General features: G+C 68.0%; 61 protein-coding genes (2 of these 61 running past the window's edge). 47 read left to right on the plus strand and 14 right to left on the minus strand.

Annotated features, from left to right (window positions below; all coding sequences use genetic code 11):
- A protein-coding gene (locus DEJ19_RS19780) for a hypothetical protein (RefSeq protein WP_111232066.1) crosses the window boundary here: on the minus strand, positions 1–66 show its 5' end (the start). Its footprint begins 798 nt before the window's first position; 66 of the gene's 864 nt are visible here — the first part of the coding sequence; the start codon lies at positions 64–66; its stop codon lies off the left edge, out of view.
- Between the two features lie 245 nt (positions 67–311).
- Between DEJ19_RS19780 and DEJ19_RS19785 the strand changes: the two genes are divergently transcribed.
- The 5 genes from DEJ19_RS19785 (at position 312) to DEJ19_RS19805 (ending at position 8,169) form a co-directional block, all read left to right on the plus strand.
- A complete protein-coding gene (locus DEJ19_RS19785) occupies positions 312–704 on the plus strand; it encodes a hypothetical protein (protein WP_146250490.1) in 393 nt (130 codons plus the stop codon).
- Between the two features lie 1,886 nt (positions 705–2,590).
- Positions 2,591–5,020, plus strand: coding sequence for an ATP-binding protein (locus DEJ19_RS19790; RefSeq protein WP_146250488.1), 2,430 nt, complete (start codon positions 2,591–2,593; stop codon positions 5,018–5,020).
- A 59-nt stretch (positions 5,021–5,079) separates the two neighbouring features.
- Positions 5,080–6,408, plus strand: coding sequence for a hypothetical protein (locus DEJ19_RS19795; protein WP_284176620.1), 1,329 nt, complete (start codon positions 5,080–5,082; stop codon positions 6,406–6,408).
- Positions 6,409–6,448: 40 nt separating this feature from the next.
- Positions 6,449–7,126 (plus strand): hypothetical protein, encoded by a 678-nt coding sequence (locus tag DEJ19_RS19800; protein ID WP_111232062.1) that lies wholly within the window; start codon positions 6,449–6,451, stop codon positions 7,124–7,126.
- A gap of 20 nt (positions 7,127–7,146) precedes the next feature.
- Positions 7,147–8,169 carry a hypothetical protein gene (locus DEJ19_RS19805; protein ID WP_146250487.1) on the plus strand — a complete coding sequence of 341 codons (1,023 nt, stop codon included), beginning with the start codon at positions 7,147–7,149 and terminating at the stop codon, positions 8,167–8,169.
- A 4-nt stretch (positions 8,170–8,173) separates the two neighbouring features.
- Here DEJ19_RS19805 and DEJ19_RS19810 read toward each other — a convergent pair whose 3' ends face one another.
- A complete protein-coding gene (locus DEJ19_RS19810; RefSeq protein ID WP_111232060.1) occupies positions 8,174–8,770 on the minus strand; it encodes a hypothetical protein in 597 nt (198 codons plus the stop codon).
- Between the two features lie 81 nt (positions 8,771–8,851).
- On the opposite strand from DEJ19_RS19810, the gene DEJ19_RS19815 reads away from it, so the two are divergent.
- The 3 genes from DEJ19_RS19815 to DEJ19_RS19825 all read left to right on the plus strand — a co-directional run bounded on the left by DEJ19_RS19815 (position 8,852) and on the right by DEJ19_RS19825 (position 10,926).
- On the plus strand, positions 8,852–9,223 hold the full coding sequence (locus tag DEJ19_RS19815) for a hypothetical protein (RefSeq protein WP_111232059.1): 372 nt from the start codon (positions 8,852–8,854) through the stop codon (positions 9,221–9,223).
- A gap of 5 nt (positions 9,224–9,228) precedes the next feature.
- The gene (locus DEJ19_RS19820) at positions 9,229–9,996 is read left to right on the plus strand and encodes a hypothetical protein (protein WP_111232058.1); all 768 of its coding nucleotides are present in this window, start codon (positions 9,229–9,231) and stop codon (positions 9,994–9,996) included.
- Between the two features lie 66 nt (positions 9,997–10,062).
- Positions 10,063–10,926: a hypothetical protein gene (locus DEJ19_RS19825; protein ID WP_111232057.1), complete on the plus strand. Its 864-nt coding sequence runs from the start codon at positions 10,063–10,065 to the stop codon at positions 10,924–10,926.
- A gap of 68 nt (positions 10,927–10,994) precedes the next feature.
- On the opposite strand, the gene DEJ19_RS19830 is transcribed toward DEJ19_RS19825, so the two are convergent.
- Positions 10,995–11,792, minus strand: a complete 798-nt coding sequence (locus DEJ19_RS19830; protein ID WP_111232056.1) for a hypothetical protein — start codon at positions 11,790–11,792, stop codon at positions 10,995–10,997.
- Between the two features lie 149 nt (positions 11,793–11,941).
- On the opposite strand from DEJ19_RS19830, the gene DEJ19_RS19835 reads away from it, so the two are divergent.
- The 26 genes from DEJ19_RS19835 (at position 11,942) to DEJ19_RS19960 (ending at position 35,133) form a co-directional block, all read left to right on the plus strand.
- Positions 11,942–12,115 carry a hypothetical protein gene (locus DEJ19_RS19835; RefSeq protein WP_181441430.1) on the plus strand — a complete coding sequence of 58 codons (174 nt, stop codon included), beginning with the start codon at positions 11,942–11,944 and terminating at the stop codon, positions 12,113–12,115.
- A 59-nt stretch (positions 12,116–12,174) separates the two neighbouring features.
- Complete coding sequence (locus DEJ19_RS19840) at positions 12,175–12,516, plus strand: hypothetical protein (protein WP_111232055.1); 342 nt, start codon at positions 12,175–12,177, stop codon at positions 12,514–12,516.
- 80 nt (positions 12,517–12,596) lie between these two features.
- Positions 12,597–13,787 (plus strand): hypothetical protein, encoded by a 1,191-nt coding sequence (locus DEJ19_RS19845; RefSeq protein ID WP_111232054.1) that lies wholly within the window; start codon positions 12,597–12,599, stop codon positions 13,785–13,787.
- On the plus strand, positions 13,784–14,284 hold the full coding sequence (locus DEJ19_RS19850) for a hypothetical protein (protein ID WP_111232053.1): 501 nt from the start codon (positions 13,784–13,786) through the stop codon (positions 14,282–14,284). Before DEJ19_RS19845 ends, DEJ19_RS19850 begins: the two co-directional genes overlap by 4 nt.
- Positions 14,285–14,292: 8 nt before the next feature.
- The gene (locus DEJ19_RS19855; RefSeq protein WP_111232052.1) at positions 14,293–15,501 is read left to right on the plus strand and encodes a hypothetical protein; all 1,209 of its coding nucleotides are present in this window, start codon (positions 14,293–14,295) and stop codon (positions 15,499–15,501) included.
- Positions 15,502–15,563: 62 nt separating this feature from the next.
- Positions 15,564–16,604, plus strand: coding sequence for a hypothetical protein (locus DEJ19_RS19860; RefSeq protein WP_111232051.1), 1,041 nt, complete (start codon positions 15,564–15,566; stop codon positions 16,602–16,604).
- 204 nt (positions 16,605–16,808) lie between these two features.
- Positions 16,809–17,165: a hypothetical protein gene (locus DEJ19_RS19865; RefSeq protein ID WP_146250484.1), complete on the plus strand. Its 357-nt coding sequence runs from the start codon at positions 16,809–16,811 to the stop codon at positions 17,163–17,165.
- Between the two features lie 29 nt (positions 17,166–17,194).
- Positions 17,195–18,481, plus strand: coding sequence for an ImmA/IrrE family metallo-endopeptidase (locus DEJ19_RS19870; RefSeq protein ID WP_181441429.1), 1,287 nt, complete (start codon positions 17,195–17,197; stop codon positions 18,479–18,481).
- Positions 18,478–18,930, plus strand: a complete 453-nt coding sequence (locus DEJ19_RS19875; RefSeq protein WP_111232048.1) for a hypothetical protein — start codon at positions 18,478–18,480, stop codon at positions 18,928–18,930. The genes DEJ19_RS19870 and DEJ19_RS19875 overlap by 4 nt, the downstream gene beginning before the upstream one ends.
- Positions 18,931–19,017: 87 nt before the next feature.
- Positions 19,018–19,206: a hypothetical protein gene (locus tag DEJ19_RS19880; protein WP_111232047.1), complete on the plus strand. Its 189-nt coding sequence runs from the start codon at positions 19,018–19,020 to the stop codon at positions 19,204–19,206.
- Between the two features lie 28 nt (positions 19,207–19,234).
- On the plus strand, positions 19,235–20,158 hold the full coding sequence (locus tag DEJ19_RS19885; protein ID WP_111232046.1) for a hypothetical protein: 924 nt from the start codon (positions 19,235–19,237) through the stop codon (positions 20,156–20,158).
- Positions 20,155–20,892, plus strand: coding sequence for a hypothetical protein (locus tag DEJ19_RS19890; RefSeq protein WP_111232045.1), 738 nt, complete (start codon positions 20,155–20,157; stop codon positions 20,890–20,892). Before DEJ19_RS19885 ends, DEJ19_RS19890 begins: the two co-directional genes overlap by 4 nt.
- A 59-nt stretch (positions 20,893–20,951) precedes the next feature.
- Positions 20,952–21,353, plus strand: coding sequence for a hypothetical protein (locus tag DEJ19_RS19895; protein ID WP_111232044.1), 402 nt, complete (start codon positions 20,952–20,954; stop codon positions 21,351–21,353).
- Positions 21,350–21,862, plus strand: coding sequence for a hypothetical protein (locus tag DEJ19_RS19900; RefSeq protein ID WP_111232043.1), 513 nt, complete (start codon positions 21,350–21,352; stop codon positions 21,860–21,862). The genes DEJ19_RS19895 and DEJ19_RS19900 overlap by 4 nt, the downstream gene beginning before the upstream one ends.
- Positions 21,863–21,893: 31 nt before the next feature.
- Complete coding sequence (locus DEJ19_RS19905) at positions 21,894–22,880, plus strand: hypothetical protein (protein WP_146250482.1); 987 nt, start codon at positions 21,894–21,896, stop codon at positions 22,878–22,880.
- 71 nt (positions 22,881–22,951) lie between these two features.
- Positions 22,952–23,902, plus strand: coding sequence for a hypothetical protein (locus tag DEJ19_RS19910; RefSeq protein ID WP_146250480.1), 951 nt, complete (start codon positions 22,952–22,954; stop codon positions 23,900–23,902).
- A gap of 88 nt (positions 23,903–23,990) precedes the next feature.
- Positions 23,991–25,055: a hypothetical protein gene (locus tag DEJ19_RS19915; protein ID WP_111232040.1), complete on the plus strand. Its 1,065-nt coding sequence runs from the start codon at positions 23,991–23,993 to the stop codon at positions 25,053–25,055.
- Between the two features lie 39 nt (positions 25,056–25,094).
- Complete coding sequence (locus tag DEJ19_RS19920) at positions 25,095–25,583, plus strand: hypothetical protein (RefSeq protein WP_111232039.1); 489 nt, start codon at positions 25,095–25,097, stop codon at positions 25,581–25,583.
- A gap of 18 nt (positions 25,584–25,601) precedes the next feature.
- A complete protein-coding gene (locus DEJ19_RS19925) occupies positions 25,602–26,288 on the plus strand; it encodes a hypothetical protein (RefSeq protein WP_111232038.1) in 687 nt (228 codons plus the stop codon).
- A 36-nt stretch (positions 26,289–26,324) separates the two neighbouring features.
- A complete protein-coding gene (locus DEJ19_RS19930) occupies positions 26,325–27,122 on the plus strand; it encodes a hypothetical protein (protein WP_111232037.1) in 798 nt (265 codons plus the stop codon).
- A gap of 26 nt (positions 27,123–27,148) precedes the next feature.
- Positions 27,149–27,745: an AAA family ATPase gene (locus DEJ19_RS19935; RefSeq protein WP_111232036.1), complete on the plus strand. Its 597-nt coding sequence runs from the start codon at positions 27,149–27,151 to the stop codon at positions 27,743–27,745.
- Between the two features lie 41 nt (positions 27,746–27,786).
- The gene (locus DEJ19_RS19940; RefSeq protein ID WP_181441428.1) at positions 27,787–27,951 is read left to right on the plus strand and encodes a hypothetical protein; all 165 of its coding nucleotides are present in this window, start codon (positions 27,787–27,789) and stop codon (positions 27,949–27,951) included.
- Positions 27,951–28,535 carry a nuclease-related domain-containing protein gene (locus DEJ19_RS19945; protein WP_111232035.1) on the plus strand — a complete coding sequence of 195 codons (585 nt, stop codon included), beginning with the start codon at positions 27,951–27,953 and terminating at the stop codon, positions 28,533–28,535. Before DEJ19_RS19940 ends, DEJ19_RS19945 begins: the two co-directional genes overlap by 1 nt.
- 46 nt (positions 28,536–28,581) lie before the next feature.
- Positions 28,582–33,642, plus strand: coding sequence for an FtsK/SpoIIIE domain-containing protein (locus tag DEJ19_RS19950; protein WP_111232034.1), 5,061 nt, complete (start codon positions 28,582–28,584; stop codon positions 33,640–33,642).
- Positions 33,643–33,655: 13 nt separating this feature from the next.
- On the plus strand, positions 33,656–34,318 hold the full coding sequence (locus DEJ19_RS19955; RefSeq protein ID WP_111232033.1) for a hypothetical protein: 663 nt from the start codon (positions 33,656–33,658) through the stop codon (positions 34,316–34,318).
- Positions 34,315–35,133 carry a metallophosphoesterase family protein gene (locus tag DEJ19_RS19960; protein ID WP_111232032.1) on the plus strand — a complete coding sequence of 273 codons (819 nt, stop codon included), beginning with the start codon at positions 34,315–34,317 and terminating at the stop codon, positions 35,131–35,133. The genes DEJ19_RS19955 and DEJ19_RS19960 overlap by 4 nt, the downstream gene beginning before the upstream one ends.
- A 37-nt stretch (positions 35,134–35,170) precedes the next feature.
- Here DEJ19_RS19960 and DEJ19_RS19965 read toward each other — a convergent pair whose 3' ends face one another.
- The 5 genes from DEJ19_RS19965 to DEJ19_RS19985 form a co-directional block, all read right to left on the minus strand.
- Positions 35,171–35,959, minus strand: coding sequence for a metal-dependent hydrolase (locus DEJ19_RS19965; protein ID WP_111232031.1), 789 nt, complete (start codon positions 35,957–35,959; stop codon positions 35,171–35,173).
- Positions 35,960–36,018: 59 nt separating this feature from the next.
- Entirely contained in the window at positions 36,019–36,456 is a 438-nt protein-coding gene (locus DEJ19_RS19970) for a hypothetical protein (protein WP_111232030.1), read from the minus strand.
- Positions 36,457–36,560: 104 nt separating this feature from the next.
- Positions 36,561–37,271, minus strand: a complete 711-nt coding sequence (locus tag DEJ19_RS19975; protein WP_111232029.1) for a J domain-containing protein — start codon at positions 37,269–37,271, stop codon at positions 36,561–36,563.
- A gap of 121 nt (positions 37,272–37,392) precedes the next feature.
- Positions 37,393–37,809, minus strand: a complete 417-nt coding sequence (locus DEJ19_RS19980; RefSeq protein ID WP_111232028.1) for a hypothetical protein — start codon at positions 37,807–37,809, stop codon at positions 37,393–37,395.
- Positions 37,809–38,339, minus strand: a complete 531-nt coding sequence (locus DEJ19_RS19985) for a hypothetical protein (protein ID WP_111232027.1) — start codon at positions 38,337–38,339, stop codon at positions 37,809–37,811. Before DEJ19_RS19985 ends, DEJ19_RS19980 begins: the two co-directional genes overlap by 1 nt.
- A gap of 82 nt (positions 38,340–38,421) precedes the next feature.
- Here DEJ19_RS19985 and DEJ19_RS19990 point away from each other — a divergent pair, with 82 nt between their 5' ends.
- The 8 genes from DEJ19_RS19990 to DEJ19_RS20025 all read left to right on the plus strand — a co-directional run bounded on the left by DEJ19_RS19990 (position 38,422) and on the right by DEJ19_RS20025 (position 48,330).
- On the plus strand, positions 38,422–40,368 hold the full coding sequence (locus tag DEJ19_RS19990; protein ID WP_111232026.1) for a hypothetical protein: 1,947 nt from the start codon (positions 38,422–38,424) through the stop codon (positions 40,366–40,368).
- Positions 40,365–40,814: a hypothetical protein gene (locus tag DEJ19_RS19995; protein WP_111232025.1), complete on the plus strand. Its 450-nt coding sequence runs from the start codon at positions 40,365–40,367 to the stop codon at positions 40,812–40,814. The genes DEJ19_RS19990 and DEJ19_RS19995 overlap by 4 nt, the downstream gene beginning before the upstream one ends.
- 70 nt (positions 40,815–40,884) lie before the next feature.
- Positions 40,885–42,555: a UvrD-helicase domain-containing protein gene (locus tag DEJ19_RS20000; protein ID WP_111232024.1), complete on the plus strand. Its 1,671-nt coding sequence runs from the start codon at positions 40,885–40,887 to the stop codon at positions 42,553–42,555.
- 93 nt (positions 42,556–42,648) lie between these two features.
- A complete protein-coding gene (locus DEJ19_RS20005; protein WP_181441427.1) occupies positions 42,649–43,353 on the plus strand; it encodes a TraB/GumN family protein in 705 nt (234 codons plus the stop codon).
- A 50-nt stretch (positions 43,354–43,403) separates the two neighbouring features.
- Positions 43,404–44,138: a glycosyltransferase family 2 protein gene (locus DEJ19_RS20010; RefSeq protein ID WP_181441426.1), complete on the plus strand. Its 735-nt coding sequence runs from the start codon at positions 43,404–43,406 to the stop codon at positions 44,136–44,138.
- A gap of 44 nt (positions 44,139–44,182) precedes the next feature.
- On the plus strand, positions 44,183–45,379 hold the full coding sequence (locus tag DEJ19_RS20015) for a metallophosphoesterase family protein (RefSeq protein WP_111232022.1): 1,197 nt from the start codon (positions 44,183–44,185) through the stop codon (positions 45,377–45,379).
- A gap of 3 nt (positions 45,380–45,382) precedes the next feature.
- Positions 45,383–47,821: an AAA family ATPase gene (locus tag DEJ19_RS20020; protein WP_111232021.1), complete on the plus strand. Its 2,439-nt coding sequence runs from the start codon at positions 45,383–45,385 to the stop codon at positions 47,819–47,821.
- A 95-nt stretch (positions 47,822–47,916) separates the two neighbouring features.
- The gene (locus DEJ19_RS20025) at positions 47,917–48,330 is read left to right on the plus strand and encodes a hypothetical protein (protein WP_111232020.1); all 414 of its coding nucleotides are present in this window, start codon (positions 47,917–47,919) and stop codon (positions 48,328–48,330) included.
- Positions 48,331–48,381: 51 nt separating this feature from the next.
- On the opposite strand, the gene DEJ19_RS22040 is transcribed toward DEJ19_RS20025, so the two are convergent.
- Positions 48,382–48,954 (minus strand): GntR family transcriptional regulator, encoded by a 573-nt coding sequence (locus DEJ19_RS22040; protein WP_111232019.1) that lies wholly within the window; start codon positions 48,952–48,954, stop codon positions 48,382–48,384.
- Between the two features lie 85 nt (positions 48,955–49,039).
- On the opposite strand from DEJ19_RS22040, the gene DEJ19_RS20035 reads away from it, so the two are divergent.
- Both DEJ19_RS20035 and DEJ19_RS20040 read left to right on the plus strand, forming a co-directional pair.
- A complete protein-coding gene (locus DEJ19_RS20035) occupies positions 49,040–49,300 on the plus strand; it encodes a hypothetical protein (protein WP_111232018.1) in 261 nt (86 codons plus the stop codon).
- A 74-nt stretch (positions 49,301–49,374) separates the two neighbouring features.
- Positions 49,375–49,926, plus strand: coding sequence for a hypothetical protein (locus DEJ19_RS20040; protein ID WP_111232017.1), 552 nt, complete (start codon positions 49,375–49,377; stop codon positions 49,924–49,926).
- Between the two features lie 3 nt (positions 49,927–49,929).
- Here DEJ19_RS20040 and DEJ19_RS20045 read toward each other — a convergent pair whose 3' ends face one another.
- Genes DEJ19_RS20045 through DEJ19_RS20060 form a run of 4 tightly spaced genes read right to left on the minus strand, consistent with a single transcriptional unit; the run spans position 49,930 to position 51,984 of the window.
- Positions 49,930–50,772 (minus strand): ArdC family protein, encoded by an 843-nt coding sequence (locus DEJ19_RS20045; RefSeq protein WP_220035269.1) that lies wholly within the window; start codon positions 50,770–50,772, stop codon positions 49,930–49,932.
- Positions 50,773–50,808: 36 nt separating this feature from the next.
- Positions 50,809–51,360 carry a hypothetical protein gene (locus DEJ19_RS20050; protein WP_111232015.1) on the minus strand — a complete coding sequence of 184 codons (552 nt, stop codon included), beginning with the start codon at positions 51,358–51,360 and terminating at the stop codon, positions 50,809–50,811.
- Positions 51,350–51,628 carry a hypothetical protein gene (locus DEJ19_RS20055; RefSeq protein WP_111232014.1) on the minus strand — a complete coding sequence of 93 codons (279 nt, stop codon included), beginning with the start codon at positions 51,626–51,628 and terminating at the stop codon, positions 51,350–51,352. Before DEJ19_RS20055 ends, DEJ19_RS20050 begins: the two co-directional genes overlap by 11 nt.
- Positions 51,625–51,984 (minus strand): hypothetical protein, encoded by a 360-nt coding sequence (locus tag DEJ19_RS20060; RefSeq protein WP_111232013.1) that lies wholly within the window; start codon positions 51,982–51,984, stop codon positions 51,625–51,627. The genes DEJ19_RS20055 and DEJ19_RS20060 overlap by 4 nt, the downstream gene beginning before the upstream one ends.
- Before the next feature lie 169 nt (positions 51,985–52,153).
- On the opposite strand from DEJ19_RS20060, the gene DEJ19_RS20065 reads away from it, so the two are divergent.
- Both DEJ19_RS20065 and DEJ19_RS20070 read left to right on the plus strand, forming a co-directional pair.
- Entirely contained in the window at positions 52,154–53,056 is a 903-nt protein-coding gene (locus tag DEJ19_RS20065; protein ID WP_146250478.1) for a hypothetical protein, read from the plus strand.
- A 57-nt stretch (positions 53,057–53,113) separates the two neighbouring features.
- On the plus strand, positions 53,114–53,869 hold the full coding sequence (locus tag DEJ19_RS20070) for a DNA adenine methylase (RefSeq protein WP_111232011.1): 756 nt from the start codon (positions 53,114–53,116) through the stop codon (positions 53,867–53,869).
- 60 nt (positions 53,870–53,929) lie between these two features.
- Here DEJ19_RS20070 and DEJ19_RS20075 read toward each other — a convergent pair whose 3' ends face one another.
- Complete coding sequence (locus tag DEJ19_RS20075) at positions 53,930–55,591, minus strand: hypothetical protein (protein ID WP_111232010.1); 1,662 nt, start codon at positions 55,589–55,591, stop codon at positions 53,930–53,932.
- A gap of 111 nt (positions 55,592–55,702) precedes the next feature.
- Here DEJ19_RS20075 and DEJ19_RS20080 point away from each other — a divergent pair, with 111 nt between their 5' ends.
- Positions 55,703–55,806, plus strand: partial view of a hypothetical protein gene (locus DEJ19_RS20080; protein ID WP_111232009.1) — the beginning only. 442 nt of this gene lie beyond the right edge of the window; only the first 104 of its 546 coding nucleotides appear in the window; it begins with the start codon at positions 55,703–55,705; the stop codon falls past the right edge of the window.

Consider the following 55,806-nt stretch of genomic DNA (forward strand, 5'->3'; position numbering starts at 1 on the left):
TTGTACCGGCACGAGGTTCGGCGGTCGCCGGAACGTCGCGTCGAGCGGTTCTGTCCATCGAGCCATGCGGTAGAGCGTCCTTCCGGTCTGCTGCAACTATGCGCGGCCGCGGGTCGAAGCAGCAGACCCGCCCCGAGTTGCAAGTGCCGTGCGGTCACCTGGCTGAACAGGCCGCGCTTCTGTGGCGCGGGCGCCGGAGCGGGTGGATTCCGGTCGTGTTCGGCTCTGCGCGGCGACGTCCGAACACGCTCGATTCTACCGTCGGCACGTGCGGCGGCCGTGGGACACTCGGGGTCAATGTGAGGGGGATCATGACGGACGACGCACTCCTGTATGACCTGTGCGGCCGTGCGCGGCGAGCACGAATCCGCGTCGGCGGGACCGAAGCGGGCCTCCGCGGGCTGACCGACCTGATCAGCGCTGCGGCCGACCCGGCCAGGCGGTACTCCCACGCGCAGCTCGTGCAGTTGATCGACGCGGCGCCGGAGCCCGTCGGGTTCCGGTGGGGGCTCCGACGGCTCGAGACCGTGAGCGCCAGTCGGACAGATCCTCCCGGCGACTGGTCGGAGGAGGAGCGGGGCGAGTACACAACGGCTCAGACGGCCCTGCTCCGGCTCGTCGGGCGGGACAGTGGCGAACCGCGGCATGGCGCCGTCACTGTCGTCCGCAACGTCCTCGAACAGTTCCTGGGGCGCTGGCTCTGACCATCAGAGCTCGGCGCCTGCGGTGCACGCTGCTTCCGGCGCGCGGTCCGCTACCGCTGGTGCGCGTCAGCGCGACGCGAGCCAGTCGCCAACCCGTGAGCCGACGACCTCCGTGCCGACCGGGGCGGGGACACCATGCTGGAACGCGCGACACTGCTCGACGGTGAACTTCCCGGGACGCGAAGCGGCCCGCGGTCCGGCGGTAGCCGCAGTGCCGAGGCGAGATTCCAGCCGGACGGATTTCCGGGACAGGAGAGGTGAGATCTAGGAGGGGAAGAGCAGCCGGAGCTTGGACACGTCGAAGGTGAGAAGAGACACCTCATCAGCCGACCGACGCGGACAACCAGGACAGCTTTTCGGAGTGATGACCCGGGACAAGCTGACGTCCGCCCGCGACTTCGTCACGGGCGAGCGGGCGCGACGTTCACGAACCGGCTGCCGGGACGGGTCAGCGGGTCGGACTCTGTCCGGGTCCGCTGGCGCGTCCCCGGCGTTGCCGGTGCGTGTTCGGAAGCGCCTGCGTGGCGTCTGCTTGTCCCGCTGTCCGCTTCGCTCCCAGCGGGCGTGGTCTGGTGCGGTGGCGTGGTGGGTGCGGGACGGTGGCTTGTCCCGGGCTCGCTGCGCTCCCCCGGGTGTGTTCGGGAACGTCGACGGGACGTGCGTCGGTTCGTTGACGATGCTCGCTCGTTCCTCGCTCGCGCTCCCCTGCGGGTCGCGGGCCTCCCTGGGGGTCGGCCCTCTGCCGGCTGCGCCGTCAGCGTCTGCGGTGCGGGGTCGGGGCGGGTGGCGGCGTGTGGGCGGTGCGTCGTCTCGGCTGCGGTGGCGGAGAGGGCGGCGGGACGTGTCGTCACGGAGGCTGGGACGCTGCGGGTTTGGACGGGGCTGGGGGTCTTGGGGTCGCTCCCTCGTTCCTCGGTCGCGAGCCGCTGCGCGGGCGGGGTGCTGACCGGTGGCGACGCGGGGGCTGCGTGTGGTCGGAGCGTCAGGGCGGCGTGACGGTGTCGGGGCGGTGGCGGAGCGTCGGCGTGACAAGGAGCAGGGTCGGTGGGGTGCGGGTGGACGTGGTGCTGCCGGTCCCTGACCGGGGCTCTCGTTCCTCGTGCCCCGGTGCTCGGTCGTTCCTCCCTCGCAGCGCTGCGCGCACGTCGTCCGTTCCGGTTCGGGACGGGGTCGGTGCGGTGTCGTTGCGTGGGCGGAGGGCGTGACGGTGACGGTGTGGTGGCGGTGCGGTGGTGGTGCGTCGTTGACGTGACCGGTGTCCGCGCGGAGCGCTGACCACACATGAGGGGCGGGACGACGTCGGGACGGTGGCGGGACGCATCCGTGACGAAGACCTCAGGGGCGCTCGTTACGGGGCGGAACCAGCCACGGGGCGTGACGCTTCGGGACGCTGAGCGGACCGTGGAGTCGTGACGGTTCCGGGACGGGACCGGGACGACGACGGAGCGACCCCGAGGGAGCGACTCGGCAGCGGTGAGCCTTCGAGACGGTGACGACGGGACCACTCCTGCACTGAGGGCGACAGCGCTCAAGGAGGGACCCGCCTCGGACGCGAGGAACGAGTGACCGAGGGCATCGCTTGGAGCGAAGCGACGCGATGCGCGAACGACGAGGAACGAGGACGTGAGCCCCCGAAGAGAGGAACGAACGACGGGGCGCCCACCGCACGGTGCGAACCCAGACGACCACCCTGAGGCACGAAAGGGCAGCGGGAGACGGGTGAGGCGGCGGGGGATTTCGGCGGCGCGGCTTGGGCGTTATTGGTATGTCAGAGATTTGCTGGAGGGGTGTCAGGTGTCGCCTTTTTCGCCGCATCTGTGGTGCTCGAACGCATGAACGCGAGCACGTCACTTCGGACGGCCGCGGCCGACGAAGAGGGGTGTGCGGTGGCAGGTCTCGACGACGCACGCGTGTGGCAGTTCACACGTGCCGGGTCCATCGAACCGAACGCGATGACGGTGACGCAGCGCGCGTCGGCGTTCACGTCGGCGACGCCGGACGGAACGGTGCTGCTGACCCGCCGCGACGAGGACGGGCTGCATCACTACTTGGTGCTGCCGCCGGGCAGCCGTGACCTGTCGCAGACGTTCTCCCCACTCGCGCATGCTGTCGCCGCTCGGGCGGAGGAAGTGGAAGAGCCGGAGCTGCTGTTCCAGGCGAAGCATCTCGCGGTCGCCGCGGTGAACATGAACGCACCCGTCGGCCGGTCCACGCAGGCCGGCGCGGACGTGTCCGAGCTGTCGAAGCTGCTGGCGACGACGCTGTCCGAAGGTGAATGGGTCGCGATGGTTCTCCGTCGTCCGCTGGACCGGGAACGGAAGTGGCACCAGCGGTGGCTCGACCACCACCTCGGTTCCGCAACCCGCACCCACCACTCGTTGGAGCGGGACGCACCGGTGATGTCCCTCTGGGCTGGGTCATCTTCCGCGCGCGGTGCGAAGGGAATCCTGCAGCGCACCACCGCGGCGATGCCCGGCTTCGACATGAACATCCAGGTCCGCCAGGTGGAGAAGACGAAGCGGGGTCTGGCGATGCTCGGCTCGTCGTTCGCGGTCCTCATCGCCGGCTGCTGGCTCGGGACAGTGCCCGCTATCGTGGACAACGCGTCGCTGTACACAGCGGTCGGTGTCTTCGCTGGCCTGTCCATGCCGGGGATGGCTGCTGGTGCGATGTACCTCGGCGGTCGTGTCCCGTCCGCTGCGGAACGCGCACGCCGGTTCATCCGCCACAACCTCATCGTCCCGCCGTCTCGCCGTGTCCTCGCACCGACGAAGCCGCGGAAGGAGTCCACGGACAAGGAGGGACGGGTCACCAACGGCAAGGACGGCGGGTACCCGTTCCCGAAGAACGCGTTCGTCGTCGGTCCCGCCCTGACCGCCGGACTCATCGCCCCGCATGCCGGCGCGGACTCCGGCATCGCGTCCACCGCTGTCCGTGTCGCACCGGCGGTGATGCGGACACGCATCGGCCCGTACATCGGCCTCAACGACGGCCAGCCCGTGTACCAGTCGGCGGAGGACATGTACGCCGGAACGATGGCGTTCGGTCTCGCCGGCTCCGGGAAGTCCCGCCTCGTGCAGGCGCTGTTCGCATGGATGACGCTCGAGCGTGTCCTGCCGATGAACAAGCCCGGCTACCCGGGGACGAAGTCGAGCCTCGTGGTGTTCGAGAACAAAGGCGAGGGAGCGGACGACACCGAGTCGTGGGCTCACCGGTACAACGACCGTCGGTCGCTGCGCATCGACCTGGCCGGGCAGTCACCGTTCATGGTGGACATCCTCAACGTCCCCGGCACTGCTGAGCAGCGCGCCCGCACCGCGGTGAACGCCATCAAGTACTCGTTCTCCGACGGGTCCATCATGGAGCGCTCGTTCCGCACCCTGTCGCAGGTCATGGCCGCCGGGTTCGCCGTCACCCCGGAACTCGCAACCGCGGGTGAAGCGGAGGCCGGCCGGTCCGCATTCTACTACGCGAACATCCTCCTCGGTGGGCGTGGCGACGACGCCGGTGTGAAGCTCGCCGGCGCCATCCGCTCCGAGGCGGTGCGTACGAACGCTCCGGAGAGCACCGACCTCGGTTGGGCGGCGGCGTCCCTCGCCGAGCTCTACGACGGGAAGACCCCGTCGCAGCGTGCGCAGTTCACCGACGCACCCCGGTCGAAGGTCGGGTCACTGCTGTCCGCCGAGTCGTACTGGTCACGACCGAAGCGGATGACGTGGGACACCGTCCTGACGCAGCACGTGTCCGTCATCATCAACGCCGGCGTCACCCGGAACGGTGAGCAGCTGGACGACGAGCTGTCCCGGCAGATGCAGTCGATGCTGATGTACACGCTGTACGACGCCATCAAGCGGAACTGCTCCGGCTGGTACGAGCAGCACCGCGCAGTCACCATCTTCGCCGACGAGCTCAAGCTCCTGGCTGGGTCCTCCTCCGACGTCATCGAATGGATCCGTGAGCAGGGCCGGTCGTTCGGTGTCCGCGCCGTGTTCGCGACGCAGAACCCGGAGCAGCTCTCCGACTCGGTCCGGAACTCCGTCCTCGGTTTCGGCACCGTGTACGCGTTCGCGCAGAACAACCCGACCGTCATCGCCCGGCTCCTCGCGGACCTGAACATCGCGTCCGACGACTGGACCGGTGCCGACATCGCGAACCTCCCGCCGTACGAGGTCATCGTCCGCACCACCGTCGGCCGGCAACGACAGCTGCCGTTCACCGCGAAGGTCCACAACTTCTGGGGCGACCAAGCAGGGTTCGCCCGCCTGCAGGGCTACGACTTCGACGCCGTCAACCTCCCCGGAGAGTTCTTCCAGTGACCATCACCGCCACCGCCCCGACCGCGGTTCGTGTCCTCCCGTTCAACCAGGTGCCCTCCATGTGTCCGACTCCGGATGTCGCGACCGCGAACCGGGTTGACCCGTTCTACGCAGGGCTCTGGGCCACCGGCTCACAAGCGTCGTGGCTCTCCGTTGAGCAGGCGCACGCCCAGCAGCGGGAAGGTCTCGGCCGGCTCCCCGCGCATCTCGACGTGGACCGGAAGACCGCGCTGGACCGGCTCACCGGCCCGGCGCTGCCGAAGCGTCTCAACGCGATGGGAGCCCTCGACATGTGGCGCACCCTCACCGGTGAGCAGGCCGCTGCTCTCACCGGCGATGTCGAACTCGCGGGGAAGGCCCGCACGTGGACGGACCTGTTCGCGGCTGGAGTGGCCGACACCGGCATCTTCTCCAACGGCCTGTTCAACACGCAGGGCACCGCTCGCGGCACCTTGTACCGGCCGTCGCGGACCACCGTGTTCCAGCAGAAGGTCCGCCCACACCTGACGTACCCAGAGATGGTGTCCGTCACCGGCGGGTACCCGTGGGAGTCCGGCTCCCAGTTCGACCGGCACAACCTCCTCGCCGTCGAACTGGGGCTCCGCACCGCGGAATGGTGCCCCGGTGTCGGCACGGTCCTTGGGGAGAAGCTCTCCGGCTTCGACCTGCTCTCCCGCACCGGCGCTGCGGACTACTCCGTCGGCGGGACGCAGGCTGCCGCGGACGTCACCGTCGTCCGCCAGGACGGCTTGCGCATCGCCGTGGAGGTCACTGCCTCCACCGGTGCGTCGTTCGACGCGAAGGTTGAACGGTGGGCGAAGCTCCTCGCGAAGCACCGCCTCGCCGACTCCGGCATCGTCGTCGTGTTCGTTGTCGCCCCACGACCGGACAAACACGTCCAGGTGAAGGAAGTCGCCGTCGCCGTCCGCAAGGCCGTCGCGAAGGCGTCCCGGGCATACCCGGGTGTGAACTTCGACCGGACCGCGGACCGCATGTTCGTCGCCGAGTGGACGTCCTGGTTCCCGGAACCCCGCCACGTTGACCGGTCGTTCCTCGCCCTCGCCGCGTACAAGCCGTCCGGACCCGCCGACCAGCTGTGGAAGCCGGCGCTGCTGCTCGAACCACGCGTTGTCCCGTTCACCCCGACGAACCCGGACACGGCGACCGCCATCCTCCGCAACGCGTCCATGCTCCGTGGTGTCCCGCACTGGCTCCGCCGGAAGGACACTCCCCCGCTGTGGCCGCACAAGGTGTCCGAACTCGGCTACCCCGGCATCCCCGTCCCGACCGCGTCCCGCCCCGAGACGTACAAGGGCAAACCCCTAGGACAAGGACACGGAGTGTCCGGAGCCACCAAGCCACCGGGGCGGCTCCGCTCCACCGTCTGACAGGACCTGCGTCGACGGTGGCGTCTGCCACGATGACGCCATGCGCCTGCAGAAGTCCGACACCGTCTCCGGCTTGCCCGCTCCGGTCGCCCGCGACTTCGTGAACCACTTCTCGAATGGGTCCTACGCGTCTGAACGAGGGCACCGTCTCGACCCGAAGTACGGCACGGAAGCGGAAGCCCTCGCCCGCCTCGAAGCTGATGGGTTCGTGCGCTCGGAGACACACGGCCGCGAGCAGGACGAGGTGTGGTGGGTGAACACGATCACCGGGAACGCGTTGGCGATGACCAAGTTCACCCCGCTTCTCGCTCGCGCCACCGCCGACAAGCTCCTGGCCGGCGCCATCGAACGGGCACGCACCTTCAATGCCGACTCGACGAAACTCGCGACCGTCCTCCGGCTCCGGGTCTTCGGAAGCTACGTGACAACGACCGAAGACCGCATCGGCGACCTCGACCTTGCCATCTCCATCGAACGCCGCCGGCACATCACAGCCGACGAGGCGATCGACTACGCCCGTGCGAGTGGTCAGAACTTCCCGTCGTACATGGAGGAGCTGTTCTGGCCCACGCGAGAACCGATCGTCGTCGTGAAGAACCGCTCCCGAGGCATCAGCCTCACCACGGAGAACCCAGCCCTCCTCGATGGAGCATGGCAGGACGTGTACGTTGCCGACGGCCAGGAGCCAGGCGTCACCGATGACTGGTCGGAGACCTGAGAGACAGCGACGCCGTCCACATGACGGGTATGACCATCAGCCGCACCGCCTCAGTTGCTCGCGAGTCCGCCCGCCTCGGCGACGGCAAGTTCGGTGAGCAGCACCACGACGGCGACACCGTCGCACTCGACCAGACGCCGCGGCATGAACAGCCGGTGCTCATGCGGTTCACGTGGACGAGCTATGACGGCCCTGCCGACGATCACGGCACTGTCATCCGTGAAGCCGACATCGACGTCCGACACCTCCTGGACTCCGTCGCCCTCGACAAGCTGCCAGGCGACGACAGCTGGTTCGACCCGACATGGCTCGAGACGGCCGCCATCGAGAGCGGTGTTGTCGAGCACGATGACCAGCGGAGCTCCGTCTCCGTCGGCGGGTACGTCGATGATGGCGACGACATCTCCGCATACGTCACGTCTCGCCGCTCCGCCGGCCTCGACCTCCCCATCGGTGCTCTCCCTGACCCGGCCGCCGCTCAGACCATCAGCGAGGCGTTGAGCTACATCAGCCACACCGGCGTGTGGGACATCGACTCGGAGTCGCAGCGCGCCGTCGCAGCGTTCGCGACGACTCCGACCGCGGCTGCGTGGCGAGAAGCTCGCGGTGTCTCGGTCGACCGGTCGCTGACCCTTTGGGGTGCGGTGAACAGCACCAGCCGCCAGGTGGCGGAGACCGAAGTGCCAACCGTCGCGGAGGTCGCGCAGGCCATGCACCGCGTCGCGGATGGGCAGGAGTTCTACGGCGCCGCCCGAGCGGCAACCGTCGAGCCCGGCGCTCAGCTTGCGGACGGCTGCACCTGCGGACAGTGCGGGCCCGGCTGCGCGGCGGCGCCCGCTCGCGGCTGCTGCGGCGCATGCACCGGCGACACGGAGCAGGACCGGTGTGCTTGCGCGAAGCACAACGACGGGTCCCGGACGACGTTCCTCTGCCCAACACACGCGGACTCGGACCCGTGTGAGACGACGTCGCGCGTCACCGGGAAGCGGCGCAAGGGCACCATCCGCAACGGCCGCTGCACCAACTGCGGTTGGCGGGGCTGAGCGGCTACTCGTCGCCGTCGTACCGGTCGTCGTCGAGAGTGTCGTCGTCGAGGTAGTCGTACGACTGGCAGATGGATTCCCCTTCGAGACTCGCCTTCTGCTTGCCGGGGCCCCGGCCGTAGGTGAAGGTCAGCACCGGTGTCGGGTCGTCGTGCTTCCCGCGGACGGTGGTGCCGCCCTCGCCGCGTTCGGTGGTGATGTCGGTGAACCCGGCGTCGCGCCAGATCTTCTTAACCGTCTCCGCCGTCGCCGGTCCGTCGAATGTGCCGGCGGAGTTGAGGAGGGCCCCGTCGTAGGTGCCGAGGGGGTCGCCGGACGACCCGAGCCAGTTCGTCGGCATGCACTCACCGCCGCCGATGCTGTACTTGCCGGTCCCGACGGGGTTGTCCAACGGCTCGTTGGACGACCACGCTCTCCACGCTTGGAGGCCGCCGGTGGCGTCGATGGTGTCGTTGAGGACCTCGAACATCTCATCGTCCGCAGCGACAGCTTCGCTGTGGCTGTAGATGGTCGGCGTTGACGCCTTGCTGCACCCGGTGATGGTCGCGGCGAGCGCCGCGACGATGACGACAGCGGTGACGCTGCGGCTGGTTCCCCTCATGACGTTCCTCTCCCCCGAGACTGCCCAGGATGGCACAACCTCCTGCTACGGACATGCGGTCGGTCCGCGCATAGGGGCAGCATGCCGCACCCCTCCGACGAGATCCCGGACCTCGCGACCGCCCTTCCCGAGGAGGCGGAGCGACGTCGCGCCGCCGGCGTCAGGGCTGCGCTGCAGGTGGTGCACGAGGTACTGAACCCGGAAGCGCTCGCGCCGCGTCTCGCCGCCGGCGACTTCGTCGATGTGCAGAAGGACCTGTGGCGTGTGAACGTCGAGGTCGGTCAGGCGTTGTCCGCCGCGGACGTGCGCACCTTGAACGCGGACGAGGAACGCCTCCTCACCCATGTGCAGGTCGCGACGTACACCCGGAACGTCGAGGACCTCCCCGTTCTGCTGCTGGCCACGTCCGTCGGTGTGAACCAGTTCCTCACCGAAGGTGAGCCGCGCACATGAGGGCTATGAGCATCAGCAGCACAGCCACGGTCGCTCGTGAGGACGCCCGCCACGGCGACGGGAAGTTCGGTGCGCAGCAGCATTCGGAGGCACCTGCGGGTGTCATCGACGCGCCGACGCCTGCGCACGAACAGCCGGTGATGGTGACGTTCATCCTCACGCAGTACGCCGACAGCTACGACGACAACGGCCAGGAGACGGACCGCATCGAGGTGGACGTCCGCGACATTCTGCACACGATGCAGACCGACCAGCTGCCGTCGGACGAGGACTTCCAGTGGGACCCGACAGTGCTCGAGGAGCAGGTCATCCTGACAGGGTTCGTTGACCCCAACGGCTGCTCTGTCATGGCGGACTGCAGCTTCATCGACGAGGACAACCCAGTGTTCGTGTACGCCGAGTCCCGACGGGAGGCCGGCCTCGACGCACCCATCGGAACGGTGGTTCCACTCGCGCCGGACAAGCAGCACGAGGAGCTCGGCAGGATGTTCCACGACGCGTACCAGGAGGTCGGCATCCGCAGTGTCCTCCGCCGCCTCGACGCCGGGGACGAGAAGGGGCTCCGCGCTACGTTCCAGCGGGTTCACGACGTCATCCTGAGCCGCGTGGAGACGAACGAGTTCACCGGCTACGCCGACGCGGAGGACTTCAACGTCATCACCGCGCTCAACTCCGTGAGCACGGCGAAGAGTGACCAGTTCCGGGACCATGTCATCGAGGTGTCGGCAACTCTCACCGACCGTCTCGTGAGCCGCCAGTTCCCGAACACCTGACACATCCGCTCGCCTGACCGACAGGTCATCATGACCCCACCCCAACCGCAGGAGCTGCATCATCCCGTGAAGAGTCGCCGCCGTACCGCCGTCATCGCAGTCGCTGTCGTCATCGTCATCGGTGGTGTCGCCGCCGGCACCGGAGTGGCCGTCGCCGCGAACGCTGAGACAGTCCGGCAGTGCGACGTCGCCCGCGGGAAACTGACGGCAGCAGACACCGCAGCGAAGAAGGCGAACGCTGCGGCTCGCGCCGCCGTGAAGGGGTCCGAAACGACCAACCTGCCGAACACGGACGGCTGGACGTCGAAGAAGTACGCCGACAAGCCCGCCTCGACCGCGCAGCCGAAGGGCAGCAGCGGACAGGACCGCCTCGGCGCCGTCGCCTCCCAGCAGAAGAAGCTGCAGTCACTCGCGACCAGCCCGCTGTGCGAGTCCCGCGACGACGCGGACGCCGTCACCGCTCGAGCGACGGCGCTGACGAATGCATCCGGACGGTTGACGGCCGCGGCGAAGGAGCTCGAGGACGACTTCACGACGTTCCAGGCCGACGAGACGACTCGCATCGCTGCGGAGCATGCCGCCGCCGCGAAGAAAGCTGCCGAGGAAGCCGCCGCGAAGCAGGCCGCGGAAGAGGAAGCAGCCCGGCAGACGCAGGCGGCGGAAGCGGCACGTCAGGCAGCAGCCGCAGCCGCAGCACGGCCGGCTCCGCCCACCGGCGCTTCGCCGTATCGTCCCTCCGCACCCGCACCCGCACCAGCGCCCGCGCCAGCCAGTGGCGGCGGCGGGGTGCCGGGCGGTGACCGTGTGACCTCCCCGTGGGGCAGCACCGCACCGCAGAAGGGGCCTGACTTCGTCGGTGGTGGCGGTGTCGGTTCCGGCGGTGGTGGCTGCTGGACGTCGAACGGCCATGGCGGTTCCATCCGCTGCTGACCGGGGGCAACACGACACCGCCCCGCCAATCGCCTGCGTGACGGTGGGGGGCGGTGTCGCGTTGAAGGTCAGTGGTGGACGTCGAAGCCGACGATGTACGACGCCGGCTTCGCGCCCGGCTTCGGTACGGCGGTGGTGACCTCGATGATGGCGTGCGTGTTCGTCTCCGGACGGCTGATGGTTGCCAGCGCCTTCGAAAGGCCCGTCTCGGCCTGACGGACGACGACCGCTTCGACCGTGAGTTCGCCGATGGCAGGGTTCGCGACCATCAGGTCGATACCCGCCTGACGGGCTTCCGCCATGGTTGCTCCTGACGCGACGACGCGCGGCTCACCCCACTGCCGCGGCTCAACGACCTGGTAGGTGGTGACGAGCTTGCCGTCGGTGGCTTTCGCGACCGGCTTCCGCGGTGCGGACACCGAAGCGACCTTCACCTGCTCCACCGTCGCCCCGAACTGCTCGAGAGCGGTGCGGACAGCGGCGACGTTGGACGGTGGGTGCCCGTCGGAGTGCCGAGCGCGCAGGGCCGCCATCTCCGTCGGCGTCCCGGTGACCTTCACCTTCGCGGTCGTTCGGATGACATCGGCGTCGGCGCACACGGGGAGGATGAACGTCTGGGAGCCGTGCGGAAGGGCGCCGTTGATGGTGCGCGGGGTCGTGAGCGGCAGCGTCGTCGCCGGGCCACTGTTCTCGTCGCCGTACGCGTCATCGGAGTCACGCCACCGGGCGACTGCTGCGGTGACGAGGTCGTTCGGCTGCCACATGCCGTTCGGGCCGAAGTAGCGGACGTCGCTGCGGTCGCCGGCGGCGAGGATCCGGTCCGCTTCCGCGGCGGTGAAGTCGATGTTGACGGTGGTGTGACCCATGCTGCTCTGCTCCAGTTTCGATGCGGTGTCCGTTGCTGGAGCTATGCGCGGACCGGACAGGAGGCTGTGCGCTGGGGAGTTAGGAGCGCCTCGTGCCGATGGTAAGAGCGGGAGGTTCTTCGCACCTCCCCTGACCGAGAGGACCCATCATGAAGCTCATCGACCGAATTTTCCCCAACACCGTCGGTGCTCAGACTCGGAAGGTCGCGACCGACATGGTCGTGATGATCGAGACGAACATCGCCGCTGGACGTTGCAGCGACCACCCGCTGTTCTGGGTGGAGCAGTTGGCGTTCTGGAAGCAGGTCCGCGGCGACCGTTGACGCCACGGGTGGTCGCGGCGAGGCGAGCCCACCGGCAGCCTCGCCGCATCTTCCCGAGCATGCCTGCCGTTCCCGCCCCGCATCCGTACCGGCGTCGCGGCGAGAACATCGCGGCCGGCACGCAGACCCTCGTCCTCGGACTCGCGTCCGGCACCGCCGTCGTCAGCGCCATCGGCACCATCTGGGGCGTCACCGAGTCCGGCAGCCTCGACCCCATCGGTGCGGCACTGGTCCTCCTGACGGGGTTCATCGTCCCGGCCGCAGCGACGACCGTCGGCATCGTCCGCCTGGCTCGAACGCGCGGGGCCCGTGGATGGGTCCGCACCATCCTCGGCGCCGGCGCACTACTGGCGTCCCCGGCGTTCATCGTCGCCGTGCACGTCGGCTTCACCGGCCACTGACCAGGACTGCCCGGGCGGTTCCGCACTCCGCGCATAGGGGGAGGGCACGACAACCACCGCCCCTGTGAGGAGAACGGAACATGCAGCCACAGCAGACCGACGTGCTCGACGTCTACGGTCCCGCGGTCGCGCCCAGCATCATCGAGGGAGGTCCCACGCCCACATCTCCGCTCATCGAAGCGGAGGAGCTGTTCGGCGACGCCCCCGTCGTCACCGGGCCGGTCGCAATCGTCGAGGAGGCGACCGCCGCGTCCGAGGAGCACGAGACGCTCCCCGTGGGCGACGCCGCTCCCGCCGCCCGAGACGAGAACGTCTCCACGGACGCGCCGGGTACCGACGATGCTGCGGAGACCTCCACCACCACGCTCGCCCTGGGCAGTACCGAACCGAGCACCGAGAACACCCCCACTGAGACCACCGTCAACGAGGTGGAGGATGCAGTCACTGAGCCGGAGCGCACCGTCGAGATGGTGCCGGCCGACACCGATGAGGACGACATGGTCGTCACCGCGCAGGTCGAGCGCGTTCAGCCGCCGGAGCCGGAGCTGGTGTTCACCCTCGAACAGCTCGAGGCTGAGACCACCGGTCGCCCCGCCGATGTCCTGCCGGCCCCCAACGCAGAGCTGACGGACTCCACTGACGGCACGGCGCCGACCGACGACGTTGAACCGGACGTCGCGCCCGCCGCACCCGTCGCGGTTCCCGAAGCGGACGCCGCTCCGGCCGTCGTATCCGCTCCCCCGGTGGCGAAGACGGCGACGTACGAGGAGATCCAGAACTCGGAGCAGGAGTTCGTCGGCGCCATCAAGGCGAAGAAGTTCCCGCTCATCGACCCGGACCAGTTCTGGGTGATGATCGCCGCGGTCGTCGCACTCGGCGTCATCCTCGCCGCGAACCTCACCGCGTCGTTCACCTCCGTCTACGCGATGGCTGAGTACACCGGAGCGCCGAAGAGCGTCCAGTGGGTTCCCGTCGTCGCGCTCGACTTCGCCATCGTCGGCTTCTCCTGGGCGCTGATGGTCTTCGGTGCTCGCGGCGACAAGGTCTGGTCCACGCGGCTGTACCTGTTCGTCGTCACCGGGTTCTCCGTCGTCGCGAACTTCATGCACACGTACACCCACTGGAATGGCGACCTGTCCTCCCCCGAGGCCGTCTTCGGTGTCGTGTTCTCGTCCGCGGTGCCGCTGTTCTCCCTCGTCGCCACCGAAGAGCTCATCCGCCTGGTGTTCATCCGCCGGAACCGCCGCAAGACCAAGAAGGCAGTCGCATGACCGACACGACCATCACCTCCATCCCCGGCGGGCCCGTCACCGGTGCCGCCGCCGCGCAGAAGCGCATGAAGAACCTCGGCCATGCCGACTTCGGCACCAGCGCCGCGCGCCAGGCCGCAGCGCTTGCCTGGGCCGGCGCCGAAGTCGGTGCGGAGCTCCGCGACAACACCGCTGCGCTCAGCACCGTGAACGCAGCTCTGGCGTCCATCGCCGGCGCATCGGTCCGACAGGCCGAAGCGGCGGAACGAGCCGCCGTCGCTGCGGAGCGCACTGCACAGTTCACCCAGATGCAGACGATGCTCGCGCTGTACAACACCCCGGAGCAGATGCTCCCGCAGGGGGTGCGCGAGCAGTTCAAGCAGCAGCTCGGCATCACGCCCAGTACCGCCGACGTGGCAGGTTCCCGTCGGGCGCAGCGTGTGGCTCCTGCCGCCGCTCCGGCCGCGGCCGCATCTCCCGCTGCGCCCGCTGCAGCCCAGTACGACGAGTTCAGCTAGGCCCGGCGATGGCACTCACGTTCGACACTTCCCCGCCGTCCCTGACCATGCCGACCACCGCGTCGGAGTGGTCGAGGAAGCACCCCGGCTGGGTGGTCACCGTCGTCGTTCTCATCGTCGCGCTGCTTTGGGCGTACGTTGCGCTGTTCACCTTCCCGTTGCAGGCGCAACAGCTCGCAACCGCGCGTCGGGCGTTCACCGCTGAGACCAACCGGCTCATCCTCGCGCAGGAGTCGTACGACACCGTCGCCAGCACCCACGGCGCGGCGAAGAAGACCGCTCAGATGACGGAGAAGACCGTCGCCGCGAACGTGGAGTCACACAAGAAGCTGTTCACCGAGCCGGCGGTCCGCGCACTCGGCGACGCCGACGAGACCCTGAAGCGTGCGATCGCGGCGAAGCCCGGCGAGAAGGTCAGCGCCGGCGACGCCGCGCATCCCTCCATCTCCATCCGTGGGTATCGCGCTGCGACGAAGGACCTGTCCGCGAAGGTCCGGCTGACGCGCGAGGCGTCGAAGACCACGAAGCGGGCCACGACCATCATCGCCTCGTCCCGGAAGGACGCAGTCACCGCGCTGGTGAACCTCGGCACCGCGGGTGAGAACACCGGCGCAGGGCTCTACGCCGCCGACACCCTCGCAACGCCCGCAACCCGAGACGCGTTCGTCGCAGCACTGACGGAGCTTCGAGCGGCGAACAAGGTCGCCTCCATCTCGATGACCGCGGCACAGCTGACCGCTCTCAGCGACGCCGTCTCCGAGTACGACGACGCCGGACAGGCTATGGAGTCCTCGCAGAAGGTCGGTGAAGCGAACTTCAAGGTCAGCCAGGCGAAGGAGAAGGCGCAGCAGAAGGCTGACGAAGAGAAGCGGAAGCGTCAAGCGACCGCCTCCCCCACACCCACGCCGTCGCCCTCACTGTCGGTGACTGCTGCACCGACGCCGCCGCCCGTCGCGATCGTCCCGCCGCAGCCGACACAGACGCCGACTCCGTCGCAGACCCCGACCGCGAAGCCGACGCCGGCGCCGGCGCCAACTGCGCCGACCGTCACGACCGCAGGCAACTATCAGGCGTCCTGCACTCCCGGCGACCTCGCGTTCGTGCAGGCAGCGAACCCCGGCGACACCGTCGCCCTCGCTCCTGACTTCGCGTTCACCTACCAGGTCGGGAAGACCAGTAGCGGGTGGACGGTCAGCGTCTACCGCTGCGCCCCCTGACTGGTCCGGCGGGGACGGCATAGAGCCGGCTGTCCCCGCCCCACCCACGAAGGAACTCTCCGTTGTCCTGGATCTCCCGGCACAAGCTTCCCGTCATCCTGACCGCCATCACGGTCATCCTCGCCACCGTCGCGGTCCTCATCGTCACCGTCGTCGTCCGTCCGAAGCAGCAGCAGGAGGCGGACTACGCCACCGCTACGAAGCGCCTCGCTTCCGCGCAGAAGACCAACCAGAAGGCTCACGACGCCTTCGACGTCGCGCTCGAGCGGGTCACTGGCTTGCATGACGCGATGGTCGAGCTTCCGGACACGCCCAAGGCACTCATCCCCGCAGCAACGCTGTCGAAGATCACCGCCGACGTGAAGGACCTCTCGCAAGCGATGTCGCAGCAAGCGCCGTCTGCAGCAACCGACCTCCCGAAGGGCGATGTCACCTACGTGGTCGCGACGAAAGCGCTCGAGCGCGCCCGGCACGGGGTGATGGAGAACACCGACTTCACCACGCGGGCCACGGACACCGTCCTCAACACCATTGAAGGTGTGCACGAAGACCTGAAGGACGCAGCGTCCGGTCTTGGCGACCACGCTCAATCGGTGCTCGTCGCCAACCAGGGGGCGACAACCGCGGCGCAGACCGCGTTCGCGGCGTCGTCGGACGTCAGCACCGACGGCGATGCGGCAGCCATCATCGACGCGCTGAAGGCGTACGTCGCTGCCGGCAAGCAGGTCATCGCCGAGAACAAAGCACACCCAGTGCCTGTCGAAGAGGACGAGCCAAAGCAGCAGGAGCCGCAGCCGACTGAGAGCACCCCCGCTGCGCCTGCGCCCGCGCCCGCGCCGAGTGCGACGCCAACGCCCGCGCCGAGCCAGGCGCCTGCTCCGGAGAAGGCTCCGCAGCCGAATCCGAAGCCTGTCGACCACACCCCGCACGTCGTCGCGAACGGTCAGTACGTGAAGTCCTGCTCCGCTCCGACGGCTCTCTTCACGCAGGAGACCGGGGCCGGCGGTAGCATCACGATCGACGAGGACGAGCCGTACACGTACGAGACGTACGACACTGCTGCGGGCTTCGGCGTCAAGGTGAGCGCCTGCTCAGCGACGTGAAGCCGCGGCTCTACTGAGGGGTACAAGAAGCGCGGAGTCGTAGCAGAAAACGGCTTACCACACCCCGGTTCGGGGGACAGTTTTTCCGGGTATCGCCTGAGCCTTTGGTTAGGCAAACTAACTATCGCCGCATATGTGTTGGTCATGGGAAACGAAATCCGGGTGGGCGGGTCAGGACCGAACCGAACGCAGTTCGCATCGCACTTGCGCCCGGCCGCGCAGTTCACGCTCGACCCACCGCTGGGCGACTTCCTCGACGGCGGCCCGGAGGACCTTTCCCCCGTCGCCATCGAGCGCATCTACGCCATCAACGCGCGGCTCGGGCAGCTGCCGGAGCTCTCCGCCAGTGACGGATGGGTCAACATCGACTACGAGCGGTGGGTCCTCGACACCGAGGGCGTGCACCTGTTCATGCGGGTCGAAGACGGAGCAGTGCAACGGGCAATCGTCGGTGACGGCACCAGCATGGAAAACACCCCGGACCACCCGTCCGTGAAGTGGATCGTCAATGACTTCGGGTGGCCAGCTGACGAGGAACTGCCGCTGAACTACTACCTGTAGGCACCATCGATGCCGCGCACATGCGAGGTATGACGACCACCACACCAGTACGGGCGAAGGACCGCGGTGTCGGCAAGCGCACCAACGCCGCCGGGCGGACGCTCTCCGGCGGCACCTTCGCCGAGCAGACACACGACGATGACACCGTCACCCTCACCGCGGTCAGTGAGCAGCCGCAGGCGGGCGTCTTCGACCGGGAGTACGAATCCCGCGACGAGCAGGCGAAGGCGTACATGGCTGAGCTCGACGAGCACATCGACGCACTCACCACCGACGAAGGCTGGCAGGACTACCTCGACACCATGTCATCGTTTCGGCGCTACAGCCTCAGCAACCAGATGCTGCTGACCCTGCAGCTCGACGCCCGCCGCCATCGCGCTCGCCTCAACGGCGAAGACGTCGATGAGCAGCCGATGCGCGTCGCACCGTTCTCCCACTGGGAAGCGCTCGCCCGGAAGCAGAACCCGGACATCGCACCGGGTGAGTTCCTGCAGGTGGTGAAGAAGGGAGAGAGCGCGCTTACCGTCCTCGGCCCGAAGGTGTTCCGCGAGACCATCCTCGACGCCGCCGGGAACCCCGTCCTCGACGACAACGGCAAGCCGAAGAAGCGTGAAGTGTTCCTCGGCTTCGCCGGCCGCCCCGTCTTCGACATCAGCCAGGTCACCAACGTCACCCTCCCCGATGACCGGCAGACCCTCTCCGAGGAGCCACCGGCCGGGTTCATGGAAGACCTCGAACAGGCTGTCGCCGGCGCCGGCTACACGCTCGAGGAGGAGGAAATCGCTGGCAGCGCCCTCGGCTACACCACGACCGACGGGTCGAAGCGCATCGTCGTCAAGAAGGGCCTCAACCCCGGCAGCCGCGCCCGCGTCCTCGCCCACGAACTCGGCCACGTGTACGCCGGCCACACCGAACGCGACGACTACCACACCGGCGACGGCGGCCACCGCGGTGACATGGAAGTCGAAGCGGACAGCATCAGCTACCTCATGCTGCGCGCCAACGGGCTCTCCCCGAACGTCGGCCGCGCGAACGCCGCGTACAACTTCGGCTGGGCCAAGCACGCAGACCGCACCCCCGCCGCCGTCCGCAAAACCGGCGACCGCATCGCGAAGGCGTTCGAGCAACTGACCACCGACCACAACTGGCGGAACATGCTCGCACCGACCGGCGACGCGAAGAAGGCCGAAGCCGCCGAGGTGGAAGCCATCCAGGCACGCATCAAGGCCGAGAAGGACGCCAAGCGCGCGGAGCGGAAGCCCGTAGCATCGAAGAAGCGCGGCGCGCCGCGCAGGAAGGTAGCAACTGCAGCATGAGTACCACGCGTCGAGGAGACACCGGCACTCCCGGAAACCGCGGCAAGTTCGACCGATTCGTCCGCACAGACGGCAACGTCACCGACCTCGCTACCGCATCCCGCGTCGCCGAAGTGAACCGGCTTCTCGACGACGGGAAGACCCTCGTCGGACCCATCCCTCAGGACAACCGGGACCGCATCATCGACTACGCGATGCACGGCGGCACAGCCGACGACTGGGACATCGTCAGCAAGCACCTCATCCGCCCAAACACGACCGTGTGGAACGCCGTCCTCGACCACACCGACTACGCCGTCCGAACTGGCCGAGTCTCGACGCTGGTCGATGAAGGGGCAGAGCCGTTCAAGCGTGCCGAGTACGCCACAACGAGCGACTGGGCATCCGTTCCTACAGCAGACCAGCTCCTCGACGGCCTCCGCGGCGTTGCAGCAGCCGAACGCAGCTAACGCCCCGATACCGTCGCCACGTCGGCACCTAGCCAATCGCATCAACCCCTCATAGGCTCAGCGTCGACGACTGGGAAGGACCCGTTCATGGCGGACCTGAGCGACGACGAGCAGGAGACCCTCGTCGGCGAGATGACCATGTCGATGGACAGCGGCTACGACGAGGCGCAGTTCGAAGCCAACTACGCCAAGCTCGACCCGTACTACCAACGGCAGGTTGACGACGCGACCCGTGAGTTCCAAGACAACGCCATCGGCTGGAACGACGACGACTGACCGCAGTGCCGCCGCGCACAAGTAGGGCATGACGTTCAACGAGCATGACCACCCGCGCGGCACTGCCGGGAAGTTCACCGAGAAGCAGCAGAGCGCCGATGAGGTGACGCTGCCAGCGGCGAAGCAGACCGCGACGTACAAGCACCCGCAGCCGTCGAACACCGGTGAGCAGGACCTGGCAGTCCGGTCCGGTCAGCGCGTCACCATCGTCCGCCCGCTCGGTGAGGCCGACGGCGTTGACGCGGAGGTCGGGCCGATGCTCCGCGTCCGATTCGCTGACGGCCACGAGGCTGACGTGTTCGACGACGAACTCAGTGACCGACGAACCTCGTCCCTCACCGAACCGCATGGCTACGACGAGAGCTGGGGGCCGCTGACGTCTGCGGCGTCGGAGATCGGCAACCGTCTCGGGGAGTCCGACGGCATCAACTGTCGCGCGGAGTACGCCGAGGTCGGTGAGGACGGCATCGCGTACGGGTACACCGTCGGCCCGGAGCTCGTCGGCTCCATCGTCGTCGGTGACCGCCGCGACGGCGAGGACGACATGGACTACAGCGAGCGCGTCGACGAAGCGCTCACCGAAGCGAACATCACCTCCGCCCACCTGTTCGACTACTTCAAGCAGCGGTACGGCGCGGACGCTCGGTGGGATGGCGACCGCGGGGATGTCGCGGTGGAGTTCTACGTCGAGTACGGCGAGGAGGGCGCCGCCGGTACCTCCGTCGAGCAGATGGGTGACCGGGTCGAGCAAGAGACGAGCTTGCTTCGAGCTAGAGACGACTACGACTACGGCACCGCGATGCAGTCGCACCTCGCCGACCATCTCGGCTACCGCACCGACTGGGACAGCGGTAAGTACGTCCGCGACGAGGACCCGGGCGTCGCCGCAGCCGCGTCCCTGTCGAACGCCGCGCTCGTCGAAGCGGCGAAGAACGGGGAGGCGCTCTCATGACCTGGCAGCCACGGCTCGGCAACGGCACGTTCACGTACAAGGCGAACACGGAAGCCGGCGCCGGCCTCCTGGACCAGGCGGTCCCCTGCGACCCGGAGGACAGCCTCGGTGTTCCCGCCGACCAGCGCATCGGACTGCACTTCCAGGGCGTCCGAGACGGTGACGACGGAGCAGTGCAGGTGTGGTCATCCGGGAGCGGCCACTACGAGGTGCACGTCACCGAGGACGGGGAGACGTCGTTCCTCAAGGACGGCGACCTGCACCGCCACGGCGGGCCCGCCGTCGTCACCGCGGACGGCGACGAATACTGGTTCAACCACGGCCGGCATGTCCCCGTCGTCCCCGACCCGCCCCATGACGACGCATCGGGAGTCGGCACGGCAGACGAGACGCACCGGTACGTCGGCACCCACCACGTCCACGGCGACGACGTCGCCCGAACCGCGCGGCACATCCGGAAGGACATGAAGGCGCTCGCTGACGTCGGCTACCTCCCCGAAGGGGCAACCGTGAACGTCGAAGGGCACGGCGGCCGGCAGAAGTCGGTCACCGTCCGCATCGGCGGGCTGCCCAAGGGGTGGGCGTCAGATGGACTCGACTACACCCCTGACGGGCAGGCGCTGCGGGAGAACCTGCTGCGCCACATCGACAAGTACAACTACTGGGAGACCGGCGCACACGCGTCCGAGACCCGCTACGGGTTCACGTCCGACGTGGTGTTCTTCGAGGGCTGACGCCATGCCAGGATGCTGCTGACACCGGCGCCCGACCGGCGTCAGCAGAGGGGCTGAACGTGACCGACAACGACGACGTGATGACGCGGCAGGACGTCCTCCGCCGAGTTCCGCTGGCCAACCGGCCGACGGTGTCGAGCATCCTCGACCACATCGCCGTGTCAGCGTTCCACCCGACGGACTTGTACGTCCGCGCGGACCGAACCGACGGTCAACCGCCGCTGCGCATCGCCTCCGGATGGGTCAACGGGTTCACCGACCGAGACGAAGCGGTCGCTGCCGGCGGATCCAGGCTCGAGGTCTGGCCGAGTCGCGAACGCGCACCTCTCTGGGGGCTCTGGATGCCGGAGAACAGCCGACGCGACGGTGGCAGCAACGGTCCACGACGGGCCGAACAGCAGCCGTGTCCGACGTGCGGTGAGCTGATGCCGCTCACGAACGTCTGCGACGTCTGCGGATGAGCACCCCGGCTGCCGCGGACGGCTACCCCCAGGTCGGCTCGGATCACAAGAACGGCGACCGGATGTTCGGCATCTTCGGCGACTACGCCCGTGTCCTCGAAGCGCGCGGCACCCCGAAAGCGTCAAGCCTCCACAAGCACACCGCCACCCCGCTGATGCTTCACGTTCGCATCGGCGACGAGCTCCGTATCGAATGGGACGGGAAGAACTGGTGGGCGTCGTCCCCACGCGGGACCGTCGGGCGGATCACCTGGTCAGCCGGCCAGCGCGGACCCACAGAAGACGGCGGCGGCAGCGCGTACGACTTCGACGACGGCGTCATGCACGTGCAGACCATCACCGTGAACCGCGGCGGCGCAGTCGTCGACTGCGGTGGGTACGTCGTTCCCGACGGACACGTCCCACACCCAGCCGTCGTGCCAGCGACGGCGGCGGCCGCGCCGAAGACGCCACAAGGTCGCAAGGCCGCCGGCCTCAGAGCCTTCTTCGACCGGTTCCGCCGCAGGTAGCTGCGGCCGTCGCGCCGCACACATGAGCGGCATGACGACTTCGACAGTTCTCCGCCGCGGCAGCACCGGCAAGGCCGGCAACAAGGGCCTCTTCGACGGCCACATCCGCACCGGCGACGAGCTCACCCTCGACGGCCTGACTGACAAGGCGTTCCAGAAGCAGTTCACCGCTGAGTTCGTGCCTGCCGGCATCGATACATCGTCCACGTTCGACGTCGACAGTGCCGAAGTGGAGATGGACTTCGCCGTCTACGCCGAGGGCACCAGCTACTTCGCCACGAGCGGTGAAGACTCGGTCGAAGTGTTCGTCTACGAGGGCCGTCTCTCGAGCCCGCAGGCGAGCCTCGCCGCGGCGCTCCGTGAGGTGCAGATGGAGCACCTGCGGGCGCTGAAGAAGCGCCTGCCTGCGGAGCAGCATGCAGCCGTCGATGCAGAGATCGCGGCGGTCACCGCCCGGCAGCCGCTCATCGCCGCTGACTGGTTCCCGGAGGAGACGATCACGCTCGCGTCCGACGCCGTTGACCAGCGGTTCGCGTACGGCGACAAGCTGTTCAGCCCGCCCGAGGGCGTCGAGAACATGTTCGTCTCGGACAAGAAGGTGTTCTACGACACGCACCTGCACTCCGGGTTCCTCGCTGAGATCGTCGTCGGTGAGGACGAGCCCGATGAGGAGAACGAGGAGCAGACGGCACGGTTCCGCGGCCTCGCTGACGCGGTGCTCACGAAGGAGAACGTCGAGAAGGTCCAGGACCACATCAAGAAGACGTACGGGCTCATCTTCGACGACTCCGACGAGTGGGGCACCCCGCTGATGATCCGTGCGGAGGTGCCGACGAAGAAGGGCGGCCGGCCGGCAACGCTCGAGTGGGCGAACGAGCAGGTCGCCAACGGCTTCGAACGGTTCAAGCAGGACGTCGACAACGAGGTGCTGCAGGAGACGATCGCCGACATCCTCGGCTACGAGCGTGACCAGGACGACATCAATCACTTCATCCCGAAGCAGGCCCCGACACTCTGACCGGTACCAGCCCGGAACAGTTCCGCCGCATACGTGTTCGGTGACCGCTTCGACCGTTCAGGAGTCACCACGTGAGCATCACGTCCGAGTTGCCGCCCGCGCTTGCGGGGTTTGCCGCCGAGTTCGCTCAGACGCTCGACCCGCATCCAGTGGAGGCCGAACCCACTGATGAGGAGCTCGACGGTCCGGTGGACCCGACTCTGCCAGCGCGGTTCCGGTGGCAGCAGTGGGACACCGGGTACAAGACCGGCGAGGTGAAGTACACGGCGCAGCAGCTCGGGCTCCCCGAAGCGGGGCCAGTGCGCTCCATCGCCATCACCGCACACGAGGACGGCACGTACTACGTCTCCGCGTCGTTGAACCTGAACCTGCTGCTGTTCCGCGGCGACGCAACCGAAGACGACTGGGAGCACTGGCTTCGCAGCAACGAACGGCAGATCCGAACGTTCTTCAAGGAGCGGTACGGTGCGAACCTCAACGTCGACGAGCCGATCAACCCAACGGACCGGCGCGCCCGAGGATGGCGAGACGTCGATGCGTTCACCGGAGCGCCCGTCTCCCGGTCGAAGCTGACTCCCGCCGAGGCGCACATGATCGTCATCCGGCACACTTCCATCGCGCACCTGCACGACGACGCATTTGTCACCGGCGGTCTCGGCAAGCTCATCCGTGAGCACGTCGCCTCCACGGTCGTCATCAGCGACGAACGCGCTCTGTCGCTGTCATTCGTGCAGGGGCTCAGCGACCGTGACCAGGTGGTCAAGGCAGTGCAGCGGTACGTCGATGCCGAGATTCGGGAACGTGCTGGCAGCCGCAACATCTCCGACTCGGCGGCCGTCGCCCTCTGCCGCACCCTCGACGAACGGCTCTACCCGGACCTGACCCGTTTCGCCGCGATCGGCATGGGCGACAAGCAGGCACTGATGGCCGAAGTGACCCGCGCAGCCGCGTTCACCCGCGACATCAAGGGTCTCACCCGCCTCGAGGAGCTCTCCGCGTACTTCCTCCGCGGCGCGGACTGATCGGCCGCTGCTGACGCGAACGCACGTCTCGTTCCAAGCCGTTCAAGCCCATGTGCTGCCGCATACATGACAGGCGGAGGCAGCACCGATGACCACGACCCGGACGTACACCCGCGAGCGGGACGTCGCCGGCCTGCCGCCCTCCACCAAGTTCGCGTCCCGCCAGCACGGCGAGCCCGCGGTCGCCCTCACCCCGACACCACCGGACGTCCCGCCGATGATCCCCGACATGCCCGCATGGTCCGCTCCGACCGGGCAGGAGCAGCACCCGGCGAGTCCGTGGGCGCCGGGCTTCGAGCCGGACACCCCGACCCTCCGCGACGGTCCTGACGACCCCATCGGTTTCGACTTCGACTACGCCATGGACCAGTTCCAACCGGCGACCATCGTCCCGGATGCCCTCGGCATCCGCGACGCCGCAGTGGACTCCATCACCATCCGCGACCTCGGCTCGTACTACGACGGCTACCAGTTCGCGATGACCGCGACGAAGCAGGTCAACCTCCTCACCGCGTTGAACCCAGGCGCGACCGACGCCATCCAGTCCTGGTTGCACGAAAACCGAGAGATTGTCCCCGACTTCTTCGCGACCACGTACCGAGCGGACGCGGAGACCGAAGCAGGGTTCGACTCCCTGGATGTCACCGTCCGCGCCAGCGTGCCGGTCACCACCGACCGGACCATCACCCCGATGCAGGCGTACGCGTTCACGGCACACAACACGATGGTGCGGCAGATGCAGTCCGACGTGGACTCCGGACGCATCCGGGAACTGTTCCGCGAGCACACGCAGAACACCGTCATCCGAACCAACAGGGCAGTCGGCTACGAACTCGACGCCGACGCACCCGCGGAAGAGCAGCACGATTACCAGACCCGCTCGAAGACCGAGGCGGTTCAGCAAGCTGTGGAACGTGACGGCCGCCGGCGCGTGTCTGACAAGACGGCGTTCTGGCTGTGCCAGACGGTGCCACGGCAGCAGTACCCGGAGCTGTACCGCTTCGCGTTGAACCGCGTCGGTGACAAGCGGACCATTGCAGCGGAGCTCGAGCACGCCATCAACACGTCCGCCGCCGCCGGCTTCAAACCCGGGCAGCGGGAGAGCCTGCATGCGCTGTGGAACTACTTCGCGCACGGCGCTGACAACGACTGACGGGTGGCAGCGGACCCTCCGCCGCATATGTCACATCCGATGAGCACCCCCGCACAGAAGACACAGCCGCGCCACGCGTCCGGCCAGTACACGTTCGCGCGCCACGACCCCGCTGTCAGCGGTCTGCTCTCCCGTGAAGACGCCACGGAGGAAGCCCGTGAGGTGTTCGCCGACGCGCAGGAGCGCGCGACCCGCGCCACCGCACACGCACGTCGCGCCGGCGTGAACCTCCTCGCCGCTCTCGCCACCTCGCAGGACCCTCGCGCGGCCACGCTTGCTCTGCAGTGGACAGACGGGCGGTATCAAGCAGCAGACATCCGTGACCGTGCCGGCGATGTCATCTGGGACGCTGACGCCGACACCGGCAACCCCATCAACCGCACCGTCGCCGAGATCGGCGCGTACATCGACGAGCCCGGTGATGCCACTGACTCAGGCGTCCGCGTCCTCACTGGCGGCCGCGCTGAACTGCCGCTGACACCATCTGCACGTTTCACCCTCGGAGATGTTGACCGGCTCCTCGGGTAGTCCGCGCATACCTCCGTCGTGACCACCGACCTCCGCCCCGACTTCGACCTCATCGACGCCATCGACGACCTGCCGTTTGGGTACCTCTGGAACGGCGTCGCCGAGTTCTCCCCCAGCCTCGACCGACACGCGTTCGTCATCGGACGGCCGTACTCGGGAAAGACCCACATCGCCAGCAGCATCGCCGTCGCCGCGACAGCTGCCGGCGGCACCGTCATCAACGCCACCGGCCGGAGCCTCCTCGTCCCCGAGGACCGGGTCGCCGTCAGCACCCGCCTCGAGCAGACCGTGCAGAGCATCACCGACGGCAGCCGCATGGACGGTGACCCGGTCATCGTCGTCATCGCCGACGAGAGCGTCCTCCGCGGCCGGAACGCCGCCGCGAATCTCCGCCGTCTGACCACCATCATCAACGATGGCCCCACGTTCGGCGTCCATCTGGTGCTTCTCGCCCGCGACGTGCACCTCACCGCTGCCGATGACCTCGACGGGCTCGACACGTTCGCGATGCCTGCGGGCATCCTCACCGTCCTCCTTGGACGTGAGACCGCCACGCGCCGCTACGACACGTTCGGTCAGATGGTCCCCACCCTCGACCCGGGCCTTCCGAATAGCGGGCTCATCGCCAGCCGCGGGAACGAGCCGCAGCAGTTCCGCGCGTGGACGATGAACCACGAGGACGCCCGGCGCATCCTCGCCCCGTAGCGCGCCACGGCGTCACGCCGCCGCATAGACGACGGTGTGACCACGAACCGCCCCGACTGGGCCCTCATCGACCACACCGACGGCTACGCGTACGGCGTCACCATCGACGGCGACCCGGTCGCCTGGAACCCGGCGACGGACGCGCACGCCGTATTCGCTGGCGCCGCCGGAACCGGCAAGACCGCCGCCACGGCTGCCGTCACGTACGCCGCTCTGACGCAGCGCGCTGACGTCGCCCTCGTCAACTCGTTCCACGGTGCCGAGCTGACGGCCTCTGCCACTCCGTACGCGGTCGGCGTCGCCGAGAACGTCGCGTCCGCTGCGACCCTGCTCGCCGAGGTCGAACAGGAGATGCACCGCCGCGTCCGAGCTCTCGACGGCACGCCGGCCGCCAACCCGAAACGGCCAATCCTCGTCGTCATGGACGAGTACCTCGCCTTCACCGAGCAGCGCCCCATCGCCGAGCGCACCGACGCGCACGAGCAGGTGGCACAGGTGCTCGCCGACATCCTCCACCTGGGCCGCACCGCCGGCGTGCACCTCCTGAACATCGCGCAGCGACCCTCTCGCCGAGCTGGCGCGCTGGGCGCTCCTGCCGGACTGTTCACCGACGAGACGCACCGATCCCTGTTCGGCCGCGGGACGACCACCGAGGAGCTCCTCGCGCTGCGAGGCGTCACCGACGGGTACCCCCTCCCGCGCGGCTACGGCCACACCGTCACCGCTCAGTCCCCGACGCCGACCCCGTTCCGCTACTGGCTCGGCACCGACGACGAGTACGCGTACCGGCTCCGACACCGTCTCGGCCGAGGGAAGCAGCGCCCCATCCGCTGAACGGCGGACGCCGGCATAGGCACGGCATGACACAGAACATCGCAGCAGACCCCGCCCGATCCGACCCAACCGGCGTCTTCATCACTGGGCCGACCGGGTTCGGTAAGACCGCCCTCGCTCGTGCGTTCGCCACCGGCGCTCGCGACAGCGGAGCGTCCGTCCACGTCCTCGACACCGTGCGAGGTGCACTGGGCTACCAGGACCTCGAGCCGGAGCACTGCCACAGCTCCGTCCACACCGCAGTGGAGGCACTGCGAGCCATCTTCCGACGGACGACCTCCGACCACCCGGTCGTATTCATCTTCGACAACCTCGCGGCAGCACTCCGACGGGAGGACCGTGCGGACGTCCCGACCGAGCGGGAGAAGCTCGACCTCGACGGCCGGAACCGTGACCGTGATCAGTTGGCGGACTTCGTCGCGGATTCGTTCGTGTTCGGCGACGAGCTGGGGCTCTTCCCCGTCGTCGTGACACAGAAGACGTCCGACATCCTCCTCATCGATCGGGTGAAGCAGGTCGCCACAGGCTGGGCGCACTTCGAGTTCACGAGCATCGGCAGGGGCACGCTGCACACCGAGCACGACAAGACCCCCTTCGTCCTGCCGGTCCCGGCCGCCCGCTGACCAGGGCCAGCTCGGGCGAATCTCGCCGCATAGAGACCGGTATGGCGAACGAACGTGAGTCCTTCCGAGACCGGTACCGAGCAGCGAATCAGAACAGCCGCGACCAGGTCGACGGCTTCCTGAAGTCCAACGGTGGGTCCTGGTTCGTGTGGGTCAGCATCGGTCTCATCGTCGCCGGTGTCGTCTGGTCGTTGGTGGCCGGCTGATGGGCCGGGTTCTCGGTCAAGCCGCCCGCAGCCTGAACCACTCCGAGTCGTGGTTGGCCGACCAGTCCACCGCGAAGGTCGGCGCGAAGGGCGAGCAGCGGACGGGTCGCATCCTCAACGCCCTCGCCTCCGCCCCGGACGGGCCCACGGTCCTCCACGACCTGCGGATTCCGCTGCCGGGCGTGAACGCGAACATCGACCACATCGTCGTCTCCGGCAAGCGTGTGACCATCCTCGACTCGAAGGTCTGGAAGCCGGGCTTCTACTGGACACTGTTCGGCGCCACACGCCGCGGTCTGGAGCGGTTCGCTCCCGCCGACAAGCAGACGATGCGGATGGCTCGGGAAGCAGTCACCGCGTACCTACAGAAGCAGGGGCTCCGGCCGGCCGTCCGCACCCCGCTGCTGGTCGTGTGGTCGTCGCAGAAGAACCGGCCGACGTCATCGCTGGCGTTCCTCCGCTCCCCCGGCGCTGACGCCGTGAACGGCTCAACCTTCGAGCAGAACGCCGCCCACTTCACCGGCGGCAAGCCCGCGGACGACGGCATCGTCTCCGCGCTCGCGCAGCTCCTCATTCGTCCCTGAAACCCTCCGGATCCCGACCCGGCACCCGAACACAAGGAACACCTTCATGCCCGCCGCACGGCAAGCCCAGCCTCAGAACGGTCCGCTGACCAACGTCATCATCTTCGCGGCCACCATCGCTGCTGCGGTCGTCGGCACCTACTTCGGCTACCCCGGCTTCGTCGCGTTGCCCATCGGGGTGGCCGTCGCTGCGTGGATGGCGACACCGGCGGAACTCACCGGCAAGAAGGACGCGTCCGGGTTCCCGACCGCTGCATCCCCCGCTGAGGAGCTGGCGATGAACCGGTACCGGATGTGGGGCGACCTGAAGTGGAAGGCGTTCATGCCGTCTGCGTTCCTGCTCCCCGGGTGGCCGCTGCGGATGTGGTGGCTGGTGTCCCTTCCCGCGTCTGCTGCCGCAGCGATGATTCCGACCACAGCGTTCGGGGACCTCGGCCGGCTCCTCAACGGCATCGGCGTGTTCCTGGTCATCAACACTGTCAACGGCGCTATCCGCAAGTGGGCAGCACCGATGGACCCGTGCGTCGGCCCGACGGTCGACGACGTTCGCACGGCCGTCACCACCGACAAGAAGTTCATCGCCGCCGCCGCCGGCGCCATCGCAGCGCTCGTCGCTGTGTTCCTGACCGCCCTCATCGTCATCAACAAGACCGCCGCGGACACGTTCCTCGCACCCGTCCCACCATTCGCCATCGGACTGACACTGGGGCTGCTCGCAGCGCTCGTCATCGTCACCCTCGCGGTCCGGAACGCCGCGCTCGTCACCTGGCGGACGATGGTCCGCGTCCGCGTGGAGTGGCAGCCGCGGTGGGACCTGGTGAAGCTCGAGCACAAGCCGCGACTGCTCGCCCACGAGCAGGTGGGCTCCGTACAGGTTGACACGTTCGAGACGAACCCTGCCGTCGGTGTCATGGGCGTCCTGCCGATGCTGCCGAAGGTTGCGATGGCGTTCGGCACCACGTCGAAGCTGTCGGCGCTGGAATGCCCGACGACCGACTCGCAGGGGCAGCCCATCCAGGGCACCACCGACCCGCTGCGCATGCGCATCCTCACCTACGACACCGAGGACATGCCGGACATCACCAACCCGGACGTGAACCCCGACGTCGCGAACCTGTTCTTCGGCTCCGTCGCCAACTGGGTCTCCGACTCGATGGGCGCCGGCCGCTGGGTGTTCCTCGAAGCGCAGCCGCTGCACACCCCCGACTCGGAGACCGCCGCGTGGGCGCTGCACTACGCAGCTCCCACCGGCCCGCCGTTCGACTGGATGCGCGACAACGCGATGAGCGAGCTCGGCATGAACGCGAACGCCGAAGTGGTCATCGACCACAAGCAGAACATCGTCTACATGGGTGCGCTCCACGCCCCGACGACGACGTACGAAGACGCCGGCGTGCAGACGAAGATCCACCAGCTCATCACCGAAGACGAATGGTCGGCTCGGTGGGCGAACACCCTCAAGATGGGCGCCATCCGCCCCCGCCCGGAACACGGCGTCTACCAGGAGGCGAAGGTCGGAGCGACGACGCTGCACCGCCAGCCGTTCGTCGTCCAGCAAGGCCTGGACCCGCTCGACTTCTTCAAGCTCGAGCCGAAGATCGCCACCACCCTCGCAGCCGCACCATTCGTCTCCGTCACCGGGTTCGAAGCATCCGGCCGCCGCTCCGGTGAACGGCACGCGCAGGCGTTCAGCGTCACCTGGTCCGGCCAGAACACCAACGTGCCCGCGAACCCGGACACGCTCGCCCCGGAAGACGGCGTCGGCCCGCAGTGGGTGCTCTCCGGACGCATCAACGAGGCGTTCGACGTCTCCCGTCTCGCGCGCCCCGAGGTCTACGAAGTGCGTGCCCTCACCGAACGGCGCAGCCGCGGCCACATCTGGGAGATGAAGCTCCGCCTCTACGGCGGCGTCACCCTCGCCGAGGTTCGCACCGCTGCGGAGAAGATCCGTCAGGCGATGGGTTCTGGCTGGCTCCGCGTCGCAGCCGCACCGGACGGCTGCATCATCGTCGCCGGCGCTCACCCGCACAACACCAACGGCCTCCGCTTCGCCGGCGCCGCCCCAGAAGCACGCCCGTCCCGTCCTGGCCGCCCGGCACGTCCGCCGCGCGCCGACCAGGGTGAAGCGAACCCGGCGCTGGAGAAGAAGAACCGCGACTACATCACTCGCCTCGACTGGGAGCAGGCGTTCTACGACGCGAAGGCAGTCGGCGTCGGCGGCGGCCTGCCGGTCCTCGTCCGGTCCGGGTCGCTGCCCCGCAACGAGCAGGTGCAGGTCCTCGACTTCAAGCTCCCCGCCGGTCTCGCCCGTTCCGACGTGAAGGAAGCCGTCCCGAAGCTCATCACTGCGACCGCGAACGTGTTCGTCGAGGTCCGTGACGCCCCCGACGGCGCCGACCACGTTCGCATCCTCGTCTCCCGGGAGAACCCGCTGCCGACCGGTGTCGGCTTCGACTGGGCGTTCATCGACGAGTCCGACGGCATCCCGTTCGCCTCCGGTATCGAAGGCGAACCGGTCGTCTTCGACCCGAAGGACAACCCGCACATCCTCCTCGCCGGTGTCACCGGCGCCGGCAAGTCCGTGCTCGCCCAGGCGTTCCTCTACGGTGCGCTCGTGCACGGCGCGGACCTGTACGTCATCGACCCGGTGAAGGGCGGCGCGGACTTCATGTTCGCGAAGGAGCACGCGCAGGCGTTTGCGTCCACCCCGCACGAAGCGGCGGCCGTCATGCGCGCCATCTACCAGCAGGTGACGGAACGGAAGCAGGTCAACGCCGCGCACGGTGTCGGTTCGTTCTCCGACCTGGACAACCCGCCGCCGCGCATCTTCGTCATGATCGACGAGTTCACGTCGCTGATGGGGCAGGACCAGGTTCCGCCGGCAACCGACGACCCGGACATCGACGCGGAACGCGACGCCATCATCGCGTCGAACCGTGCGAAGACGGACATCGGTGTCATCGCCGGGAAGATCGCCCGTGAGGCGCGGTCCGCCGGTGTGCACCTGCTGCTCGGTACGCAGAAGCTGACCGCGAAGATGCTCGACAGCATCCCCGGCGCGAACGACCTCAAGGACCTCACCCTCGACACGATGCTGCCGGTACCGGTGTCGGAGAAGTTCCCGCTCGGCTGGGCCCGCAACGGAGACCTCGAAGTCGGCGACCTGCTCTACACGCCCAACGGCGGAGTGACGCCGATCGTGTCGTTCTCGGAGGTGTTCAGCGACAACACCGTCCTCGAGGTTGCCTTCGACGACGGGCAGCGCATCAAGGCCGGCTCCGGCCACTGGTGGGAGGTGTCCGCTGCTGACCAGCCGGAGCAGACGCAGGTGCTCACCACCGAAGAGATCGCTGCAACGCTCGACGACCGTCAGTGGACGGTGCGGACGATCACTCCGTTCGACGGAGCGGACGCGGAACTGCCCGTCGCGCCATACGTGCTCGGTGTCTCCCTCGCCTCCGGCACGCTGAAGCCACCGTCGCGGCTGCGGTCACTGCTGCGACAGATGGGCGTCCTCGGCCGGGACCGCATCCCCGCTGAGTACCTCCGAGCTTCCCTGCCGCAGCGTCTGGCGCTCCTGCAGGGGCTGATGGACCACGCCGGCACAGCCGCAAACGGCGCGTACCGCCTCGACGTCGCCACGACGTCGCTGGCGGCCGCGGCGACGGAACTGCTCCGCAGCGTCGGGGTGAAGGTGCCGTTCGACGGGCAGCAGACGACGCTGACGTTCCGCGCCGACGTCGCCGTGTTCCGTCTCGCCGGCAACGACGCTGACGCCGCCCGGGCAACCGCGGATGACCTCCGGCACCGCATCGTCAGCATCACCACCCTGCCGACGGAACCCACCCGATGCATCGCCGTCATCGACGAGTCGCACCTGTTCCTCGCCGCCGGGTTCATCCCCACCCACAACACGAACCTCGCTCGCACCCTCCTTGGGAAGACGTCCGCTGGCGACCGTGCGTCGGCGCTCCGCGCGTTCCAGGACGCTCCGGACCTCGGCGGCGACGTGCCGAAGGGTCGCGGCCTGTACGAGCCGCTGACCAGCACCGCGAACGCCATCCAGGTCTGGTACGCCTCCCAGGATGAGCTGAAGGCGCAGCTGATGCAGCGACGTCCGCCGCTCCCGGAGGACAGCCGTCTGGACCTCACTCCGTATCTGCCGAAGCAGCCGACGGACCAGTCCGCCCCGGTGCAGCGTGCGCCGCGGACTCCGCCGACGCAGAACAGCGTGCCCGAGGAGGTGAAGGTTGCCGAGCTTGAGTTCAGCCTCGACGACCTCGACGCGTTCACCGACGACGAACCCGCCGACCTGACACCACCGGCCGTGGAGAAACCACCCCTAGAGACCACCATCACCGAGGAGGCCCCCGTGTACGACCACGTGCACGCTGTACCGGACGAGCGCGGCATCCCCGTTCCCGTCGAACAGCCCACCGCTCCTGCACCCGCACCGGAGCTCGCCCCACTGTCAGCGCTGTTCGAACCCGACGTCCCGTCGGCGGCTCCACCAGCGGCACCTGGCGTTCAGGCGCCGCCGTCCGCCCCAGCGAACCACCTGCCGGAGCACCTGTTCGAGCAGGATGCCCAGTCGGCGCCTGCCACCCCTGCACGGCCAACCCCACCCCCTGGGGTGCTGATGTTCCTCGACGCCGCGTACGCACCGGAGGAGCGTCTCTGGGAGTACGGCACCGTCATCCCCCTCCCCGCGCAGCGGACAACGGAGACGGACCAGTTCGGTTGGTGGAAGCTGCAGCCGGCCCTCACTGCCGTCACGCAGCACCCCGGCACCGACACCGTCCTCTGGGTCGGCGCGGACGTCAACGAGACCGCACGCACCGGCCACACCAACGGCGCTCTCGTCGCCGCGGTGCTCGCACAAGCTGGCATCCGCGTCATGGTCGCCACTGCACCACCCGGAACCCCGACCATGCAATCAGCCTCCGCAGCAGCGCCGCAGGCCGGTGCGCCGGCGCCGCAGCCCGCCGCATCTGCTCCTGTTGAGCCGACAGCAGCCCCCGCCGCGACCCCGCCTGCTGACGAGGACCTGTTCGACTCCACCCCCGTGCGGACCCCCGTCACGGCGTGGGACGACCTGTTCGACTGAGGAGACCCAGCAGATGACCACGGCACCCTTCGGCCGCCTCCGCAGCGGCAAGGCCATCGCCTACCGGCCCGAGAACGACCACACGTTCGTTGTCTGCGGGCCCGCGAACCGGGTGAAGGACCCGGTCCGCGCAGTCCTCGGTGCCGTCCTCAACGACGGGCACACCGCGCACCTCATCGACCTGCTCGGCCGTGGCAAGGCGATGCAGTTCGCAGCGAACCATCTGACCAGCACCGCGATCACCCTCGATGACGCGAAGTCCACCATCGACACGGTCTTCGCCGAGGTCGCCAGGCGCCGACGGCACGGCACCAGCGACGACGACCCCAGCGTGTACCTCACCGTCCTCGGCGTTGAGACTCTCCTTGTGGACAGCAGCAGCGACGACCACGACACCGTCTCGAAGAAGCACAGCATCGCGGTGAACCTCGGGTACATCGGCGTCGTCGGGTACGACTACGGTGTGCACCTCATCCTCACTGCGGAGAACGACGACCAGCTGCACCGCCTCCCAGGAGCTCCCTTCCAGGCGCTCACCGCGCATATGGACGAGGTGGACGCGGTTGTCAACGACGGCATCGAGGACGTCATCTTCGAACCGGCCCACCCGAACCCCGACATCCTCCGCGACGCGCTCGAGACTTTCCGCCCATCTGAGACAGGACCCTCCCGATGACCGACCACACCGCCGTCAACACCGCGTTCGGCGTCCTCGGCGACCCGCACAAGGACTTCCTCTGGACGAAGAAGGCGTTGACGAAACTCCTCACCGCTGGCGTCAAGCAGGTCCACGTCCTCGGCGACTTTGGGTTCGTCTGGCACGGCTCCCCGCAGGAACGGAACGACCTGAACCGACTGACGAAGGTGCTCGCCGAAGCCGACGCGTACCTCTACGTCACCGGCGGGAACCACGAAGGGTACGCGGCGCTGAACCGCCACTACCCGGAAGACGAGGACGGGTACCGGCATCTCACCGACCGCATCATCTGGCTCCCCCGAGGGTGGCGCGGACACACCACCGCCGGCACCGTCGTCGCAAGCCTCGGCGGGGCGAACAGCATCGACAAGGGCCGCCGCACCCCACCCGTCGACGGCCACGGCGGCTCCTGGTGGCCCGAAGAGCAGATCACGGAAGACGACCTGAACCGGCTCGGCACCGACCCGGTAGACGTGCTCCTCGCCCACGACGCGCCCCGCACGCAAGCGCTCGCAGCGAAGCTGTACCCGAACCAGGGCTTCTGGACCGCAGAAGGGCTCATGTACGCCGACATGGGGCAGCAGATGTTCCAACGCGGCGTCGAGCAAGTGAAGCCCAAGGTCGTCATCTCCGGCCACTACCACCTGTTCCTCGACACCACCGAGACGTTCCACGACCACACCGGCAACGCGTTCGACACCCGCAGCATCATCCTCGACTGCAACGGGTTCAGCCGCTCCGCCGCCGTCTTCGAACCGGAGACGCAGACGCTGCGGATCCTCCCCGTCGTCTGACCGCGCCGGACAAGGTCAGGCCAGCACGGACGAAGTGTCAACGGAACAGCGATGTGAGGTTGATGCCGAAGGCCCAGAAGCCCTCAAAAGCAAGGCACCACAGGCAGTAGACGCTGATGAAGCCGCAGAGCACCCATTCGCGGAAGGAGCCGGCGTTGCCGAGGATGGGCAGCGCGAAGTAGCCGTTCGGCTTCCAGATGGTGTTGAGGATAGGGATGCCCTGCCACCACAGCGGCGGTTTCGGGTGCCAGGGCCACAGCCAGGGCATGCCGGCGGTGGTGAGTCCGTCGCCGAGGAGATGGACGACGTAGCCGAGGGTGATGGCGACGGGCAGCCACGCGATCTGCTGCGGTGACCAGAGGAGCACCGCTGCGGCGATGGCGAATCCGATGAGCCACGGCAGGACCCAGGATCCGCGAACGAGCTTCATCGCCTTGACCGCGAAGGCGATGAGCGCTGCGGTGGCGAGGCCGGCGCCGACCTGCACTTCACCGAAGTGCTCCGTCTGGATCGTGGCGAGGTTCAGTGCTTGTGCGCCGAACCAGGTAACGACTGCGGCGAGGAGGCCGTGGGTGAAGTGGCGGTGACCGCCGGAGGCGACCTCTGCGGCGCCAGCAACGAGGGAGCCGACGATAGGGACGCTGTGGGCGATGGTGGCGTTGTGGTGGTCGACGTCCGGCAGAAGCGCCGCTCCGGCGCAGACGAGCGCTCCGGTGAAGACGCCAACGGTGCCGACCGGGTCGAGGCCGGTGGTCAGGTACGGGGCGCTGCCGGCGACGGCGATCCATGCGGCGGCGCCGGTGATGGCGTGGTGGCCTCCCATCATGGGCGGTCACGCTCCTTCGGTTGTGCTCGTGCGCGGACGTCGAAGGAGATGCGGCGGATTCAGGGACGGATGAGGTGCGCGGTGCGGCTCATCGTGCGGAGGAGCTGCCGGTGCAGGGTGATCTCGTCGGTTGCGGTGAGGACGTCATCCGGACCCCATGGGAGGGCCTCGAGCGTGAAGGGGTACGGCTTCGGGACGCTCTCCCACCACTCGCCGTAGCAGCGGATGCCGACGAGCAGTTCGCCTGCGCTGTCCTCGACGAAGTGGACGGTTCCGTCGGTAGCGGCTTCCACGAACGCTTCCGCCGCGGGCCCGGCGGTCCAGCCTCTGAAGTTGGCGGCGAGGGAGGTAGCGTCGATGGGGAGCGTGTTGATGAACGGGGCTCGGTCGGGCCGGTGGTCGCGGTACCAGACGTCGGTGACGACCTCGCCGTGGGTGAAGACGATGATGTCGCCGGGCTCGGAAGCGCGGAGGGTGCGGAGGACAGCAGACGGCACGGCAGGTTCCTTCGGTCGGTGCGAGCTCTGCCGTCTCCTATGCCCCGAAACGACAACGAGCCGGCAGCGGGAAGCTGCCGGCTCGATGTCGTTCGTGTGTTCGGTTACGCCTTCTTCATGGTGGCGTAGATGGTGCCGAACGCGGCGGTCATGACCGTCATCGCGATGAACGGGGCGACGCCCAGGCCGTTGGTGAACCAGGTGAAGAAGCCCATGCCCGTGAGCGACAGCGGGAAGATGAGCGCACCGAACAGGACGCCGGCGACCAGGACGAAGTTCTGCTTGAACAGGGCGATGGTCGCCGCGACCGGGAACAGCCAGGTGAACGCGACCGGGCCGGTGGTGTCCGAGTTCGGGAGGAGGAAGTACAGCGACGCGATGATGACGGCGACGGCGGCGAGGCGGACGATGAGCTGCGCCTTCGTCGCGGGGACGTTGGTGCGGCGGTTGAACGCACGCTTGCCGGTGCCGGTCTGCGCGAAGTCGAACACCTCGCCGGCGGGGACGTACGACTCGTCGCGGACGAAGAGGCGGTCCTCGGCCGACATCGGCTCCGTGGTGGCTGCCGGGGCGGCAGGGGTGCGGGCGTCGCGGAGGGCGAGGTTGTACGAAGCGCGGGCCTCGTCGTTCTTGAGGTTGTCGAACGCCTCGTTGATGGCCTTCGCCTGGTCCTGGTCGGCGTCCGGGTTGATGTCCGGGTGGAACTTCCGCATCAGGACGCGGTGCGCCTTGACGATGTCGTCGTGCGAGGCGTCCTCAGAGACGCCGAGCACCTGGTAGGCGGTGCGGTCGAGGTCAACCTTGCTGTCGAACATGGCCGGAGGGTCCTTTGAGTAAGGAGGTGCGCCGGCCACTGCCCCTGGCAGCTTGCTCGTCTGACTCACCTATGCGCGGACAGATCGCGAACGGTGCGATCGGCACGATCCTAGGGTGAGGTCAGCCGTCGATGAGGCGGTTCGGCTGCTCGCCGCGGCGGAGCTTCGTGACTGCGATGCCGAGACGCTCGCCGATGGTGCCGGCCTCGTACGCCGGGTTCTGACGAGCGACGTCACGGACCAGATCCTCGCTGGAGGTGGCGAGCTCACGGAGTGTGTCCGGGGACGCGTTCGGGTTCTGCGCCACCTCGAGGCGGACCACGTCCGACTTCGACTCAGCGAGAACAGCGAGTTCGTCAGCGGTGGTGCGCGCGTTGCGGGCCTTGTCGTACTCGACGCGGGCGGCCGGCACCTCGGGGGCAGCCGACGGGGTCCCCTGTTCGCCGCCGAGGCCGGCGCCCGCCTCGCTGCGGGTGTGGGTGCCGAACTGGGTACGGTCCTTGCCGGTGCCGCCGCGGCGGACGGTGTTGTCGGCCATCAGGCCGCCTCGACCTTCTCAGCCCAGGCTTCGAGCACTTCGTACTCACCGGAGTGGAACGCTGCGACGTCGCGGGGTTCCTGACCGGAGGTGGCCAGCACATACGCCTTGCTGGCGCGTTCCCGGAGGTACTCGACGGCCGCGTCGCGCTTGCGACCGTCGACGTCGAGGGGAAGGTCGAAGGAGGAACGGTCGCCGTTGTGACGTTCGTTCAGGAGCGTCTCGCCCTCACCGGCGAAGTCAAACGAGTTGTCCTCGTCGAACAGCAGGCGTGCGTACGTCTCCGCGAGTGCGTGTGCACGACCGGACTCGCGGCCGTCCTCGACATCGGAGATGGCGTTGAACTGGCCGACCTGCGCTTCGTTCAGCTCGGTCTCGAGCTCCGCGGCGAGCGCGCGGGCACGCTGCGAGGAGATGCCACCCGGAGCTACGAGAGTGCTGGTCCCGGCGTCGTGCTGCTGTGGGGCGAACTTGCCAGGGTGTCCAGGGATGCCCGCCTGGCCATTGCGGAAGTACGTGTCTGCGGTCATGCCCGGTATGTATGCGGCGACCCCGATCCGGTCGGCCGTCCGGCAGCGTTTGGGTGACGGCGGAGGCCGGTAGGTTCAGCGTGTGAGTGGAGCGGACGCAGTCGATGACGAACTGTGGGCGGAGTACGTGCGGCTGCTGCGAGCTGTGAACGGCGACGGGTCCGCGGATGAGGTCGCGCGGAACGGGAACCTTCGCAGCTTCGCAGAAGCGAACCCCGCGTGGCTGGGGAAGCAGATGGAGCGACTGCGCACCCTCGAAACGAAGGCGCTCGTCGTCGCCGGAGACGAGCAGCTGATGGTTCTCCTTTGGCAGCGGCGGTACGCCGAGGCCGCGCGCCTGCTCCCCGGAGCGCTGACGTACTTCAGCAGCTGGCTCTCCAACCAAGAGGCAGTGCCCGCCGGTCCGTTCGATGCGCTCTCCCCTGCCGCACTCGCCGCCGCCGCGCTGCACCCCGAGGAGGAGACCGACGCGCTGCTTGCGAAGATCTCCGAAGCTCCGAACAGTCCCGCCGTCGGTGCACACAGCCGAGTGCTCACTCTGCGGGACAACATGAAAGCGGTACTCGCTGCTGCCGCCGAGTCGGCCGACCGCGCCTCGGTCAAAGCGGCCTCCAGGCTTGACGGTCGCGCTTTCTCGAACACGGTGCAGTGGTTGGTGAAGGCCGGCGTCCTCACTGACGACGGCAAGACGCTGCGCCCCGCAACCGATGCGCCAGCGACAGCGCCTCCAACCGAGCAGACGCCAATCCCCTCGGGATTTCGGCTATCCGACGAGGAGCCACTCCTCATCGACTTGAACACGCACCCGCGGGTTGCCGGCCCGGACATGTACGACAGCCCGCAGTTCTCGGTCGCGCTCAGCCGAGTGCCAGAGCCGGCACCGACGTTCCTGCCGACCCCACAGATGCTTCGTCCAGCGGGGCAGGCGCGGATGCTGGGCACGAAACACACAACGTGGCTTCTGACGATGAAGCGTCCTGTCGCAGAGTTTCGTTCGGTATGGACTGCGGCTGTGTTCAATCGGGATGGGAAGCCGCAGGCGACAGTGCCGCTGCCAGCACCTGTCAAATCCTGGACTGTGGGGGCGGACCGCGATTGGGTGTGCCTGCTCGATGAGGACGAACACCTCCGCGTGTACCGCGAAGGCGGGGAACTGATCGTCGACGTCAACCTCGTCGGCGTCTACGACGGGAACCAGAACGCCCTCGAGTACCCGCTCCGAGCCGACTACGACGTCACCGATGACCGCCTGCTCATGAGCGCCGGATCGCACCTTTGGTTGCTCCACCCGGACGGTTCCGGTTGGGGACGACGGATGCCCCCGAAGGTGTTCCCGTCCGGTGCGTGGCCTCGAGGCGCGACACCGGCGAAGGTGAGACGCTTAGCGAAGCAGCTCCGGCTCCGCGAAGACCTCACCACCAGCGAGGCGGTTTCACACCTGGCAGCCATTGACCTGACCGAGCGGAGCGTCGCTGTGCGTTGGTCATCTGACGCTGGCAAGCCGGCACACCTGCGGCTCGCCGCGTCGCTACACGACGAGCTCGGCGTGATCACCGACGACAGCATCTACGAAGCGAGACTGACCCGTGACGGTGTCACGGTGTCCACTGCCTACGGCCTCAATGCCGATGTGACCACTGCGGGTGAGGTGAGCCGGCTGTGGACGACAGTCGGCAGCATGACAACGCTCGGCGAAGCCGCCGGCGGCCGCGTCGGAGTGACCGCGGATGCTGTCGTATCCGTCACTGACAGCATCTTGACTGTCGGGCCGCCGTCGGACGGTACTACGGTTGCGCGCTCGGAAGCCAGCCCAACCCCAGTGCACGAGACCGCTGGCGCTCGCGGAGAACCGCTACCGCTGCCCAACCACATCGTTCGGGTCACCGGTGGCAGCGTCCACATCGTCAACACCAGCACCGGCACCGCACGCACCTACCCGGTGCCGAAGAAACCGTCCGCCGTCGTCCGCGCCGGCGACCACCTCCGCATCCATGTGGGCGCCAAGCACGCAGAGGTGCCACTGCCGTGACCATCGAACTCCGTCAGGTGTTCCGCGCCCAGGACTACGGCTCCGCCTGGGACCCAGAGACTGAGAACCAGTACGACACCATCGGGTGGACCGCCGATGGCGAGACCATCGCCGAGGCGGCGTCCTTCGACCGGTACATCGGCGTCCTCAACGGCACCGAGGTCGCACGCGTCGAACTCGAACCCCAGCGGATCCTCGATGCACGGTTCCGCGGCATCGACACCTCAACGCCTGTCGTGGACCTCTGGTACCTCGAAGTGGCCACGCATCGCAGGCGAGAAGGCATCGGCGCAGCCGTCGTAGCCGAGGCCGTGAAGCGGTACCCGGGACGGCTCATCATCGCGTTCTCCCACGCCGACGAGTTCTGGTCCAGCGTCGGTTGGACCGAACGGGAACGACTCGAACCGGCGCCCGGAAACTCCCCGCTGTTCTCCTTCCAGGCGTAGCGACCCCGGCTTTGCCTCCGGTCCGCGCATAGGGGTGGCGACACTTTCGCGACAGGAGACGAGGACCCGCATGTCGTACAACCCCACCGAGGAGCAGCAGGCAGCCATCGACGGCTTCCGCAACGGCGGGAACCTGACCATCGAGGCAGGAGCCGGCACCGGTAAGACGTCGACGCTGCGGTTCTTCGCCGACGCCGCGCAGGGCCGTTCCGGCCTGTACCTGGCGTTCAACAAGTCGGTGCAGCTCGAAGCGGACCAGAAGTTCCGCGGCACCAGCATCCGTGCGAAGACGGCGCACTCCCTCGCGTGGGCGTCGATGCCGTCGGAGCTCCGCTGGAAGCTCGACGAGAAGAAGCGGATGCGTGAAGCCGACCAGGCGGAGCACCTCGGCCTGCGTGCGAACATCCGCGTCGGCGGTCAGTCCGTGTCGAAGCGTGTCGTGATGCGCCTCGTCCGCGAGACGCTCTCCGCGTTCTGCCGCACCGCCGCTGACGAGATCACCGACAGCATGGTTCCCGTGCCGTTGCAGCTGCTGCTCAGCGGCGCGGAGTCCGCTGACCTGCAGCGTCAGGTCGCCCGGTACGCGAAGAAGTTCTGGCTCGACGTCATCCACCCGGAGGGTGTCCTGCCGTTCCAGCACGACTACTACGTCAAGCTCTGGCAGCTCTCCCGTCCGACGCTGCCGTACGACTTCATCCTCCTCGACGAGGCGCAGGACTCCGACCCGCTGCTCATCGACGTGCTCCACAACCAGCAGAACACGCAGCTCATCGCCGTCGGCGACCGGTCGCAGGCCATCTACGGCTGGCGTGGTGCGACGGACTCCATGGACGCGTTCGGTGGGGACACGTTCCAGCTGACGCAGTCGTTCCGGTTCGGGCCCGCCATCGCCGATGAGGCGAACGTGTGGCTCGACCTCCTCAACGCGTCGCTGCGCGTCCGCGGCATGGACAAGGCCTCGTCGGTGCACGCCACCTACAACCGTGTCGCCGAGGGTGTCCTCTGCCGTACGAACGCCGGCGCCATCGCCGAGGTCATCGACGCGCACCAGCGTGGGGTGACCGTGGGTATCGCCGGGCAGAACCGTGCCAAGCAGATGCACCAGCTCGCGCAGGCCGCCCTCGACCTGCAGGAACGCGGTTGGACTTCCCACCCGGAGTTCGACACGTTCAAGTCGTGGGAGGCCGTGCAGGAGTACGTCCAGGAGGACGAAGGCGCTGACCTGGCACCGCTGGTGAACCTCGTCGACGAGTACGGCGCAGACAAGATCGTCTCCGCCATCGACGCGTGCGTGCCCGCCGACCAGGCGCGCACCACCGTGTCCACCGTCCACGTCGCGAAGGGTCTCGAGTGGCACCACGTCCGCATCGCGGAGGACTTCCCCATCCCGTCGTTCGATGAGGAGACCGGTGACCTCGAGCAGATGACGCCGGAGGCGATGATGCTCGCCTACGTCGCCGTCACCCGAGCGAAGCGGCACCTCGACCCCGCCGGCCTCGACTGGGTCCGCCGGTACCGCAACGCTCTCGCCCGCCCCGAGTACGCGGCGAACTTCTACCGCAACGCGCAGGCGCACCGCTTCTCCGAGAAGCAGAAGCGTGAAGAGACGCTGACGAACCCCGACGCCGTGAAGAACATGAAGGGCAAGGGCCGCTCCGGCGGCTACAGCCGCGGCAACACCGGTGTCGGCGGCTCCCGCTCCGGCGGCGGCAACCACTGGGCCAACCGCCGCGCTTCGTAGCCCCACACAGCCCGGAGCCGCTCCGACAGCACCCCGCCGTCGGAGCGGCTTCGTCGTACCCGGGCGACTCATCGCCTCGTGCATAGGGGCGTCATGAGCACACAAGTCCAGGTCGTCCGTGAGGATGACGCGTTCGCAACCATCACGCTGACCAGGGCGCACCGAACCATCACCCTCGTCGGTGTCATGCATGTGGGCCCGGAGCAGTACTGGAAGGACACGCAAGCCGAACTAGACGCCCTCGAGGACGCCGGAACACTCATCCACTGCGAAGGTGTCGGCTCAGCTGATGTGCGCGGGATGAGGAACCGAGCGCGGTTGAGCCTCATGCGCGTCGTCACCCGGTCCGTGTCCCTCTGGCTCAGGGGAGTGTGCGGCTGGAAGACACAACGCGTGCTGACGTACCCGTCGTCCTGGCAGCGACATGACCTGCCTTCGGACCTCGCTCTCGGTTCGACCACAACGCGGAAGCTCATCTCGGTGGCGCTCCTCGCGTTGATCGCCAGCCCCGTCGCCGCATGGCTGCTCAGAACCGGCCGGCTGACGCTCTTCGACGTCGAGGCGACATCGAACGACCTCGACGTCCTCGACGCACGCAACCGGTACGCCATCACCCAGGCGCTGAGCGCCTGCACGGACGTTGCGCTCCTCTGGGGCGCCGCGCACCTACCCGGCATGGTGGCGCTGCTCGAAGCGGAAGGGTTCACCGTCACCAACGTCACCTGGCGGCAGTTCTGGCCCGCGGGACAGAAGCCCGCACGCCGGCACCCGTCAGCAGCACCAGCCGCGGCCGCCTGACGTCACCTCCTTCGTCGCATGTCCCTCCCCGTCACCGACGGAAGGCCCTCATGGCGAAGACGACCATCATCACCTGCACGCAGCTGCCGACGTACCGGCTCGGGTACCTCGAAGAGGCATGGCGGAGCCTCCAGGCGCAGACACAGCAGGACTTCCGATGGCTCGTCGTCCTCGACGCGCCGCAGAACCCGGTCCCGGAGTTCTTGAACGACCCGCGCATCACCGTCCTGCGGTCCATCGAACACATCGGGCAGGCAGCCGCCCGCAACCGCGCGCTCGAACGCATCACCACTCCGTACGTCTGCACGCTCGATGACGACGACGTACTTCCCTCAGCCAGCGTGGAAACCCGCGAGCAGGCTCTCAACGAAGACCCACGCCTCGGCTGGATCGGCGGACACATGGCCGACATGGCGCCGAACGGCAACGTCGCCGGACGCTGGGAACAACCCGCCCGTGCCGGCGCCTACCCGCCAGGGCGCCTCCTCGACGAATGGGGCTCGCCGGAGCGGTACTTCGTCGCACTGACCCACACGTTCACGATGCGCACCCTCCTCGTTCGCGATATCGGCGGCTGGCACCCTGACGGATCCATCGAAGACATCGGTCTCCTCGCCCGCCTGTCCGAGCGGCACCGCGGACTCATCGTCGACGACGTCTTCTACCAGTGGCGGAAGCACCCGCGGCAGGCGACCAACTCCCTCGACGCTGAGGTGGAACGCGTCGCCATGTCCCGCCACGTCTGGCAGAAAGCGCGTGCGCTCGGCCAGCAACGTGCGGCCTGACCGGCTCCGCCCAGCATCGCGTCCCGTCCGCGCATAGAGAATGCATGACCACCTCGTTCATGCACACCGGCGACGTCCACCTCGACGCAACGACCCACGGTCGGACGAACCCGGCCACCGGGCTGAACACGCTCTGGGAGTCGAACTTCACCGTCCTGTCGTTCCTCGTCGAGCAGGCCATCGCCAAGCAGGTCGACTTCTTCGTCGACGCCGGCGACCTCACCGACGGCGGCCGCCCGAGCCAGGAGGCACTGCTGCTGGTGTTCGAGGCCTACAAGCCCCTCGGTGAGGCCGGCATCCCCCTGGTCATCATCGACGGCAACCACCACGTCACCGGTGTCCCCACCGACCACCGAACCGTCATCCACACCCTCGCGACGATGCTCCGCGCCGTCGGCGTGCAGGTCTTCATCGCATCGAAGCCGGAGCTGCTGCGCCTGCCGGACGGCTCCCAGGTGGCAGCGCTGCCGTGGCTGTCGAAGAACCGTGTCCTCGCCATGCTCGGCAAGGACGACCTGTCCCCCGCAGACGGTGACCGTGCCGTCACCGACTACGCACTGCAGACCCTCGAGGACCTCGCCGAGCAGGCGGACAGCAGCCAGCCGCTCATCATGACCGGCCACGTCACCGTGGACCGGCTCCGCATCGACGCGGTCGCTGACGGTCACCGCCGCGGTTCCGAGCAGGACATGGCGCACCTGTTCGCCGAGCCGGTCCTGCCCGTGGCACGCCTCGACCAGATGCCGTTCCAGTACGGCGCACTCGGTCACATCCACACCCCGCAGCACTTCGGCGACCGGTACTACTACGCCGGCTCCCCAAACCGCCTCACGTTCACCGACATGCCCGATCACAAGGCCGGGAACCTCGTCACCCTCGACGGGATGACCCCAACCGTCGAACTGGTCACCACCCCCGCGCGCACGATGACCCGCATCGACCTCGCCGACGACGCCGCACAGTCCCACATCGACCAGCTCACCGAAGGCGCACTCGTGCAGGTCCACCTCGCCGAGGGGCAAGGGTCCGTGCCCGCCGACGTGAAGAAGGCGATCCGTGCCGCCGGCGCAACCCTCGAAGACACCAAGACCCGCACGAAGCCGCGCATAGACACCGAGCGGGTGCAGCTGCCGAAGCAGGTGGACCCGATGACCGCACTGCGCACCTGGGGTTCCACGCAGGACCTCACCGACACCGCAATCGACACGCTCGTGTCCGCCGCCGAGAAGCTGGAGCAGTAACCCATGCGCATCCTGAGCATCGAGGTCGAAGGCCTCTGGTCCTACCGCGACCGTCAGCGCATCGACATCGCGAACATCCCGCTGCTCGTCGGCGCCGGCGAGAACGGGGCCGGCAAGTCCGCCATCATCGTCCACGCCATCATCGCCGCGTTCTACGCCAAGTTCCCCTCCCCCGGCGTGCAGGCGGACTACATCACCGACGGCACCACCGAGGCCCACGTCAGCGTCGAGTTCGAGCACGGCGGAGCGACGTACCGCATCGGCCGGACCTTCACCCGCGCCCGCGCCGGCGGTCAGGGCAGCCTGTCCGTGAAGGACGACTCGAACACGTCCGGGTGGCGGCCGCTGGTCTCCAAGGCGCACGCCGACGTCACCAAGGCGCTGTCGGAACTCATCGGCATGGACTACGACGCCGCGACGATGACGTGGATCTCCGAGCAGGGCGCGACGGGGAAGTTCCCCGAAGCGCAGCCCCGCGACCGGTTCAAGCTGCTCTCCGCCCTGTTCGACCTCGACGTCTACGACGAGAAGAAGAAGCAGGCCGAAGCGAAGGGCGCCGAGCTCGCGAAGCGTCACGAGGCTCTGAACGGCCGTATTGCTGAGCTCGAGCACACGCTGGAGCAGTCCGCGGAGAACACCCCCGAACACGCAGAGCAGTCCGACGTCGACATCGAGGACGCGCTGACGACGGAGCAGACCCGCCTCGACCAGGTGAACACCGAGGTCGCCGACCTGAACTCCGGCGACCCGGAGCGCCGCGTCCGCGAGGCGCAGGCAGCGTACGACGTCGTCAACGCCCGCCGTGTGCAGCTCCTCGACGAGTGGAACCGCGAGGTCGCCAGGTTCGACCGCACCCGTACCGACGCCGTGCAGCGTCATCAGCAGGCAACCGCGCAGGTGGATGCCCGCCTCACCGCGCAGCTTCTCGCCGTAGACGAGCGGACCTCCGCGTCCCGCCGTACCGCCGAGTCGCAGAAGCAGGCCGCCACGCAGGCGCTGACGCTGATCGCCGACGCGGAGAGCCGACTCGCTGACGTCACCGCAAGTGCCGCCGACGCCCGCCAGCAGGCCGCGCAGCACCGGCAGAACGCCGACGCGTTCGGCCGTCAGGTCTCCGACCACGCTGGCACCCGGGCTGCGTTCAAGACGGAGTGGGACGCCCTCAAGCAGCGCGAGCAGGACGCCACGAAGCGTCTCGAGACGCTGCGAACGTCAGTTGCTGGGGAACACGCGACGTGCTTCACCTGCAACCAGCACCTCTCCCCCGCAGACGCTCAGGCGCTCATCACCCTCACCGAGCAGGACCTCGCCTCCATCGCCGAGCGCAAGGTCGTCGTGAAGGACGGCGGGTCCGAAGCGGGCCAGGCGATGAACGCCGCGGCCGCCAACCAGCAGCAGGAGACCGCCCTCGCTGAGCAGGCCGAGCGCACCGCCGAGCAGGCGTCGCAGGAGCAGGCTCGGATGGAGACCGTCATCGCCGCGAAGGCGGAGCGAACCGCTGCGAAGCGTGACGCTGAGATGGTCCTGCTCGACCTCGACACCGAAGCCGACCAGGAGAAGGCGAAGGCTCACGACGCCCGCGACGCCGAGGTCGCCAGCCTCGACAAGGCGCACCAGCGGGAGCTGGCCGACATCGACCACCAGGCGGTGAACGCCAAGGAGCAGGTGGAGAAGTACACCGTCATCCCGACAGATGAGCAGGACCTCGCCAACGCGCTCGCCACCGCCCGCACTGCGGTTGCGGCGGAGGTCGCGCAGGTCGCCGCTGCACGCCAGCAGCTGGAGACCCGACGCAACGAGATCCGTGAGCGCATCAACGTGCTCGTCGCCGAGCGCAGCCGCCGGAACGAAGCCATCAACCAGCGCCGGGAGTTGAAGGTCCGCATCGATCTGCTGACGAAGGACCGCGACGCGCTCGAGCGTGAGCAGGAGACGTACAAGACCCTCGTCAAGGCGTTCTCGCAGACCGGGATCCCCGCGATGGTCCTGGCCGGCATGATGGAGCAGCTCAACGACAGCATCAACATGTCGCTGAACCGACTGTCCCGCGGTCAGATGCAGGTCCGCCTCGCAGCGTCGAAGGACGGCGCGAAGAACGTCTCCGACAACAAGGTCACCGTCTACGTCGAGACGCCGTCCGGCACCCGCACCTACGAAGCGCTCTCCGGCGGTCAGAAGTTCCGTGTCGCGCTCGCCATCCGCACCGGCCTCGCCGAAGCGATCGCCCGCGGCACCGGCGCTCCCGTCGAGACGTTCATCCTCGACGAGGGTTGGGGTTCCCTCGACATGAAGGGCATCATCGACGCCACCGAAGCGGTGTTCCGCCTGTCGGAGACGACGAACGTCCTCACCGTCACCCACATCCCCGAGGTGCGGGACGCGTTCCCGAACCGCGTCGAGGTGGAGATGGTCGGCGGCTCCTCCGTCGCACGAGTCGTCTGACCACACCCCTGCAACACCCCGTCAGCTGTGCGCATGGCAGCGGCGACGGGCACCCGGCCGCAGTCTGCGGCGCCACCAAGAAGGAACCACCACCGATGAGCACCATCCTCCCCACCACCACGTTCGACTCCGCCCTCGCAGCTGCGACCGCCGCGGCGCCAGCCCTCGCGGGCGACGCTCTGACCGCCGCGGTGACCGCAGCGCTCACCTCGGTGCTCAGTGAGAACCGCGTGTTGCAGATCGCCGTGCAGACCGCGGCAGAGCAGGCCGCCAACGAACGTGCGGTGCTCAGCAGCGCACAGCTCTGGTTCCTCAACAACGGTCACGGACTCGACGAACTCGGTGCCATCCTCGGCGGCCACACCACGTACGGGTTCGCACCCGACGGAGACACCGAAGGTCTCGACCCGGTCCAGGTCGCGGAAGCAGCGACGGAGGCGTATCTCCGTGAACTGGCGCGCGCAGACCGTCTCGACCACCAGGTGCACCTGCTCGTCACCGCTGAGTAGGTGCCACACGGCGACGCCGGCCGTCCCTGCCTGGGGACGGCCGGCGTCGCGTCAGAGCGCGCCGACCGCCTCGGCGCGGACCGCGGCGGCATCCCACTCGATGTCGCTCTCCGCGGCTGGGGCATGGAACTTCACGCGGCCGCGAACGGCGTGCTCCGTGTCCGCCATCAGCTGGTTCCCGACGGCCGCGGTGACGCCGCCGAGGATGTCCTGCAGCTCGCGGTACGCGTCGATGTCATGCGCGGTGATACCAGCCTGGATGGCCTTGCCCCGCTTCCGCAGGTCGTTCCGGGTGGCAGCGTCGATGCGGCCCGCTTGAATGAGCGCATGGCTGTGGATCGCGTCCGCAAGCTCTGCGGCGTCGCGGAAGGCGTCGGCGGACTGCGACGCGACACGGGTGTACCGGTTGGCGGCCATCTCGACCAGGCCTTCCGAGGCGAGACGAGCGATCGCTTCGCGCACCGGCGTGCGTGAGACGCTCAGCCAGGCGGTGAGCTCGTCGTCATTGAGGCGTTCACCCGGGAGGAGGGTGCCGTCCTCGATCGCGTCGAGCAACTGCTTGTAGACGACGTCGCGAAGAAGGGTTCGGGGACCACTCGCGGTACTACTCTTCGGCACTGGCATGTCGGTAGCGTATCCCGAATATATGTACAGGGGAAGGGGTGGCGATTGCGTCCAGCTGACGCGGACCGACCGGCATAGGCCAGGCATGCAGCAGAACATCATCACCAAGCGAGTCCAGCTCCTCACCGTCCTCGCCGACGTCCTCCCCGACACGACTGTCGAGTTCACCTACCGCGGCCTCGACATCAACGTCACCTGCGAGGGGTCGTCCCGCACAGTCACGTTCCCCGACGAGGACACCGACTTCGGGATCCTCACCTACGGGCCCCGGTTCAACACCGTCCTGAACACCGCCCGCGACCTCGAATGGCTCGCCGCAGCGTGGGCCGGCCGCAACGACGAATAGGCCTAGCGACAGCTCCTCGCCCGCCGCTACGGTGACGTCACGGCACACCCGACGCCGTGGAGACGGAGCCCGACATGAGCGCCCTCGACGATGCACTCGCCCGAGCACGGACTGCGGCGCCGGCGAAGCACGAACCGACGGTTGGCGAGCTGAGAGATCAGGCGAAAGTCGTGTTCGACGAGCTCCTCGCGGATGCCGTAGCGAAGCTTCGAGGCCTCAACGTCCCGCTGCTGGACGCGTGGCGACTCCGACAGAGCGAGTACGAGTTCTTCGCACCGGAGCGTGTGGCACGGGCTTGGCCACTGGGTGTCTTCATGCTCACCGAGGACGCCATCCCCTACGGATACAAGGAGCTGTACCCGGGGCCCTCCAGCTACGACGACAGCGGTCGGCCGCACATGTACGTGGGTGAGTCACTGTCGACTCCGGTGTACGCATCAGCGACGAACTCCGTGGTGGCGTTCCGCACGTCGAAGCCCACAGCGTTGCTGTACCGGCCAACGTTCCGGTGCTCGAGGACGATGTCGACCGCGATGGAAGACCGCTTCCCCGCCGGAGAGGGGGTCGCGTACCCGCTCGAAGACTTCCTCGCGCACGTCATCCTCGAGCTCGCTGAGGAGCGCTGATCGTTAGGGCAGCAGTGGTGTCCCGAGGAGGCGCGACACGACTCGTGAGACCCGGATGGATGACGCACGGACTGCGGCTGGTGACCGGTCCGCCCAGTACGGGGCGATGGGTTCGGTGACACCCCAACGGCGCGCGATGACCGCTGCGACTGCGTGGGTCTCCGCTTCGATGTTCGTGTCGTCTCCGCCGAGGACGTCGAGACGCATCCGGGCGACGTCGGTGACGGCGTCCTCCGGGTCTTCCTCGTCTGTCACCGCGCGGAACGCTGCCGCGAACATGCGTTCGTCCGGGAACGGCATCTGCGGCGAATGCGCCGGCCCGTCGGTCTGGGAGATGTCGAAGACGGTGCCGACGGTCGTTTCACCGGTGGCGCGCTCGTCGTAGAGCTGCTGCCCCTTCGCGTCGAGGATCGGCTCCCCGGTTGGATCCGTCAGCGGCAGTTTCACCTTCGCCTGCTTGAGGATGAGCAGCCCCTGTGCCCCCTTGCGCGGGGTGCGTCCGCGCTCCTTCCACTGCTTGAAGTCGGCGACGTCGGACACGTCCGGCATCTGTTCCTGCAAGAGGCGGAGGTTGTTCGCGGACATCCGTGGCATCCGGGCGGCAGCGTCGACGAAGTCATCCCAGCCGTCATCCGTGCAGAGCCGGTCGAGCGTGTCGTCGAGGACACCGACGATGGCGGTGACCTTCTCCTGCACGCTGTCGTATCGGCGTCGGAATGGGCTGTCGGCGGCGAGGTCGAGGTCACCTTCGCTGCGCAGGTCTGGCTTCCACCGGCCGGGGTTCGGCTCCCCAACCCGCTGACGTGGGGGCAGGGTGGCCGTCGGGCGTGGTGGAGCGATGGTCATGACCGGCACAGATGCGGCGGAGGTCGCGGCGGACTGCTACTCCGCGGATCCGAGACGCTCGAGCGCCGCGGTTGGGTCGTCTGCGACGAGTGCTGCTCGCGCGTCGGCGATGATGCGGCGGAGCTTCTGCTCCCGCTGCTCGGCCTCCTCACGCAGTTCGTGCGGGGTGGGTTTCCCGTCACGTTGCAGGACGACGCTGACAACTTCATCTCCGGCTCGGACCTGCGAGGAGATGTAGTTCTTCGCGTCCAGCAGGTCGAGGAATGCCAGCTGCGACTTGACGAACACTGCCAGTGCGTGGCCGGAGGACTCGATGTCCCACACGACAGGGTCAGAGGTGGCATCGAGCGTGGTGACGTTGAACCCTTCGTCTGCCGGCCGGGTCAGTGGCGGCATCGGGTCGCGGACAACTGGTCCGAATCCGTCCTTCGGTGCAGCGATGATGATCTGGTCGCCTTCGCCGCGCATCGTTGTGGTGCCGGTGCCGTACACCCGCTCGACGAGTTCGCTGACGTAGGTCATCCCGTCCACCGGGATGGGCAGCCGCAGTGCAAGGAACGGCTGACCTGGCTTGATGTCAGTCGTCATCGCCGTCGTCCTCGAGTCGCTCGAGCATGGTGCGAAGCGTCGCGAGGCCCTGCGGCTTCCGCAGTTCCAGCGTCGCCCAGGCGAGGCCGGCTGGGATGGCGGCGAGGATCTTGTTCGCATGCGCTTCGTTGTCGGCGGCCCAGGCGGACAGCAGGGCGCGGAAGATGCGGTCGGACTGGTCGCGCACCGGGTACGTGCCGGTCTCGAATCCGATGACGTCGCGGATGTCGGCTGCGGCGACGTCGACGGTGGTGGTGATGGTGCTCATGCGGGGGCTCCTGACGGGGTTGGCTGCCGGAGCTCTATGCGGGCAGGTGAGCAGGTGGTGGACGCCCGCCGGGACAGCCGTCCCTCCTTGTGGACGAGGTGCCCGCAGCGGACGCAGTAGCCGAACCCGCCGGAGCGTTCCCACTGCGTCTCGGGGCGGTCACCGGTGTCGAACTGGTGCCCGTTTTCCCGCCAGGTGCTGGCGATGCTCGCGAGGTGATGCTTCCGCGCGAGTTCCTGCTCGACGATTGACGCGGCGAGATGCGGGTGCTCGGGTAGCGCGGCGAGCACCTCAGCGAAGAAGTAGTCCTTCGCCGGAACGTGGGTTCCGATCGGTTCGGGTGTGTCAGCGGTCATCGGGAACGCTCTCGGTCATCGGGGTGTCGGCGGCCGCCGGCAACCACGACTGATGCGGCGAAAGGAGCCGTCCGCCGCTGGTTGAGTCCGTTCTGCGCGACGCCGCATAGATGCGGGCGTGACCAGACGTCAGAGCGCCGCCCATCGGGTGACAACTGCGGCAGCAGCTGTGTCAGTCGCTTCCGCGGTGGTGTCCCTGACCGGCCTCGGCCTGCTCGTCGACCGTCAGGCGAAGGACGCGGCCGCGCGGCATGAGGTGGCGCTGCAGCGTGTGCTCGATGACGTCGCCGCTGGCGAGCACCTCGCACAAGAGGCAGGGCTGACTCACTCCGCGGGCCAGGAAGCGGTTGCGGGCGTGAACACGACGACGGCGAGTCCGGTGGTCGTGGACGACCTGCGTCAACAGCTCGTGCAGCTCAGTCGCGCCCGCGACGCGCTGGTCGAAGCGGGCAGCGCGGCCCGCAGAACTGCAAGGCAGAACACCGGCGACGACATCGACAGAGTCCTGTTCTGGCGGTTGGGTGATTTCGACCGAGCGCTCGACCAGGTATCCCTGACCGACGAAGTCGCCACCGTGGTCGAGACGCAACGACTGGTGAACGACGACACGGATCGCCTCGAGGACGCAGAGGTGGCGGCTCCAAAGGGCCAGGAACCGGCGGCAGCGGCGGCAGTCGAGTCACCCGACGTCGAACACGCGGCCGCAGCCGCCGCACCGGCACCGCCGGCACAGCAGCCGGAGGCGGCGCCAGCAACCTCGTCGAAGCTCGACATCGCCCAGCAGACCTTCGACCGCTTCGGGTTCACCGGCGTCTCCTACGGCCCCGGCGTCGCCCAGGGCCACTACGCCGGCACCGACCTCGACGCGCAGCACATCTACGTGGACCTGGACCGGATCCCGGCAGCCCGGGTCGCCTCAGTCTGCATCCACGAGTACATGCACATCCTCCAGGCCCGTGCGTACGGCGGTCGCGCAGGAACCATCGCCCACTTCGGGTCCGTCGCAGCGATGGAACGAGACGCAGACCGCTCGGCCCTGCTGAACGGCGCCACCTGGACGCACTACCTCTGACGGCACCGCCGGTGCCAGACCGACCCGCTGATCTGCGGCAGTCGGCATAGGCACGGCATGACAGACGACGTCCGTTTCCTGCCGTCCTACGTGGGAAGCAAGCGCCACTGGCTGCCGACGCTGCAGCCCCTCGCCGGCCGCCCCTTCGTGGAGCTCTTCGCTGGCTCCGCCATCCTCTCCGCCAACCTCGCATCGAAGGCTCTCCTCGTAGACCTCGACCCCGTGGTCGCCCGCATCCTCTCCCGCTTCGACGAGCAGGAAGTGCCGGAGACCTTCACGCGTGCCGACTACTACCGGCTGCGGTCCGAGCCGGACTGGTGGCGTCACGCGTACGCGCTGCAGTCGCTGTCGTACTCGGGTGTGTTCCGCTACTCGAAGAACGGCTACAACGTCCCCGCGAAGGGCGGCCCGGACCCGGCGAAGAACAAGAAGAACGAGTTCCACGTTCGCCCCGCCTACGAACGCGCCCTCGAACGGTGGCGGGAACTTGCGCCCGACGTGCGCAACCAGTCCTACCTCGACATCACCGATGCTGACATCGCCGCCCTCGGGGACAACGTCATCGTCGTCCTCGACCCGCCGTACGAAGGGTCCCAGGCCGCGTACAACGGCAACGGCTTCGACTACGAGGCCTACTGGACGCGGGTCGCCGAGCTCACCGCTAAGTTCGACGTGCTCCTCTTCGACCGGCAGGCCAACATCGAGAAGCACGGCTTCGAAGTCCACGCCGTACGCAAGATGCGCGTCAACGGCGCCCGACCCGGCGACAGCGAAGCCCTCACCGTCATCCCGAAGGGCACCACCGGGAAGTAAGCACCCGAGACCGCGAACACTCCACCCGCATCGCAGCAGGTGGGGTGTTCAACGTCGGCGTCAGCGGTTCTCGAGCGCCCGCGTCAACGCTGTCACGACAGGCTGGTCGAAGCCGGCGGTGGTGAGGTCATGAGCGACCGCGCTCCGGAGCGTCGTCCAGGTCGTGGTCGTCCACAGCTTCGAGGCTTCCTGCTGCAACTTCATCGGCGTCTCAAGGTGAGGCCACTTCGCGACTTCAGTCGGCAGGATGGCGTTCCGTGCATCGCTGACGTCGGTTGAGGTCATGTCGGAGAGCCAGACGAACGGGATACCGCCGACACTGCCCTCTTTCGGCGCGTACAGGTCGTCGTGGGTGCATCCGGCCGGGTAGCAGATGATCTGGTTCGAGTAGAGCCCGTGGTGCTTGTCGGCGCAGTAGTCCTGGTCGCCGTGCACCATCGCTCCGAACTTCGCTTCGACGGCTGCGACAGCCTTCCATGACTCGTCGGCGTCGTCGAAGTTAGCGATGACGACGTCGATGCTGCGGCCGCCGAGACGCTTGCCTTCCGTGAGGTGCGCGTATCGGGATCCGGAGAGCAGGCCCGTGTTCTCGGATGGACTGATGTTGACGACGGCGCACAGATGGTTCGTCATCGCTTTGTTGAACACCCCCATGCCGAGGCCCATGAATGTCGTGACGTCGCTCTCCCACCAGGAGCGGGCCCCGCCTGCGAGGCGGGTGTCCACGAGGCTGTGCCAGCGGCTACCGAGGTGCCGCGCCCAGCGTCGGCTGACCTGGCCGCGAGCAGTCAGCTCATCGAGGGTCGCAGCGTCACCGACCCGCGGGTACACGTCCTCAACCACGACGGTGGTGCCGTGGGTGATGCGCTCTCCCGTGAGTGGGCTGAACCACTCTGCGGAGAGGTCGATGTCTTCACCGTCGAGGTCGACGCTGCTTCCGACGGCGAGCATCGGAGCCTCGTCGGGGTCGTCCTCGATGTAGAAGACGCGTCCCTTCGACGTTCCCACTGCGACGAGGACGACGTCGGTGCCGGCGTAGCCGACGGTGTAGTTGGTCGCGGCGGGGAAGAGTTCCAGCACTTGGTTGGTGACACCGAGCCCGGTTGTCGTCCGCAGTGTCGTGCGGAGCGCTTCCAGCTCACGTTCCGCGGCCACCAGGTCCTCGTCCTCGCCGGGGGTCCGGGCGAGGCTGAGTGTCGCCGTGAGCGCGTCGGCGAGGCTTTCACGGGCGCCGGCGTAGGTGTCGTAGCTACGTTCATCTGCGACGGCGTCGCGGTCGTGAGCGGCTTCTTCGTCCGTGACGGTTGTCAGAGCCGGCCACCCGAGGGTCGCGAGTACGTCGGCGGTCGGAACGCCGGGGAGCACTTCGTCCACAGTGTCGGTGAAGTAGCCGTCGGGGAAGAGCGCGACAATCGCGGCTGCGCGTTCGGCATCGTCGGCGGCGGTGCCGTCGGTGAGCAGGAGTCTGTTGGTGGGCTCGCCTGGCTTGGAGGCGAGTTCCTCCGCGCGGTCACGGAGCCACGCCTGGTCGTCGGTGGGCATCCCGGTGAAGACCTCCTCGATGCCCTCCGGCGGGCTGAGGACGATCGCCCAGACGTCCGGGTGCGCTGCGCGTGCGGCGGCGGTTGCCTTCGCGCGGCGCGTCATCGCGATGTTGTGCTCGAGCTCGGTGATGCGCTGTTGCAGCGCTTCCGGCGTGTTCGGGTCGTCGGCCAGCGTCATCGTTCCCCCGTGGTGGTGTTGGTCGGTTCGCTGATCCTATGGGCGGAGGGCGACACGATCTGGTGCCCTGGTACAGCGAACGCTCCGCCGGCGCGACGCTATGGTGCTGGGGTGAGTGACGCTCAGCCGACGTTTGCTGCCGAGGACGAGGACTTTCGTCGCTTCGCGCAGCAGGTCCGCAACAGGGTGGTGCGGCGGCGCCTCAATCCGCCTAT

The sequence above is a fragment of the Curtobacterium sp. MCSS17_016 genome, from assembly GCF_003234255.2.
In the GTDB taxonomy this organism is placed as follows: domain Bacteria; phylum Actinomycetota; class Actinomycetes; order Actinomycetales; family Microbacteriaceae; genus Curtobacterium; species Curtobacterium flaccumfaciens.

Excerpts from the sequence above, each read along its gene's own strand:
- DEJ19_RS19785 (WP_146250490.1), top strand. The coding sequence starts at position 312 with ATGACGGACGACGCACTCCTGTATGACCTGTGCGGCCGTGCGCGGCGA.
- DEJ19_RS19795 (WP_284176620.1), top strand. The coding sequence starts at position 5,080 with ATGTGTCCGACTCCGGATGTCGCGACCGCGAACCGGGTTGACCCGTTC.
- DEJ19_RS19800 (WP_111232062.1), top strand. The coding sequence starts at position 6,449 with ATGCGCCTGCAGAAGTCCGACACCGTCTCCGGCTTGCCCGCTCCGGTC.
- DEJ19_RS19805 (WP_146250487.1), top strand. The coding sequence starts at position 7,147 with ATGACGGGTATGACCATCAGCCGCACCGCCTCAGTTGCTCGCGAGTCC.
- DEJ19_RS19810 (WP_111232060.1), bottom strand. The coding sequence starts at position 8,770 with ATGAGGGGAACCAGCCGCAGCGTCACCGCTGTCGTCATCGTCGCGGCG.
- DEJ19_RS19815 (WP_111232059.1), top strand. The coding sequence starts at position 8,852 with ATGCCGCACCCCTCCGACGAGATCCCGGACCTCGCGACCGCCCTTCCC.
- DEJ19_RS19820 (WP_111232058.1), top strand. The coding sequence starts at position 9,229 with ATGAGCATCAGCAGCACAGCCACGGTCGCTCGTGAGGACGCCCGCCAC.
- DEJ19_RS19830 (WP_111232056.1), bottom strand. The coding sequence starts at position 11,792 with ATGGGTCACACCACCGTCAACATCGACTTCACCGCCGCGGAAGCGGAC.
- DEJ19_RS19835 (WP_181441430.1), top strand. The coding sequence starts at position 11,942 with ATGAAGCTCATCGACCGAATTTTCCCCAACACCGTCGGTGCTCAGACT.
- DEJ19_RS19840 (WP_111232055.1), top strand. The coding sequence starts at position 12,175 with ATGCCTGCCGTTCCCGCCCCGCATCCGTACCGGCGTCGCGGCGAGAAC.
- DEJ19_RS19845 (WP_111232054.1), top strand. The coding sequence starts at position 12,597 with ATGCAGCCACAGCAGACCGACGTGCTCGACGTCTACGGTCCCGCGGTC.
- DEJ19_RS19850 (WP_111232053.1), top strand. The coding sequence starts at position 13,784 with ATGACCGACACGACCATCACCTCCATCCCCGGCGGGCCCGTCACCGGT.
- DEJ19_RS19855 (WP_111232052.1), top strand. The coding sequence starts at position 14,293 with ATGGCACTCACGTTCGACACTTCCCCGCCGTCCCTGACCATGCCGACC.
- DEJ19_RS19870 (WP_181441429.1), top strand. The coding sequence starts at position 17,195 with ATGACGACCACCACACCAGTACGGGCGAAGGACCGCGGTGTCGGCAAG.
- DEJ19_RS19875 (WP_111232048.1), top strand. The coding sequence starts at position 18,478 with ATGAGTACCACGCGTCGAGGAGACACCGGCACTCCCGGAAACCGCGGC.
- DEJ19_RS19880 (WP_111232047.1), top strand. The coding sequence starts at position 19,018 with ATGGCGGACCTGAGCGACGACGAGCAGGAGACCCTCGTCGGCGAGATG.
- DEJ19_RS19885 (WP_111232046.1), top strand. The coding sequence starts at position 19,235 with ATGACGTTCAACGAGCATGACCACCCGCGCGGCACTGCCGGGAAGTTC.
- DEJ19_RS19890 (WP_111232045.1), top strand. The coding sequence starts at position 20,155 with ATGACCTGGCAGCCACGGCTCGGCAACGGCACGTTCACGTACAAGGCG.
- DEJ19_RS19900 (WP_111232043.1), top strand. The coding sequence starts at position 21,350 with ATGAGCACCCCGGCTGCCGCGGACGGCTACCCCCAGGTCGGCTCGGAT.
- DEJ19_RS19905 (WP_146250482.1), top strand. The coding sequence starts at position 21,894 with ATGACGACTTCGACAGTTCTCCGCCGCGGCAGCACCGGCAAGGCCGGC.
- DEJ19_RS19915 (WP_111232040.1), top strand. The coding sequence starts at position 23,991 with ATGACCACGACCCGGACGTACACCCGCGAGCGGGACGTCGCCGGCCTG.
- DEJ19_RS19920 (WP_111232039.1), top strand. The coding sequence starts at position 25,095 with ATGAGCACCCCCGCACAGAAGACACAGCCGCGCCACGCGTCCGGCCAG.
- DEJ19_RS19935 (WP_111232036.1), top strand. The coding sequence starts at position 27,149 with ATGACACAGAACATCGCAGCAGACCCCGCCCGATCCGACCCAACCGGC.
- DEJ19_RS19940 (WP_181441428.1), top strand. The coding sequence starts at position 27,787 with ATGGCGAACGAACGTGAGTCCTTCCGAGACCGGTACCGAGCAGCGAAT.
- DEJ19_RS19945 (WP_111232035.1), top strand. The coding sequence starts at position 27,951 with ATGGGCCGGGTTCTCGGTCAAGCCGCCCGCAGCCTGAACCACTCCGAG.
- DEJ19_RS19950 (WP_111232034.1), top strand. The coding sequence starts at position 28,582 with ATGCCCGCCGCACGGCAAGCCCAGCCTCAGAACGGTCCGCTGACCAAC.
- DEJ19_RS19955 (WP_111232033.1), top strand. The coding sequence starts at position 33,656 with ATGACCACGGCACCCTTCGGCCGCCTCCGCAGCGGCAAGGCCATCGCC.
- DEJ19_RS19960 (WP_111232032.1), top strand. The coding sequence starts at position 34,315 with ATGACCGACCACACCGCCGTCAACACCGCGTTCGGCGTCCTCGGCGAC.
- DEJ19_RS19965 (WP_111232031.1), bottom strand. The coding sequence starts at position 35,959 with ATGATGGGAGGCCACCACGCCATCACCGGCGCCGCCGCATGGATCGCC.
- DEJ19_RS19975 (WP_111232029.1), bottom strand. The coding sequence starts at position 37,271 with ATGTTCGACAGCAAGGTTGACCTCGACCGCACCGCCTACCAGGTGCTC.
- DEJ19_RS19980 (WP_111232028.1), bottom strand. The coding sequence starts at position 37,809 with ATGGCCGACAACACCGTCCGCCGCGGCGGCACCGGCAAGGACCGTACC.
- DEJ19_RS19985 (WP_111232027.1), bottom strand. The coding sequence starts at position 38,339 with ATGACCGCAGACACGTACTTCCGCAATGGCCAGGCGGGCATCCCTGGA.
- DEJ19_RS20000 (WP_111232024.1), top strand. The coding sequence starts at position 40,885 with ATGTCGTACAACCCCACCGAGGAGCAGCAGGCAGCCATCGACGGCTTC.
- DEJ19_RS20005 (WP_181441427.1), top strand. The coding sequence starts at position 42,649 with ATGAGCACACAAGTCCAGGTCGTCCGTGAGGATGACGCGTTCGCAACC.
- DEJ19_RS20010 (WP_181441426.1), top strand. The coding sequence starts at position 43,404 with ATGGCGAAGACGACCATCATCACCTGCACGCAGCTGCCGACGTACCGG.
- DEJ19_RS20015 (WP_111232022.1), top strand. The coding sequence starts at position 44,183 with ATGACCACCTCGTTCATGCACACCGGCGACGTCCACCTCGACGCAACG.
- DEJ19_RS20020 (WP_111232021.1), top strand. The coding sequence starts at position 45,383 with ATGCGCATCCTGAGCATCGAGGTCGAAGGCCTCTGGTCCTACCGCGAC.
- DEJ19_RS20025 (WP_111232020.1), top strand. The coding sequence starts at position 47,917 with ATGAGCACCATCCTCCCCACCACCACGTTCGACTCCGCCCTCGCAGCT.
- DEJ19_RS22040 (WP_111232019.1), bottom strand. The coding sequence starts at position 48,954 with ATGCCAGTGCCGAAGAGTAGTACCGCGAGTGGTCCCCGAACCCTTCTT.
- DEJ19_RS20035 (WP_111232018.1), top strand. The coding sequence starts at position 49,040 with ATGCAGCAGAACATCATCACCAAGCGAGTCCAGCTCCTCACCGTCCTC.
- DEJ19_RS20040 (WP_111232017.1), top strand. The coding sequence starts at position 49,375 with ATGAGCGCCCTCGACGATGCACTCGCCCGAGCACGGACTGCGGCGCCG.
- DEJ19_RS20045 (WP_220035269.1), bottom strand. The coding sequence starts at position 50,772 with ATGACCATCGCTCCACCACGCCCGACGGCCACCCTGCCCCCACGTCAG.
- DEJ19_RS20050 (WP_111232015.1), bottom strand. The coding sequence starts at position 51,360 with ATGACGACTGACATCAAGCCAGGTCAGCCGTTCCTTGCACTGCGGCTG.
- DEJ19_RS20055 (WP_111232014.1), bottom strand. The coding sequence starts at position 51,628 with ATGAGCACCATCACCACCACCGTCGACGTCGCCGCAGCCGACATCCGC.
- DEJ19_RS20060 (WP_111232013.1), bottom strand. The coding sequence starts at position 51,984 with ATGACCGCTGACACACCCGAACCGATCGGAACCCACGTTCCGGCGAAG.
- DEJ19_RS20070 (WP_111232011.1), top strand. The coding sequence starts at position 53,114 with ATGACAGACGACGTCCGTTTCCTGCCGTCCTACGTGGGAAGCAAGCGC.
- DEJ19_RS20075 (WP_111232010.1), bottom strand. The coding sequence starts at position 55,591 with ATGACGCTGGCCGACGACCCGAACACGCCGGAAGCGCTGCAACAGCGC.